Here is a 56122-nt window from a genome sequence, read left to right as displayed (position 1 = left end):
CCCGCCACCTCCACCGCCCCCGCCGCCACCCTTCCCGGCCACGATTGCGCCGCCGTCCGCCTTCGAGACGCGCGAGTACAGTGCAACGGTCGGCTTGCCGATGATCGGCGCGTCATCGGCCTATGCGATCGGCGCGACGGGGCAGGGCATCAAGGTGGCTGTCATCGATACCGGCTCGATCACCGATCATCCCGATTTCGACGGCGCCTCGATCACCACATTCGACGTCTGCGCCAGCACGGCCTGTCCCGGTTATGACAGTGCCGGGGATTCGATCACGCAGGTCCGCCAGCCGGGCGATATTGACACGGGCGGCCATGGCACGCTGGTCACGGGTGTGATTGCGGCCGTGCGCCAGGATGATTTCCGGACAACGGCCGATGACAACGTGGCGAACGGGATCCAGGGCATTGCCTATGAAGCGTCCGTCCTCGATATCCGCGCCGACTCGCCGGGCAGCTGTGCCCGGACCGGAGAGGATGAAGGCTGCTCATTTGCCGACAGCAGCCTCGTCAGGGCGATCGATCATGCCATCGCGCAGGGCGTGACCATCATCAACATGTCGCTGGGCGGCGATGTCGATACAGACCCGACCCTCGAAAACGCCGTGCGGCGGGCGGCCCAGGCGGGCATACTCGTCGTGATTTCAGCCGGCAATGATGCAGAACCGGCCGGGACGGACGACATGGGCAATCCGGTCGATGCTGTTGGCCAGACACCGTCCGAGCCGGCCTACATAGCGGGCGAGGCTGCCTCGCTTGGCCGTGTCGTGGCCGTCGGCTCGATCGATACAAGCCGAACGATTTCTGACTTCTCCAACCGCGCTGGCGAAGCGACAAAGAACTATTACCTGATGGCACCCGGTGAGGGCATCGTCACGACCGGTCTGGATGACGACATCATGTTTCCGGGCGATCCTACCAATGATGCCGATTCTGAGGGTGACTATTACCGTGTATCCGGCACGTCCTTCTCCGCGCCCTATGTGGCTGGCGCGCTGGCGCTGCTGCTGGATGCCTTCCCGAACCTGAAGCAGAACCCGGAACTGGCCTTGCAGATCCTGCTCGATACGGCTGACGATTATGTCGATGCGAGCCCCGACCTGATCACAGGCGCGATCGCGGGCGCGGGCGCGGATTCGGTTTCGGGTGTCGGCATCATGAACCTCGCCGAGGCGTTCCGCCCGCAGGGCCAGCAGACGCTCAGCATCTCGGTCGACCGCGTCAGCCTGGGCGAAGCGCTGGCGCCGTCCGGCGGCGCTTTTGGAGACTGGGCTTCCAATTCCGGCGCGTTCAACGGGCTCGTCTTCCAGGACAAGTATGATCGCGGTTTCCGGCTCGATGCCGACGCGACGGCGAAACGCCTGCCCAAAGGGCTGCTCGGATCGCGGGTGGTCGACATGAACACGCGGGCCGACTGGGCCGCCAGCCAGTCGCGCGCCGTCGCGGTGGGTGACCTCTCCCTTGCCTGGTTCACGCCGCGTGTTCAGGAAGACCGGCTGGCGCCGTATCAGGCAGACCCCGTCACGAATTTCCAGGCGGCCTACAGCTTCAATGGCGGCGAGGTCGAGTTCGGCCGGGGCGGCGGCATTTCCCGCCTCGCGCCGGATGTCACCCTGTTCAACGAGCCCGGGATCGGCAATGCCTTCTCGACCAGCGGCAACTGGGCCCGCGTCAGCCACGAGACCGCGTTCGGCCTGACAATGGACCTGTTCACCGCCACGGAGGAGACGCGCTCGCTGACAGGCGTCAGCCTTGGCCGCGATGCCCGGTTCTGGTCCGTCCGGGCCGGCATCTCGTCGGCTTCTGACACGCAAACCGCGCTGGGCGGCAGCCTGCAGGACCGTTTCGGCGAATCCGACCAGACGGACATGACCGCCTATTTGCTGGAAGGCGAATGGAACCCGTTCGGACGCCTGACCCTGTCTTCGGGCATGGAAATGGCGAGCGTCGATCTGCCGGGCATCGACAGCCGCGATATCTGGACCAGCCGCTGGTCGGTGGGCGCTGCCTATCCGACCGGACCGGGCGCGCTCAGCCTTGTCATTGCGCAGCCGCGCCGGGCCGAAACGGGCACGATCCGCTTCCTGGCGCCCACCGGCATGGACGAGCGGGGCTTCATCGTGCAGTCCGACATTGAGGCGGGCCTGACACCGAGCGGCCGCCAGATCGATTATGAAACCCGTTACCGGTTCAGACTGTTCGGCGACTGGACGGGGGAAGCCTCGGCGGCGCTGTCGACATCGCCCAACCATATCAGCGGTTCAGAGGATGAAAGTGTTGCCTGGTTCGCCGTGGGCACGAAATGGTGAGGCGCGCCGGTCTCCTGTCGCTATTGCTGGCGCCGCTTGGTGCCTGCACGCTGTGGAGCAATATGCTGGCAGCGAAACCCGCTGCAGACTGCCCGCCGGTCACCCGCGCCACAGCCTGGGTGGACCAGATGCCAAGGATTGGTTCGGGCGATCACAAGATGATCGTGGCGCTGTCGCTTGACGATGACCGCGCCTGGCTGTTGACGCCCGTGCCGTCCGGCACGCGCGGCCTGCTCACGCTCGAACTGTCGCCGGGCGGCCCGGCCGTGCCCGGGCATGCGAGCTATCGCGAACCCGCCGGCAAGGCGAAGCGCGAGGCGATCAGCATTGTCTGCGGCGGCGTAGAGCGCACCCGCATCACCCAGATCACGATCACGATGTGACGGCCCGGCGCCGAAGCGCCGGGCGCCAGCCTAGTTGATCAGGCGTTTGAGTTCGTCGATGAGGTCCGTCTTTTCCCATGTAAACGTGCCATCCTTGCCCGGCGCCCGGCCGAAATGGCCATAGGCGGCCGTGCCGGCATAGATCGGGTTGTTCAGCTTCAGGTGCGTGCGGATGCCCTTTGGCGAGAGATCGAACAGATCGCGCAGGGTTTTTGCGATACGGGCCTCATCGGCGAGGCCCGTGCCGTGCGTGTCGACATAGACCGACAGGGGCTGCGACACGCCGATGGCGTATGACACCTGGATCGTGCAGCGTTTGGCGAGACCGGAGGCGACCACGTTCTTGGCGAGATAGCGCGTGGCATAGGCGGCCGAACGGTCGACCTTGGACGGATCCTTGCCCGAGAAGGCGCCGCCGCCATGCGGGGCTGCGCCGCCATAGGTGTCGACAATGATCTTGCGGCCGGTGAGGCCGGCGTCGCCGTCAGGTCCGCCGATGACGAACTTGCCGGTCGGATTGACATAGAACTTGTCTTCGGGCGGGAACCAGCCCTCGGGCAGCACGCCCTGCACGATCGGGCGCACGAGTTCGCGCAGCTCTTCCAGTGTCGCGCTGGCCTTGTGCTGGGTCGAAACCACGATGGCGTTCACGCCGACCGGCTTTTCATCGACATAGCGCAGCGTCACCTGGCTCTTGGCGTCAGGTTCGAATTCCGGCCGCTCGCCGGAATGGCGCAGCGCGGCCATCTTCTGCAGGATCTGGTGGGAATAGACGAGCGTGGCGGGCATCAGCTCGGGCGTCTCGTCGGCGGCATAGCCGAACATGATGCCCTGGTCGCCTGCGCCTTCCTCGGTGAACAGGCCCTGGCCTTCCTCGACGCCCTGCGCGATCTCGGCAGACTGTCCGTGGACATAGCAGTTGACGTCCATCTTTTCCCAGTGGAAGCCGTCCTGTTCATAGCCGATCTTCTTGACCACATCGCGGGCGGTCTGGATCATCTCATCATGGGTCACGACGGCGCCATTGTTCGTGCGCACTTCGCCGGCCAGAACGACCCGGTTGGTCGTGGTCAGCGTTTCGACAGCCACCTTGGCCGTCGGGTCCTTCGTCAGGAACAGGTCAACAATGGCGTCGGAAATCTGGTCGGAGACCTTGTCCGGGTGGCCTTCTGCGACGCTCTCGCTGGTAAATTCAAAATCGTTCATCTTCATTGCAGTGTTTCCTCGGAAGCGGTGCGGTCGGGACTATCGGGCAAAGACAACCGTCTTGCCAGCGTTGATAAAAATTCTGTGCTCGGCATGCGCCTTGACGGCGCGCAGCAGCGCGGTGCCTTCAAGATGGCGGCCCAGTTCGATCATGTCAGCCGGGCTGAACGTATGGTCCACGCCTTCGGTGGCCTGCGTGATGATCGGGCCTTCATCGAGATCGGTCGTGACGTAATGGGCCGACGCGCCGATCACCTTCACGCCGCGCGTATGCGCCTGGTGATAGGGCTGGGCGCCCTTGAAGCTCGGCAGGAAGGAATGGTGGATATTGATGCAGCGCCCGGCGAGGCGCGCGCAGGCGTCATTGCTCAGCACCTGCATGTAACGGGCAAGCACGACCAGCTCGGCGCCGGTTTCATCGATTAGTTCGAACAGGCGCTGCTCAGCCTCTGCTTTCGTGCCGGCCGTCACGGGCACATGGAAGAAGGGCAGGTTCCAATGGGCGAAGCCTGCTTCGAGCGTCGTGTGGTTGGACAGGATGCCGACCGGCGCGATCGGCAGCTCGCCCCGGCGCGCCGCATAGAGAAGCGTGTTGGCGCAATGGTCCGACTTGGAAACCAGCAGGAGCGTTTTGACTGGCTGGCGGGCCGTATGGATGCCCCACGTGGCGTCCAGGTCGCCCGCAGCCGATTCAAGGTCGGTCCGCAGGCCGTCCGGCACGGCGTCGTCCGCTTCGGACTGGAACACGAGCCGGGCACAGAACTGCCCGGTATCCGGATCGCCAAAGGTGCGAGACGAGGCGATGAAGCAGCCGTGCCGCTCCATCAGCCTTGCCAGCGTGGCGACCAGTCCGACCCGGTCAGGGCAGGCCAGCGTAAGGATGTGTTCCTGACTCATTCGCCGCCGGGATACCGCCTAGTAGCGGTAGTGTTCCGGCTTGAACGGGCCTTCGGTGGTGACGCCGATATAGGCGGCCTGTTCGCCCGACAGTTCGGTCAGTTTCACGCCGAGCTTGTCGAGGTGGAGCATCGCCACTTTCTCGTCGAGATGCTTGGGCAGCGTGTAGACCTTGTTCTCGTATTCGTCGGCGCGCAGGTGAAGTTCGATCTGGGCCAGCGTCTGGTTGGTGAACGAGGCGGACATGACGAAGCTCGGGTGGCCGGTGGCATTGCCGAGGTTTACCAGGCGGCCTTCCGACAGCAGCAGGATACGCTTGCCATCCGGGAAGGTGATCATATCGACCTGTGGCTTGATGTTCGTCCATTCGAAATTGCGCAGGCCTTCGACCTGGATCTCGTTGTCGAAGTGGCCAATGTTGCAGACAATGGCCATGTCCTTCATCGCCCGCATGTGGTCGACGGTCAGGATGTCCTTGTTGCCGGTCGCGGTGACGAAGATGTCGAACTTCGAGGCGGCTTCGTCCATGGTGAGGACGTCATAGCCGTCCATGGCAGCCTGGAGGGCACAGATCGGGTCGATCTCGGACACCGACACGCGCGCGCCGGCACCGGCGAGCGAGGCGGCCGAGCCTTTGCCCACATCGCCATAGCCGGCGACGAAGGCCTTCTTGCCGGCCATCATCACGTCCGTGCCGCGGCGGATCGCGTCAACGAGCGACTCTTTACAACCATACTTGTTGTCGAACTTGGACTTGGTGACCGAGTCGTTGACGTTGATCGCCGGGAAGGGGAGTTCGCCCTTCTTTTCCAGCTGGTACAGGCGGTTGACGCCGGTCGTCGTCTCTTCGGACACGCCGCGGATGCCGGCCTTGGTCTTGGCGAACCAGCCGGGGCTGGCTTTCATGCGCTTCTTGATCTGCGCGAACAGGAATTTCTCTTCTTCCGAGCCTGGCTTTTCGAGGAAAGCCGGATCGCTTTCAGCGCGCTCGCCGAGGATCAGGTACATGGTGGCATCGCCGCCATCGTCGAGGATCAGGTTCGGGCCTTCGCCGTCCGGCCACTGGAACATGCGGTCGGTATAGTCCCAGTATTCTTCAAGCGTTTCGCCCTTGTAGGCAAAGACCGGCGTGCCGTTGGCGGCGATGGCGGCGGCGGCGTGGTCCTGCGTCGAATAGATGTTGCACGAAACCCAGCGCACCTTTGCGCCAAGGGCTTCGAGCGTCTGGATCAGGACCGCCGTCTGGATCGTCATGTGGAGCGAGCCGCAGATGCGCGCGCCCTTGAGCGGCTGCGTCGGGCCGAATTCTTCGCGCGCGGCCATCAGGCCCGGCATTTCAGTCTCGGCAATGGCGATTTCCTTGTTGCCGTATTCAGCCAGCTTGATGTCGGCGACGTGGTAGTCCTTGGCCATATCAATGTTCCTTTATATGTTTATGCGGGCGTTAGCATGACGCGCAGGCAAAGGCAACGCGGCAAGGGCCTGCGCGCCGGTTAAATTCTGTTCGGAAAGGGTTGGCTCAGCCGTTGAAGCCGAGAACGGCGTCGATCACGCGATCCTGGTCGGCCTCGCCCAGATAGGGATGCATCGGCAGGGCGAGCACGTGCCGGCTGGCAGCTTCGGTGACCTTGAGATGGCCTTCCGGCGGCGCAAAGCGCAGCGCGAAATCCTGCTGGTGGATCGGGACCGGATAATAGACCATGCTCGGAATGCCCTGGGCGGTGAGGTGGGCCTGCAGGCCGTCGCGGTTGTCATGCTCGATGACATATTGCGCCCAGACCGACCGGCCGCCCTCAATCACCACCGGAACACCCTTCACACCCCCACGAAGCCCCTCGGCATAGCGATCTGCGACCACTTGCCGGCGGTCGATCTCGTCAGCGAAAATCTTGAGCTTTTCGAGCAGGATGGCGGCCTGGATCGTGTCGAGGCGCGAGTTCATGCCAACCCGCAGGCTGAGATATTTGGGGTCGTGGTGGAAGTTGCGCGTGGCCGCATCGGTGGGCGTGACCTTGCCATAAACCCGAAGGGATTCAATGCGTTCGGCCAGTGCGGCATCATTGGTCACGATAGCCCCGCCGTCACCGTAGCAGCCAAGTGGCTTGGCCGGAAAGAAGCTGGTCGTGGCAATATCGGCCCAGTCGGACGGGTGTTTTCCGTTCAGCGTGCAGCCAAAGCCCTGCGCGGTGTCGGCAATCAGCTTCAGCCCGAACTCGTCGCATACCGCCTTGATTTCAGGGTAATTTGCGGGCTGGCCGAACAGGTCAACGGCAATCACGACTTTCGGCTTGAGCTTGCCCTCGCTGACCGTCCGTTCGATTTCAGCGCGCAGGGATGCCGGATCCATGTTGTAGGTCGCCGCATCAATATCGACAAAGACAGGTGTGGCGCCGAGCCAGGGAACGACCTGCGCCGTGGCGACAAAGGTAAAGCTCGGGCAGAACACGGCATCACCGGGTTTTAGCTCCCAGGCCATCAGGGCCAGGGCGAGCGCATCGGTGCCATTGGCGCAGCTGACCGCGTGTGATGCGCTGCACCACGCCGCGAGCTGGCGTTCCAATTCGGTCACTTCCGGGCCGAGAACATAGCGCCCGCTTTCGACCACGCCCTGTATGGCCGTGTTGATCTCGGTCTCGATGCGTTTGCGCTGGGCTTGCAGGTCGATGAAGGGGAGGTGCATGGCTTGTCGTCCTTGTTTCAGTCGTGGCGACGGGATCCTTTGCCCCGCCGATACGGTCTTGCCCGGCGCTGCGCAAATCACAGTCCATTACGCAATCCGACGCTGCGGGGGCCGGTGCTAGCCCTTCAGGAGCGAGGACAAGTAGTAACCGTACTCGTTTCTATATCCCGCAGAGAGCTTCAGCAGCTGCTCGTCGTCGATGAAGCCCATACGCCAGGCGACTTCTTCGGGGCAGGCAATCTTCAGGCCCTGCCGCTTTTCGAGCGTTTGAACGAATTGCGCCGCTTGCAGTAGGCCATCGAAAGTGCCGGCATCGAGCCAGGCTGTACCGCGCGCCAGTTTGTTCACGTTGAGATCACCGCGGTGCAGGTAGACATCATTCACGGAGGTGATTTCAAGCTCGCCACGCGCGGATGGTTTAACGTCTCGAGCGATATCGACGACATCCTTGTCATAGAAATAAAGGCCCGTGACAGCCCAGGTGCTTTTTGGGACTTCCGGTTTCTCTTCGATTGACAGGGCCTGGCCGTGGGTATCGATCTCGACGATGCCAAACTCGGTGGGGTTCGTGACCTTGCAGGCGAATATCTCGGCACCGGAAGTGATCTTTCCTGCCGCGTTCAATTGCCCGCTGAGCCCTGCCCCGTAGAACATGTTGTCGCCAAGGGCGAGCGCACTTGGCTTGCCTCCGACAAAATCAGCGCCGATCAGGAAGGCCTCCGCGAGGCCGCGGGCTTCGGCTTGTTCGGCATAGTGGAACGCCATGTTCCAGTCGTTACCCGAGCCGAGCAATTCGCGGTAGAGCGGTAAGGCTGTCGGGGTGGATATGATCAGGATCTCGCGGATCCCGGCGAGCATCAGCGTGGTGATCGGATGGAAGACCAGCGGCTTGTCATAGACCGGGAGCAATTGCTTGGAGACACCGCGCGTGATCGGATATAATCGAGTGCCTTTGCCGCCAGCAAGAATAATGCCTTTCATGTGCTGTAGCTTTCCTCTTTGATGAGCCGCGACGTCACGTCTTGGACGCCTTCCTGCCATGCGGGCAACCGCTGGCCAAACACTCGCTGCAGTTTCGCGCAATCGAGACGGGAGTTTGCCGGTCGGGTGACCGGTGTTGGATACTCGGATGTTAGTATACGTGATACGCTGGCAGAAGGTCCGCCAAGCGCAGCGCTTACGGCGAAAACGTGCTCTGCAAGCTCAGCCCAGCTTGCGTCGCCCATGCCGCTGACATGATAGAGGCCAAACAGCGCTTCGTCCGGCTGGCGGTGGATACGATGGGCCATTTCCAGCAGCGTCCTGGCAAGGGCATGGGCGCTGGTGGGGTTGCCGACCTGATCGGCGACGACCGCCACCTCGTCCTGGCTCGTGGCCAGCCGCAACATGGTCTTGACGAAATTCCTGCCGAAAGGGCTGTACACCCAAGCGGTGCGTACAATCAGGTGCTGCGGGTTGAGCGCCGCGACAGCGCGCTCCCCGTCCAACTTGGAGCGGCCGTACACGCCGAGTGGCGATATGGGGTCGTCTTCGCGATATGGACGCCTTGCCGTGCCATCGAAGACATAATCGGTCGAGATGTGGATCAACGGAATAGATCGCGCGCCGGTGGCACGCGCCAGATCGGCAGCGGCGGTGTCATTAAGCGCCGTGGCTGCGGCCGAATCGGATTCGGCAGTGTCGACCGCCGTATACGCAGCGGCATTGATGACAAGGTCCGGTGCATAGCGCGCAAGCGCCGCAGAGACCGATGCCGGATCCAGAAGGTCGAGGCCAGGCCGACCTTGCGTCACTAGGGTGCAGCCAGTTCCGGCGCCAGTTTCTCGCAGGGCCCGCGCAACCTGACCTGCTCCGCCAATCACAAGCAGTTTCACTTTAATGATACTCCAGTCGTGATTAATTCGCGAGAATTTCGCTCTTCGTGCCCGGGAGCAGGCCGAGGCGTGCACCTGAATACACCGACTTGCGAAGGGGCTGCCACCAAGCCGGATTGTCGAGATACCATTTCACGGTCTTGAAGATGCCGGTGTCGAAGGTCTCCTCAGCGCGCCAGCCGAGTTCAGCTTCGAGCTTTGTGGCGTCGATGGCATAGCGATGGTCATGGCCAGGCCGGTCCTGCACGAACCGGATGAGTTCACGGCGTGACCGGGCGGTCGGGACAAAGGAATCGAGCGCGTCGCAGATGGTTTCGACCACATGCAAATTCGTGCGTTCATTGCGCCCCCCGACATTGTAGGTCTCGCCGATACGACCGTGAGTTACGATCAGCCAGAGCGCGCGGGCATGGTCTTCGACATGCAGCCAATCGCGGATGTTGCTGCCGTCACCGTAGACCGGCAGATCCTTGCCATCGAGCCCATTGAGGATCATCAGCGGTATCAGCTTTTCCGGGAAGTGGTAAGGGCCGTAATTATTGGAGCAATTCGACACGATTAGCGGCAGGCCATAGGTGCGGTGCCATGCCTTCACAAGATGGTCGGATGCGGCCTTCGAAGCCGAATAGGGTGATGAAGGGTCGTAAGCGGTCGTTTCCACGAACAGGCCTTCCGGCCCCAGGGATCCGTAGACCTCGTCGGTCGACACATGGAGGAAGCGGAAGGCTGACCTGCGGTCGGCATCAAGGCTGTCATAATAGGCCCGGGCCGCTTCAAGCAGGTTGTAAGTGCCCATGATATTGGTCTCGACAAAAGCGCGCGAACCTGAGATCGACCTGTCGACGTGGCTTTCGGCAGCGAGATGCAGGACATGGTCCGGCTGTTCGCTGGCGAAGATATCCCGCATTGCGTCGGCGTTGCAAATGTCTTGCTGGATCAGCTTGTATCGCGGCGAAGACGACACGGAGCGCAGCGATTCAAGGTTGGCGGCATAGGTCAGCTTGTCGATGACCGTGACAGAAGCATCGGTCGCCCCGGCAAGGTAGCGCACAACTGCCGATCCGATAAAACCGGCGCCGCCTGTGACGATGATTTTCATGTCGGCGCTCCCGGCTTGGTTGAATCAGGTAAATAATCGAAATAGGATTGCAGGTCACGGAGTTGTGGCTGTTCCGCATCCTTGTCCGAGAGGACCGGCCGATGGCCCTTCAGGGGCCAGTCGATGCCGATGTCAGGGTCGTCCCAAGCGATGCCTTTGTCGCTGGCGGGATCATAATAGGATGTGACCTTGTAATCGACGGCGCAATCGGGCGCCAGCGTGCAGAAACCGTGGGCAAACCCGACGGGAATGAACAGCTGCCAGCCGTTTTCAGCGCTGAGCGTCGTGCTGACATGCTGTCCATAGGTGGGAGATCCGCGACGGATATCGACGGCAACGTCGAAAATGGCGCCCTGAGTGCAGCGAACCAGTTTCCCCTGTGCACTTGGGTGGGCCTGAAAATGAAGGCCCCTCAGGACGTAAATTTCCCTGGACAATGAATAATTGTCCTGCACGAACGGGCCGGGGATCCCGGCGGCGTCATATGCCGATTGTCGGTAGGTCTCGATGAAATAGCCCCGCGCGTCACCAAATTGCTTTGGTTTCACCAGCACAACTTCAGGAATGGATTGTGGGTAAAACATGGGCGTGGCTGCCACGGCTGGAGTTTCAAGAGGCAGTCGCCGCCGTGTTGCGGCGCTTGGTTTGGACTGGGTAGACAAGTCGCCAACTGGCTGGGTCTTGTCAAGCTTCGCGACCAGCCCTGGAGCCGCTCCTGGGGTTTGACTTTCCAGAGGGGCTCCACCAGTAGATGTCATACATGGTCGCCGTCTCTGTCATCATTGTGAATTATAATGGCGAAGCGTACCTGCAGCAGGCGCTCGATTCCCTGCGAGCGCAGACCTTCCGGGATTTTGAGGTGCTGCTGGTCGACAATGCGTCGACTGACGGCTCCGTCGACAACCTGAAGACCGAGGGTGTGCCAGGCTACCGTTTTTTTCCTCAATCCCGGAATTTGGGCTTTGCGGCAGGCAACAATGTCGCTGCAAAGCAAAGCGGAGCGCTGTGGCTGGCGCTGTTCAATCCGGATGCTGTGGCAAACCCGGACTGGCTGGAGCGTGTGATGGCGGGCACTGAGCGTCATCCTGTTGCCAGCATGTTCGCCTGCGCCCAGTATGCGCTGGATGATCCGTCCATCATGGACGGGGCAGGCGACTGCTATCTCGGGTTCGGCATTCCGTGGCGCGGCGGTTTTGGCTTGCCGGCCGCGCCACTAGCTGAGGGTGAGTGTTTCTCTCCATGCGGCGCATCGGCCGTGTTCAGGCGCACCGTATTCGAGGCCCATGGCGGCTTTGACGAACGCTTCTTCTGTTATTGCGAGGATGTCGATCTTGGCTACCGCATGCGGCTGGCCGGGGAGCGGTGCGTGTTCCTGCCAGACGCCGTGATCCGTCATGCCGGCAGTGGCATTTCCGGCCGGGCCAGCACGTTCGCCATCTTTCACGGCACACGCAACCGGATATGGACCTATGCCAAAAATACGCCAGCGCTGCTGCTGGTCCTGACGCTTCCGGGCCATATCGCGATCACGCTGGCCATCCTGCTGCGCGGCCTCAAGACAGGCCAGGCCGGGCCGACGTGGCGGGGGATCGTTGCAGGGCTGGCGGGGTTTGGGGGGCTCAGGAAGGACCGCCGTTTCGGGCCGCCCGTGCGGCAGGTCAGCCTCGGCGAGCTTGTCTATGCCATGGCGTGGAACCCGAAACGGCTTCTGGACCGGCGCCCGGTGATCCGGCCGCTGCGGCCGCCACGCGGGACGGATAGGCAGGCTGCCCGGCCTGTGGCAGCGGGGAAATAGACCCATGCCGCAATTCGCGTTCAGTGTTCCGGTCGGCAGCTGGCATCCTTTCCTGGCGGCCAGCATCGCCAGCCTGAGGTCGCAGGGCCCCGGTATTGCCGTGGCGCTGCTTGATGCCTCCGGCGATCCGCGTGTCCGGGCGCTGGCGGATGCGCATGATGACTGGCTGTCATATCGGCGCCACGGGCCGGATGGCGGGCAGTCGGATGCGATCATAGAAGGCTGGAAAAACGTTCCGGGCGACTGGCTCGGCTGGCTCAATGCCGATGACATTCTCATGCCGGGAGCGCTGGACCGGGTGCGTGCGCGGCTGGCCGAAGCGCCCGACCTGGATGTGATCTACGGCCATAGTAGCATCATTGACGAGACCGGCGCGACGACCGGCTATCATTTCAATGTCGAGCCGCCGGGGCCGCGCCTGCTGCAGGCCGGTATCATCTCGCAGCCGTCCTGTTTCTTTCGCCGTGCTGTGTGTGAAGGCGTCGGTGGGGTGAACGCCGACCTGCACTACACGATGGACTGGGATCTATGGATCCGGATGTACGAAGCGGGCGCGAAGTTCGACTTTGTGGAAGCGGCCATGTCCATGGTGCTGTGGGGCGAGGACACAAAGACGGCCTCGCTGAACAAGCGCCGCCGCAGCGAATTGCAGGATATCATCAGCCGCCACGCTCCGGAGGCGGCGCAATCGGGCACATTCCGTGCCTTCCTCGTGCATGCCGCCGCTGACCGGGTGTGGCCTGCGGGCCTGCGTGAACGGGTGCGCCGCAGGTTGCGCCGCAGCGGACCGAGCGTGTTCGGCATTCGCGCGGACGGGCTCGTCCAGCCCGGCGCACAGCTTTTCCTCGCCCATTACGATGCAGAGCCGAAGACCGGACTTGTCCTCGAATTTGACTCCGATCCGGGCGGGCTCAGGGTGAGCGGCGATGCCTTGCCGGACGAGATTGCGCGTGCCGGCAAGACGATTGAAATCAGGCTGTCTCCTGCACTGGCGGGGGGCGAAACCCTCTCACTGCAGCTCGTGCCCGAGCCGGGGTCGACTGTCAGGTTCCTAAGTGCCGCCTGGCGGTAAGCGTTTACAAGCTTCGCCATCGGCATGGCGGCGGCAGGCTCGGATGAGATCGCGCGCGAATGCACGCTGAGGCTGGTCATGACGTCGAGCGCCTGCAGCCCCTCGTTCAAGGTCACATGTTTCTGCGCCTGATTGGGCAGCAGATAGCGCAGGCCGAGGCGCGGGGTCGAATCCATCTGTCACTCCCTGGGATTGTTCCCCCGGAGTGTGCCATGCCTGGAATGAGGTTGGACAAGTTAGCCGCCCTGCAGCTTGAAATCTCAGGCTGTGCCGAGGAATCCGGCCATTTTGCCGATGGCTATCCGGCTGACACGGCGCACTGCGTCCGCAGAATTCGAGCCATTGTGCGAGCCAAAGATGCACTGGTCAAAGGCTCGGAAAGGCGAATCGGCAGGCAGCGGCTCGACCTCGAAAACATCGAGCGCCGCCGAATGGACGATGCCGGATTTCAGGCCTTCGAGCAGGGCGGTCTCCTGGATGACCGGGCCGCGCGCCACGTTGACAACACGCACGCCGGGGCGGAGCTTGCCAAGGAGATCGGCGTTGAACATGCCGCGCGTCTCGGGCGTCAGCGGGCAGGTGAAGATCAGGAAATCGGCTTCGCCTAGGCGCTCGGGCCATTGGGCCGTTTCCACGTCAAGGCCTTCGGTCGGCTTGTAGAAGGGGTCGTAAACGACGACCTTGCTGCCGCAGGCGAGGATGCGTTTTGCAGTCTGGCGGCCAATATCTCCGAAGCCGACAAGGGCGACCGTGCGGCCGGTCATGCTGATGCCGCTGGGCTTGGGCCAGGCATTCTTCTCGCGGATCTCGCGGTCGATACGGTATGTCTCACGGGCGAGGCCCAGCGTGTAGGTAAGGGCGACGTCGGCGACTTCGGCCCCGAACACGCCGGGTGTGTTTTCGACCGGCAGGCCGAGATCCCGGAAGGCGGCAAAATCGACATTGTCGACGCCCACCCCCCATTTCACGGCCGCCTTGAGACCGGCTTCTTTCGCAGCGGTTACAACGCGGCGGCTGGCCGGGTCGTCGCCGATGATCCAGCCATCAAAGCCGGGCAGGAGAGCGATCAACTCGTCCTCGCTGAGGACCTGTGAGGTTTTTGCAGGCACGCCTTCAAGGCCATGCGCGGCAAAGTCATCCGCGAACTCGGCGAACAGACCGAGCATGGGCGGGCAGGTGACAAGGATGCGGGGAGTGGACATCAGGCTTCCTCTGGCAGGGGTTCACCGGCGGCGACGCGCCGCAGCAGCGATTCGGCGATGAACCAGTCGGCAATTTCGTCGATATCGACCGATTGCAAACGGGGCGTCGGGAAGAGAATGGGCTTGCGGCCGATCCGGGCCTGCGTGGCAGCGAAGCTGGCGGGGCTGAACAGGTAGCAGACTGAATTCTCCTCCATATAGGGCGGCAGGTCCTGCGTGCGGATCAGGTTGTCCGGATCGTGGTTTATCGGTTCGCCTGTCTCTGTGTAAAAGCGTGTATGCATCTTGTTCACGGTGAAGAGGGAATCGGCTGTGCCCGCCTCTGCCGCCTTGAGATAGAGATCGATCATGCTCTTGATCGTCTCCGGCTGCAGCAGCGGATTGGTCGTATGCGTCATCAGGTAATGGTCTGAGGGTACGCTGGCGATATCGTCGGCGAGCACGAGGTTCATCGAGACGAAGTCACCACAGATTTCCGGCTTGCGATCGCGGATGAGGACGCGCTCACTGTCATAGAGGCCCTCGTCGGCCAGGATGTGGCGGGCGTCCGTATTGATCACGACCTTGTCGATTTCCGGCACCGCGAGCAGGGCGTCGAGGATCCACTGGAACAGTGGTTTGCCGGCAATCAGGCGGAAATTCTTGGATTTCACCCGCGCACTGTGGGCCTTCATCGGCAGGAGAGCCGTGATTTTGGGTCTGTCGGTCATTCAAATATTTCCAGTCAGGAATCAGGCGGCGTTGGCATCGGCTACATGCCCAATACGGCATGGAACGTGCGCTCGCAATCGGTGTGCGGCGATCAATCCAGGCCCCGGCGATGCGTTGGCAGGCGCCGGACGATGCCCTGGCGGACACGGGCCATTGTCCAGCCATGCTGGACCTTCCGGTCACGGCGTGATGCCGCATGACGGGGCGGCAGGCCTTCGGCCGCTTCCCGCATCAGCTCTATAAGCTCGAGCGCCGTCGTCTTTGCGCCGCTGTTGCGAAGGGGGGCGATGAAATCGGCCAGCCGGCGCGAGTGAACGATGCAGGAATCAGGTGACGCCCGTAACAATTCATGAAGTTGGTCGGCCAGGTCATGCAAGGAACACTCGCTGCCGGCCAGGTTGGGGATCAGGGCAGAGTAGCGGAACTTGTGACTCGCATGTCGCATGAGCTCCCAATCGGGATCGTCAGTGGCGAGGCGGCCGTCGGCCAGTTCGTATAGTGCTTCGATCACACAATCGAACGGCAATTCGGGGTGTTGGACGATAAGCTCGGCCAGTCTCGGACGCCAGACCGCATCGACGAAATGCTGAAAATCCGGGTCATGCGTCGCATAGACCGCATTACCGTTGATATGGCGCTTTTCGCGCGGTCCAAGCGCATCGGGCCCGCGATAGATGCTTCCCGTGACCCAGGCGGGCTCGGCGCCCTGCAGGTGGCGGTTGATCTGGCCGAGCCAGTCCGGGCGGACAGGTACGCAATCGGTTTCAACATAGAGCGAATATCCCGGCCGGTCGCGCACAGCGTCCATGGCACCGAAGAAGACATTATTCGGTCCGGCCCGGAAGCCTTGACTGGTGCGGGGCCCGTGGTTTTCCCGACGGTAAAGGTCTGCGTCACCGGACAGGTTCAGAGTGACGAACCGCACCTGATCAAAGCAGGCCCGCAGCCGCTGGGCACCTGCCAAGAAAGCCTGCACACGCGGCTCGCAGCTGGCGGCGAGTGCGTTGTTGCAGACAAAGACGAGGTCAGGTCGCCGGTCGGGCAGGCGGCCGAGGAAGGGGAAAAAGGCTGGCTGGGTCCAGAGCCACAGGTTGGCGAGCAGCTGGTCGTGTTCGCCATAGGTCAGGGGCACAATGAGCGAGCCGAGCGCGGGCTCGTCAAGCTCACGTGCAAGGTCACCATAGGGCAGGATCGCGTCGGTTGTGAGCCGCGAACGGGGATTCGCATTGATCAGGTCAACGGGCACCTCTTCGCGAAGGAAATCGTCGCGAATGGCCTCGAAGGCGGCGACATGCAGTTCCTGTGAGTGGATTTCGGGATTGGGCACCTGAAACGCGTCGCCCTCACGCTGGTAGTCGTCGAAAAAATAATTGGGGTTGCTTGCCGGCGTTTGCGTCATCACCAGGCGCAGATCGTCCACCTTTTCGGCCTCCGATATGGGCTGGTAGGTCAGGTCGATACCAATGAGAATGATACGGCTAAAGCCGAGGAACGCCCCATAGCGGACGGAATAGGCGCCGGTCGTGACGAAGGCGTCCTGTTGGGTGAGAAAAGCCGGGCTTGCGACCAGGCTGAGGCCATGCTGGCGACCGCGGGCGTTGAACCAGAACGGGACAAATTCGTCCAGGAACCGGACACGCGGATGGTCCGCAAGTCCGGGCTCAAGTTCAAGCATGCGGCCCGACAGGAAGAAGCTGTTGATGCGGCCTTCCTCGATGAGACGCAGGATCTCCTTGCGGTGGGTGTCGATCAGGGCGTCGTCAAGACAGGCATAATGGGTCGGGCGCCAGTCGATGCGGTCCCAGTGACGATAGGCAGCGTTCATGCCCAGCGTGTCGACGCCGGAAAGGCGGTCGAAATCGAAACCACGCAAGCTGGGACCATTTCCGATAACGATCAGGGGCTTGCCAGAGGACAGGTCAGGTAAGCGTCTGTCAGGGGTACGGGCCATGGGTCGCCTTGAGCGGATGCGGATGCCCTGCTTTTGCGCGTCAGCGCCATTGGCGTCAATGTTCCCGTGTTGTGTCCAGCCGGCGATGCCTGAGCTGACAGCGTATGTTGACACTAAGAACCCGGTCGGGCACGTCGGGTGCTGATTTCGCAACGTCTGTTCAATAGTTGGCTAACGGTCTGGAAACATGAATAAGGATCGATTGGGACAACAGGTTCAGGACGTTGTTCAGGTGCGGACGTATGTTCCTGAGTCGCGTTATTCAGCATCTTCGATCGAGGCAATCCGGGAGCTTTTCAAGGAAGTCTGGTCATTCCGGTCGCACATTGTTGCAATGTTCGGCAGTGAGTTCCGCAGCAGCTACAGAGGAACGGTTTTCGGGGTGTTCTGGAACTTCGCGCTGCCGCTGGTGCCCTTATCGGTGTACATCCTGCTCGTGAACCTGCGAGTGTTTCCCGCCTATGACGGGCTGAACCCGGCGATTTATATCAGCTTCAACGTGACCATCTGGTCGCTCCTTACGGGGCTCATCACGCTGCCCATTATGGTGGTAAAGGGCCGGAATAAGGAATCTACGCGAACGGCCCAGCCGATTTCGGTGGCCGTGGTTGCATCCTTCGCTAGGCTCTGCTTTGACACCTTTGTCCGTCTTGCCCTGTTGTGCGTCCTAATTGTCGTTTTCGCGCAATGGCCAAAGGCAAACTTTGTTATGCTTCTGCCGATCCTGTTGTCCGGGATGTTGCTGTGCTTCTCACTCGGCCTGATGCTGGCTATTTTTAATGTCATCATTCCTGATGTCGAACGCGTCGTGACCATACTGCTCCAATACGGGGTATTCGTGAGTGGGGTGATCTTTCCGCTTGGCGGTCTCGGGCCGCTGAAAGTTCTAGAATCGTACAATCCGTTTAACGTGTACATTCAGGCCCTGCGTGATGATGTATTCTTTGGCGAGATTTCGAACCACACGGCCGTATGGTCATGGGCAGGGGTCGCTGTAATGCTGTTCCTGATCTCCACACGGTTCTTCTATGTGATGGAACGCCGCATCCGAGGCATATCATGAGCGATCCGAACGTGTCCGACACGGCGTTGCCGGTGCTACAGGTCAAGTCCCTGGGCAAGCTGTATTCGCGCCGGCCCAAGGATACGCGCAAGCGTATGTCCAAGGTGGCACGCAATGCCTTCTTCAATGTCGGCAAAGCGGGGGTCCGCGAGATCCATGGCGGCGAGTTCTGGGCTGTCCAGAACGTTTCCTTTGACCTGCAACGGGGCGAGGCGATCGGGATTATCGGGCTTAACGGATCAGGCAAGACCTCGCTCCTGCGCATGCTGGCGGGTCAGATCCTGCCCGACGCAGGCGAAGTGACCATTCGCGGCACGTCCGCTGCGATGATTGATCTCCAGGCAGGATTCCAGCAAGGCGCGCCTGGCCGTGAGAATATTTTCCTGCGCGCTGCTGCGCTCGGCTTCGGCCGCAAGGAAACCGAACAACGGGTTGACGAAGTAATCCAGTTCTCTGAGCTTGGTACGGCGATCGATGCTCCACTTGAGTCATATTCATCTGGAATGCGTATGCGTCTCGCTTTCGCAGTGATGGCAACGGTCGCGCCGGATGTGCTGCTGATTGATGAAGTCCTTGCCGTCGGTGATTTCAGGTTTCGGCAGAAATGCCTCGCCAAAATGCGAGAAATGCGTGAGCGGAGCGCTTTCGTTCTGGTCTCCCACTCGATGCACGATGTTGCGGCATTCTGTGACCGCGTGATCGTGCTGCACAGGGGCCGAGTCTATTTCGAAGGTCCACCGGCCGAGGCAATCGAAATCTATGAATCGCTGGACCAAGACCTGCCGGCGATGGATGTGCCGCAGCAACTTGCCAAGGCGATGGGGCCTGTCTTCGAGAATCCAGATGCGGTGGCGGATGTCGCGCACTTCTGGTGCGATGGAGACGGTAACGAGATCGAGGACGTGAAGTTCACGGAGCCCTTGCGCCTCCGGCTGAAATTTCGATCATTGATAGATGTGCGTGCGCTATCTATTGGCATCCCTGTCTGGTCGATCAATCGGCACTATGTGACCGGCCTGTCAACCCAAGTGACCTCCGACATGTTCGACGTAAAGGCGGGCGACAATGTCGACATCATGATGGAAGTCGATGCAGGGTTCCTCAATCCAGGTGTGGTGAAATCCATGCTCACTGTGCTTGACGGACCCGAGTTCCTGTATCGCAAGGCCAACCCGGACCTTGTGATCCGCTCCACAAAGCATCCGACTTGGGGTTCGGTCACCGTTCCGCACAAGTTTACGCGGCTTGACAAAGGACAGACTACGACGATGAGTGCACACATTATCCCGTTGAATCGTGAGGCGTGATCGCGACCGGAGACATACACGTGACACGCCCCTGGAAAATCGCAATTGTCGGCTTCGGCAAGATTGCCTGCGAACAGCATCGGCCTGCGATTGCCGACAGTCCAGATTTCCAGCTTGCAGCCATCATAAGCAGTTCGGCGCACGCTGTCGATGTGCCTGTCTTCCGGACGCTCGAGGACGCATTTGCCTCCGGTCTCGCGCTCGATGCGGTTGCTCTATGCACGCCGCCGCAGGTGCGCCAAGAAGTGTGCGATCTTGCGACCGCAAGGGGCCTCGCTGTATTGCTGGAGAAGCCGCCCGCCGCGACAGTTGCTCAGGCGCAGGCGCTGGCCGCCATGGGTTCTAGCCGGGGTGTCACGGTGTTTGCTGGATGGCATTCTCGATTTGCCCCGTTCGTCGAAGAAGCGCGCACATGGTGCGCAGCGCATGACGGGCTTCATGGGCGGATCGAATGGCACGAGGATCACTTGAAATGGCATCCTGGCCAAGCGTGGCTGTGGCAACTCGGGGGACTTGGCGTTTTGGACCCGGGAATAAATTCTCTGTCGATCCTGACGGTTATCCGCCCTGGCGCATGGCATCTGTCGGGCGCCGCATTCGAGCAACCGGAAAATGCCGACACACCGCGCGCCGCGCGATTCAGTTTGGGTCGGAACGGTGATCACGTGGATGTGTCATTCCGGTTCGCCGAAAATACCTCGGAAACATGGTCGATCCAGTTGCGAGCAGAAAATGGCGATGTGTTGCACCTTGCTGATGGTGGCGCGGCGCTGTCTTTGAATGGTGGCGCGTTCAGGCGGAAGGCCAATGCTGAGTATGCAGGGGTGTATCGGCGATTCGCCGAGCTCATGCGGTCGGGGCAGTGTGATGTCGATACAGCGGCGCTGTGCCTTACCGAAGAGGCATTTCGGACAGCCGAAATCACGCTTGTGGAGCCGGTCACCATCTGAGAGGTCGAAAGGTGAGCCTGTCCTGGGTCACCGGATGCGATCAAGAAAGGATGATAAGGGTTGTGTAATCGAATGCAGGATCGACTCGCTTAAGGATAAGGCCTGCCTGCAGCGATAAATATCCTGATCAGCAGCGTGTAGCATGCCGGCAAGCCCGACTGAGGGTGCCGAACTGCGCGTCACGGATGTGGAGACACGCTTTGCCTAAATGGCGGAAGGGGTACGCGTGTCCTGTAGCGACTTCGAGGAACTGTTCGAGTCGTCAGCTGCAATATGAATACTTTTCTGAAATCAGTGCTGGGCTCTGAAGCGGTGGAATTCGGGTAATCAAGCACGCCGTCGACGAGTAATATTCCATTACTCTGACGAGTAGCGAACCCGACTCCGCGATTGGTATGCCGGTGATTTCGCATTATCGGATGAAGACCACTGTCGGTCTAATGGAAGTTTGTTATCGCCGCGATACTGCGTTTCATGGCGATAACAGAGCAAGTGGCGTTTAGTCGACCGGATTCTTGACGACGCGATATACACAGGTGCGCCAACTCGCGCCAACACGTGCGATAAAGTCGACAGAGCTGATTTCTGAATCCACGTAGTCTTGTACATCCGGCCAATCCGCCGAACCGTAGTCGTCGAAGATGATATAACCTCCGAGCTTCACCCGTCGTGCATAGTTTTCGAAGTCCGATTTGACACCAGCGTATGAGTGATCCGCATCAATGATGAGCAGGTCGTACTGGCGCTCGGCTGCTGCTTTGATCGCGTCATTGTCGGTACTCATCTTCTTGATCAGCGTAAACTGGTCTTCGGACATCCCGGCACGTTCAAGGTTGCGGCGAAGTGTGCGCTCGTCAATACGTTGTCCTGTCAGGATGTCGGCTTGGCTAGCATTGTAATATCCTTCGAGTGGATCCAAAAGTGTGAAATGTATGTCTTCATAGTGATTGACGAGGGCGTCAAACATCACGCTCACGCCTACGCCGAATAATGTGCCGATCTCGAGGACGTCAATCCTTGGTCCTTTTACGGCGCGGGCAACGAGCGAACGAAGGAGGATATCCTCAATCGAGGTGGCAAGACGGCCGTCAAGCTGGCGCTCAATCTCGCATGCGCGGTCGGCCATGTATCCTAGCACGGCACGGCTGATGGGCACGGAAAGTCGCTTTCGCCATTCAGTTTCGAGGGTGACGATCTGGTCGTTGTTGAGGCGGCGATTGAAATGCTGGTACCAAGTGGCGTTGTCGAATTGGGCCCATTTGTCCACATGGGAAATTTTAGCATCAACGTTTGCGACCCTGGCGCCGACTTTTGCGATCTGGTCATCAACGTTTGCGACCCTGGCGCCGACTTTTGCGATCTGGTCATCAACGTTTGCGACCCTGGCGTCGACTTTTGCGATCTGGTCATCAACATTTGCGACCCTGGCGTCGACTATTGCGATCTGGTCATCAACGTTTGCGACCCTGGCGCCGACTTTTGCGATCTGGTCATCAATGTTTGTGACCCTGGCGTCGACTATTGCGATCTGGTCATCAACGTTTGCGACCCTGGTGTCGACTTTTGTAACCTTGTCATCAATCAGCCGAACAGACATCTCGACATCTGTGACTTTTCCGGAGACCTCTTTTTTCAGCGTCGTGAACTGGCCGTCGGAACCGAGGGAGGCTTCAAGCTGACCAAGGCGGACACTAAGCTCCCTGTTGGCAGCCTCCAGAGTGTCAATCTTGCGTTGCTTGGCTGCATTGACTGCCCGAAGTTCGTCTAGCGCAAGCCTGGTGGCGGCCATGTCGCCTTTCAGTGACGCAGACCACTTATCAAATGCCACGAGTTTATCCTGAATGTGGGTGAGCCGCGGAGTTAATTGTTGAGTTATCTGGTTTGACTGCGTCTTCGTTGCTCTCTGTGAGTCTACCCTCATGGCATCCACTTCCCGGTGAAGGGTCTCGGCATGGCCCTGAGCGCGAAAGGCAGTATACAACAGTAATGTCGCCAGTACGGCAAAGGCCAGACCAGTAAATATCCAAGGCCTGTACACGGCAAGATCCGCGTAAAAAGCGACATACAGGATTGCGAGGCAGAGTATTGCGAGCGGTAAGGCGAGCAGAGGACGAGTCACTGCATGGACCGCTCCCCGGCGTATGAAGCGCACCACATTGTAGAGGCGCGGCGACGTGCGGTGAATGCGATACGCGGTCTCAACATACCAAGCCGGTTTTTGCGCACTAGGTGCCATGACAGGAATGGAGGCGTTGGGCGTTTGTTTCAGCATCGAAGCTTTGCTTTCTGGTTTGGCTGGGATTGGCGGCGTAATATTCGGCTGTTTTGGAGCGGTGAAAACCGTGCTGGTCGTGGGCTTCCGTTCGGTCGGTGGTTTGCGGAATACCAAGAGTTCGTCGAAGGCCTGAAGGATGGCAGGGTATCCCGGATCTTTCTGAAACGCGAGGATATTGCCCCAGGCATCGTCTTTCATTTCGTGGTTCGAATATGGCGCAACGCGGTACCAGTCATGCGATATCCCGTAGCGAATGATGGGGTGCCACTCGCTAATATAGACCGTGTATCCTAGGTTTCGCAGGTATTCCGCAACGTCTTTCCAAGTATGTCCAAGTCTCAGGGTCTTTGCGTCTTCAAACTCGCATTCGACCACATCCGGTTTTAGCCGTTCCCAAGGCACGCCCTTCAAGACGTTCAAATCAAAGCCCTCGACATCGATCTTGAGGAAGTCAACACGCGTGAGGTTTCTCTCGACGACGATGTCGGTAAGAGTCGTCACATCGACGGAGTCGGATATGATGTGAGTCTCATGGAAATCCAGCAGGCCAGAGATGCCGGTGCTTTGCGGAGACGTAAAGAAGTTGACGCCGTTTGCTGCGACGTCGCTGACCGCACGTGTATCGATTCGCACATTGCTTGCGGTGCTGAAACGTGCTTCCAGTTGGGCGCGGTTCTTGGCGTCCGGCTCGAAACAATGGATCGACCAGCCGAGGTCGTGGAAGCATTGCGCCGATGTGCCGATATGGGCACCGACATCGACCATGATGTGTTCTCTGCCTTTCCTGGCGGCCAAAAGGCGTGCGACGACCGCGGTCTCGTCCACTTGGGCGTGACGCTCCCTAGGGATAGTGCGCACAAATTTGGACATTGAGCGCTGGGTGCCAGCCTCGGCAGCGCGCACGGCGGTTTCGGCAACGGGTTTCATGGCCAGCGCATCCGCTAACTTCATGCGTGGAAGCACTTCAAGCTTGCCGCCATCCGTCGCATTGATCAACTCTCGACCTTCCTCTTCATAGGCTTTCTTCGCAAGCAAGTACATCTGCTCCATCATGCCAACGTCAGCGGCTTGCCATTTTTTACCCTGAAAATAGCTGCCGTCGAAATGGTTCTCGTCACGCGCATTGCTGACAATGACGTCGCCTTCCTTGACACCCGCCTCCTGTTTGTATGCATGATCGAAACCGATCAGTACTGCGCGCTTGTAGCCAAGGCCGAAGGCGATGTGCATATTGAAGAATGTTACTGTGTGGCGCCACGACGCGTTCTTGAAAATGTCCTTCGAGAATTCGGCGTGGCCGACGGCTTCGATGAAATATGTGTCGTCGCCTGGGTTCAAGCAGTATCCTGTCCAGTAAGGCAGAATCTTGGACAGACCTTCAAGACGGTTGATACTGTGTGCGCTCTGCTCGGCGACGAGATAGTTCACCACCGTGTAATAGGTCGCGAGTGCCTTGAGTCGCTTGTCAAGGAATGCGTTGTTGGAAATGATCACATCGTGACCGGCCAGCAAATCTAGATTGGCCTTCTTCAGACTGGGGCCATTGCCGACAATGACGCAGACATCCGATTTGCGGTTGTTTGCCTGCTCGCGGAGAAAGGCGTGGGACTTTTCAATCTCCCGCCGCTTCCAGTCCGCATCGAATGCCCATCGGCGTGGCCCGACCGTATAGAGTGACTGGCCGCGCTCCGATACCATATCGAGGGGAACTTCCCGGCACGGAACCGCCGGACCCAGACCTAGGCGTTGCATCTCGCGTAGAGTATCGCCATGGCCCTTCGCGGAAGCATTTGCAGCAAGGTGGTCAAGCACCATCTTGCTGCCGTTATAATCAGTCATCAAGCGGCGGTAAATTCCGTCGAGTATCGCCGTATCTGCGATGTCGGTGTTCTTACCGTGTGCCAGCACACCGTCGAATCCATCGCTCAGGAATTCAGCATAGCGCTGAAGCCATACGTGATTGGCATAGCCGAAATGCTTGACCAACATGTCGCAGACTTCTGCATAACTGTTTCCCCGCTGGCCATATGTCTTGTTATTATTATGGTATCGCGCCAGCGCGAAACTTTCGTCGATATAGGCAAATGTCTTGCCGGCCGCGACGCAGCGGATCCAGTATTCATAATCCATGCAATAGTGCCGCGACCCAGTCAACTCGCCGACATCCTCGATCACGCTCCGGCGCATGAAGAGTGCTGGCTGGAGGATTCCGTCTTCCTGCTGGAGGCGCCAATGCAAGGAGTCTGGATTCTTGTTGATATAGACATCTCGCAGTGTGTCACCGGTCTCGTTGATGTAGATGCCCTTGCCGTAGACGATGTCCGGCGCATCCGGCGCATTGAAGCGGTCAATGACCCGCTGGAAGACATCAGGTGAGGCGAAGACGTCATCAGAATTCAGCCAGGCAATGATGTCACCTTGGGTGCGCGCGAACCCTTTGTTGAGTGCATCGGACTGGCCTTCGTCAGGCTCCTCAAACAGCGTGACCGTCTTGTACTTACGGGCGATGTCGCGGCTGCCGTCGGTGGAGCCCGGATCGAAGACGAAATGCTCGATCGGCTGATAGGTCTGGTCTCGCACGGAGCACAGGCACTCATCCAGGAATTCGCCCTGATTGTAGCTTGGCGTCACCACGGAAATTGTCAGCATCTTTTTTTGTCCTGTCATTGGGGCAAGGCGTGTCTCCGTCTCGTCATTTGATGACTCAGCGAATATGTCTTTCAGGGTCGCACTCTGGGTCTTCGAGAGTTCCAGCCGGTTGAAAAAGCGCTTTGTAGTCGCCCAGTCAGCACGTGCGAACCTATCTGGGTAGTGACGGCTCCCGTCCACGCAATCGATTAGGAAATCGACCAGAAGGCCGTTGATAACGGTATTCTCCGGGATGCGGGTAATGTCGGCTGGTGTAAACGCCCCGTTTTCTATGAGGCTATCGAGCATAGCGATATAGGGATGACTGAAATAGATTGCGTTGCGGCGGGTGGAATCCGCCATGAAGTCAGCTTCGGAGGCCTTTTTGCCGAGCGCAGCACGCTTTTCCGCGGCCGTTTGCGTGCGATGGCAGACTGTGGGCCTCGCCACGAGTTGGACTGGTCTGTCATGAAAGGCTTCAAGCATAGCGCCGAGTTGAGGGTACATCGTGCCGAAAAAGCGGGCTGCATCTACCGTCTGGAAAGGGATGCGGCGGAAAATGTTGACCGAGATGAACCCGATCACACTGATAAAGCCGTATTCTAGGCAAAAATCGCGCAGGCCGGTGAAAGACCGATCCTGTCCGTCCAGACGCATCCAGTTAGTAGTGATGCATTCGGACAGGTCACTTGAGCGCCGGGTGCGGTTCAGCACCAGCATATCGTGTTCTCCCGCTCGTAGGCGCCGGATGATGTCATCCATGGCGTCCTCCGGCTCCAGGAAGTCATCGTCACCAAAAATCCAAAGGAAGTCGCCTGTGGCTCCGGCTGAGCACTCGATCAGGTTGCGCTCCAGGCCAACATTCTGGGGATACCGCACGTATTTGAGGAACGGGTACTTCCTTGCCAGGTGCGCCACAAAACCAAGCGAATTGTCCGGCGAGGCATCATCGGCGACGATGATTTCCACGTCTGAGTCATACTTGCCGACGATCTGAGAGATGAAACTTTCTAGCGCCTGTTTCAGAGGGCCGGGGCGCCCGTAGGCCGGTATCGCAATGGTAAGCAGCATTCTTGTACTCCCGATGTCGCGTTCTGACGACGACGCTATTGTGCACTGTTTCTATAAGGCTTTCTAGCGATTGACATCACTGGCTGCATTGGCGCCAGACGCAGGATTGTTAAAGCTGCGACGGCTCGGGGGCACTCTGTCGGCTGCGATCGTGCTGGAGGAAAAGCAATCAATCGAATCTTGGACACGTACGGACCATTCCTGCCGTTTTTCGGGTTGTGGTGAAACAGAGAGTACATGCTAGGCACTTTTGAACTAGCAGCGGCGGACACCAATTAGGAGGGAGACGCTCTGAGCGATCTGGCGCAGGTCGTTCAGACTGGGCGAAATCGTCTTCCATCCATACATGATGTGATCAGGATTGGAGGCCATGTCGGGTGTGAATGCCGGCTGTGATGCGCCAATGGCGCCGACTGGCAAAAGATCATCCCTCTCGGTTACGGCCTTGCGGTACATTTCAAAGCGGTCTCGCCAGAAATCAGTAGGCGAGTCCGACAGGTACATATCAATTGCATGATACATCACGCCGCCTGGCTTGAGGATGCGAATATTGTCTTCGAGAAAGGCAGAGAATTCGGGATCGGCGACGTGCTCCACCACCGAAACCGAGAAAACGACATCGAATGAGGCATCCTTCAGGATCGGGTCGAAACGCCCGACAGTTGTGCGGATGTTCTCGACGCCAGTAATCCTGACTTCGCCCTTCGGACCATTGTCGGCACCTTCGAATGGCTCGATGTTGAAGCAGCGGTTCGTCTTGGCGAGCTGCGGCAGGATGCGCGAATCGCCGCCGCCGATCTCGGCAATGGACATATCCCGGAAGTCGCGAAGGTGCGAATAGACGGCCAAATCCTGCATGGTCTTCAGCTGAAAGCTGAGCTTGCCGGGTATCTCGGACAATAGTCCCGCATCCATAGCACGCCAGATCTCAGGTTTCCGAATAAAATCAAACAAAACTTTCAACCTCCACTGTCAATTCGGTTCGCATGTGGTCCGTTCCAAACGGGGATTGCTCGCTTCGATAAAGGCTTAACTTGCGTTTGCCAAAGACTATGGGCCATAAGCCGTTCGATCCGCGGACCTAAAGCAGAGACGGAACTCAGATGTCAACCAGAACAGCGCTCATTACAGGTGTTACAGGGCAGGATGGAGCCTATCTTGCTCAATTACTGCTCGACAAGGGCTATATCGTGCACGGTGTCAAACGCCGTTCATCTTCGTTCAACACGGCGCGTGTTGATCAACTTTACGTCGATCCACACGAAAGCGATACGCGATTTTTCCTCCATTACGGTGATATGACGGATTCCACGAACCTGATCCGTCTGGTGCAGGAAACCAAGCCGGACGAGATCTATAATTTGGCGGCGCAAAGCCATGTTCAGGTCAGCTTCGAGACTCCCGAATACACGGGTAATGCGGACGCGCTCGGCACGCTGCGTCTATTGGAAGCGATCCGCATTCTCGGACTCGATAACTCTGTGCGATTCTATCAGGCGTCTACCTCGGAACTGTACGGCAAGGTGCAAGAAGTGCCTCAGTCGGAATCCACGCCCTTCTACCCTCGCAGCCCCTACGCTGCGGCAAAGCTGTACGCCTATTGGATAACGGTGAATTATCGCGAGGCCTATGGCATCCACGCGTCGAACGGCATCTTGTTCAACCACGAGGGCCCGACGCGCGGCGAGACGTTCGTAACGCGCAAGATTACTCGCGCGGTCGCTGCGATCGACAATAACTTGCAAGAAACTCTCTACCTGGGCAACCTCGACGCCAAGCGCGACTGGGGGCATGCGCGCGACTATGTTGAAGGCATGTGGCGTATCGTGCAGCACGACACCGCAGATGACTGGGTGCTGGCAACCGGTGAAGCGCATTCAGTGCGGGAGTTCGTCGAACTCGCTTTCGCAGAAGTTGGCCGTGTGATCGTCTGGACGGGGCAGGGCGTCGAGGAGGTCGGCCTTGATACCGAGACCGGTGAAACTTTGGTCAGGATTGATCCGCGCTATTTCCGGCCAACAGAGGTTGACCTGCTGATCGGCGACCCGACCAAGGCCCGCGAACAACTCGGCTGGACCCATACGACCAAGTTCAAGGAACTGGTCAAGGAGATGGTGCGTGCAGACCTCGATCTTGTTGCACGCGAAAAGTGGCGCAAGGACCGCTCCGCATAGGCTGTCCGTCTAATCTGGGGCTGTTTCGAGTGTCCAGTCCATGCTGCCTTGCCAGAAACGGTCATTGAAGCCGCAACCGAGTCACCCCTAATGCTCGATCCGCGACTTATCGGAGATTAGGGCGGCGGAAGTAAAAATCTGACTATCCTGAATATGGTGAAGTGAATGCTGAGTCAAAAGCCACGACCCAATGCGAAGGTGCTCTTAGCCCAGTGGAAGTGCTACCCGCATTGAAAATGCAAACTTTGTGTTTGCGAGACAGAGCGAGACAGGCTTAACGAGTTGTCGGAACTGCCAGACTGGCGGGTAGGTTTGCTAAGGAGTGACATAGCAGGTGGTTTTTTCTGAGCCGATTTTCCTGTTCATGTTCTTGCCGCTAAGTTTGGCGGTTATTCTAGCGCTCAGCGGGCGCGGTCACAGCCTGGCAATTCTCGTCTTCAGTCTAATTTTCTACTATTGGGCATCTGGATTGCTTACGCTGCTACTCGTGGGGTCCATATTTTTTAATTGGTTCGTCGGGCTTCGGCTTGCTCAAACTCGAACAAAACAGTGGCTTGTACTTGGGATTACGATGAATGTGCTGGTCTTAGGGGCATTCAAATACGCGTTCTTCTTTGCATCCAACATTGACGGAGTTTTGGGTACAGTTCTATCGCCGCATTTGAGATGGATCATCCTTCCGATCGGGATATCGTTCTATACTTTTCAATGCATTTCCTACCTAATTGATATCTGGCGTCGCGATGCGGAACCAGAAAGAAACTTGATTGTATTTGGTGCCTATCTGTCATTCTTTCCTCAGCTGATAGCCGGTCCAATTGTGCGCTTTAAGACGGTCATTGCCGACTATCACACTCCGAAAGTTTCCCTAGAAAATGCAGCAGCCGGCGTTGCCCGTTTTTCTCACGGTTTATTCAAGAAGGTTGTCGTTGCGGACTCGTCAGGGGCTATAGCTGACGCGTGTTTTGCACTAAGCTCAGGGGACTTGACTACAGGAGCTGCTTGGCTGGGCGCGCTTGCATACACCGTTCAAATTTATTTCGATTTCTCTGCCTATTCGGACATGGCTATCGGATTAGCCTCGATTTGCGGTATCCGAATGAACGAAAACTTTGATCGGCCTTATACGAGTTCTACGCTTACGGAGTTCTGGCGACGCTGGCATATATCGCTTTCGACCTGGTTCAGAGATTACTTGTACATTCCCTTGGGTGGGAACAGGAATGGGCAGTTTGCGACCTATCGCAATCTTGTCATCGTTTTTTTTGTGACCGGCCTCTGGCACGGCGCAGCTTGGACTTTCGTCTTCTGGGGGCTGTACCACGGTGCTTTTCTTATTCTCGAGCGCTTAGTGTTGGGACGAGGGGCGGGCGCTATAACGGCGCCCGCTGCTCGCATACTATACTTACTGCCTGTCGTGATCTTTGGCTGGGTTTTGTTTCGCGCAAAATCCTTGCAGCACGCGTCCGAGTTCTATCAAGCGATGCTGGTTCTAAGCGTGCCCATTGACTGGAGTCTTGCGAGCTCTGTCACAGCCAATACGTCTCCACTCGTCATATTTGGCTTCTGTATAGGCATCTTATCGCTATTTGCTCCAAGGCATGCGGCCGTGGGAGTCCAGCTAGCCCAAGTGCGCACAGCAGCCGGTGCGGCGACGCGGTTTGGATACGCCAGCATGGCTCTCATTGCTGGGGCAGTCTACGCATTGTCGAGCGACTTTAGCCCCTTCCTTTATTTCCGCTTCTAGGTGCACGATGAAGAACGCTTTGAATTTGGCCCTCCTTGCGCTCTTTTCTTTCGTGTTGATTCTCCCCGGAGCGGTTTTTTTGTTTGTCCCCAACAGCGAGACCGCGCTGTCCAGCGAACCTGCACCATTTCCAAGCTTCACAAGCACCATCTTGCCGTCCCCGGAAGGGCGGAAAAGATTATCAAGTGCGATCTTTGACCGCTCAAGCGTCAAATACGATGCGATCAGCCTGCGCAATACTCTATCCTATTCGGTAATAGGGGCGATCGAAAGTTCCGAGGTCGTCTCGGGCAGTCCTGGCTGGCTTTTTTACAAACCGGAATTTGAGCGATGGGATTGTTCAAGGCGGGCTAAACTCGATGATGAGTTGGCGCGCGCCGAAACAATTCTCAGCATGATCGAAGCGGCAAAAGCTAATATTACCTTCGTCTCAGCACCCAACAAGGCAAGTATTGAGAGTAGTCAGCTTGCTGGTCCAGCAGCAAGATATGCTCCTTGCTATTTCGATTTCGAGAGTGAATTCCGGGCAAGCCTGTCGCAGTATCCGGCCACCGTCGTCATTGATCATGCAAAAGCTCTGGAAGAGCTTGGAGGAGATGCGCAGCGTTATTATAAAATGGACACGCATTGGACACCCATCGGCGGTTATGCAGCGATTGCCCAGCTGCGTGCATCGCTGCCCGAAGTTTTTTTTGGCAAGATACCCGCGATAAAATCCCAGGAACCGGCTAAGCGTCGGACAGACTTGGGCAACATAATGCTGCGTTTCCGTGCTCTAGAGCCGAGCATGGATCTTGTTCTGGAGGAGACGGCGTCAGCTGGGTCCGGTGCCGGCGTTCTAATTGTTCACGATTCATTTTACGGCATCGTTGCCGCGCAGTTGAAGTCCGCATTTCCAGCCGTGACGTTGGCAAAACTCAACGGCCAATCGCCTCCGGATGCCGATACTTTGCGGAACTTCGATCATATCGTAGTTGAGTCTGTCGAACGGCAGTTTCTGACGCGAATGAATGTTCCGTGGACGGGACCTGACAGCCTCACTTTTGGCTGGGGGTCTCCCTTGGGAGATCTTATACTTGATCAATCGCAATTGCTGGCCGAGCAGTGCAATTGGGAGGAAGCAGTGAATATTATGGAAAGCGAAGAATCCCGTGCTCGAGCGCTTGGCATGGAGTTCATTTCCGCGTCAGCTGTGAGAACGATAGCAGATCCCCGGATCATGTTTCGCTTGCCGTCAGTTCGAGGAAGAATGGTTTGCTTGGAAGCGGAGTTCAGTCATCCCACCGCGACGCGAACCCAGCTCTACTTTGAGCGCGAAACGCCCGGCGATGGTCGCTCTATGTTTGCTGAGCCCCAATCGGTGTTTAGGGAGGTCCACCCAGGCCGTTCTAGAGTTGCTTGGATCATGCCGCAGTCTGCTCTTGGTCGCATGGCTCGATTCGATCCTGTTCAAAGCGGAGACTTCGAATTAAACAGCTTGCGATACGCGTACGGGGCCGATCACTAGTCATGCTTCGGTAGGTTTAGGGCGATAGGTAAAGCAAGTGTGTCGCGGCTTACTGACTGTGTAGCTGCACGATGTCATGACAAAGGTACCCTCAATGGATCATAAAAAGCCAGCCACATCGCTCCTTCAACCATTTTTCACGCTAGCCTCGTTAAATTGGTTGGTTGTATTTGCTGCCACATTCGTTTCGGCGCTCATTCTAGAGCTTGTGTTCAAAGGCGCGATCATAGGAAGCAATGGGCTGCTCTTAGATGATTTGTTCTATTTTGAACGATCATTAAGTGGCCTGAGTTTTAATAATCTGTACTCGGCGCCTGAGGGCCACATTACGAAGCTTGGCTCAGACTACACCCCGAATTTGAGGGCGTATCGCTTCCTCGCGACCTTTTGGGGCGATATATCAACTCTTCGACTATTCCATGTTATTGTCTTTTGTTTTGATGCAGCGTTGTTAAGCGTCATTATTCAGCCCATCTTGAAAGATCGCGTGCTTAGTGTCGGTGTCGCGACTTTTGCGTTCGTGACACCATTTACTTTCATAATTAACATATTTGCCAATGGGTCGTATTTTGTTCTCTATTTCTTCTTTTTTCTGAGCGCGTTTCTTTGTTTCAGTGCGCTAGACTTCTCGAATCCGGTCTCTAAAAGGGGCTGGATTACCTTGGCTTTAGGCGTGCTGTTGGCTGTGGTTGGAGCGCGAACCGTAGATAGCGGCATCCTCCTGCTAATCCCCCTATATTTTTACTTGTGTTGGCAGGCAAATGCCTGGCGCACAAAGGTCGGTCTTCGAGTTGCTGCTGCTCTTGGTGCAGGATTGGTATTGCTGACATACTTCACGATCAGTGCGATACAACATCCATATAAAAACATACCTGGACGCTTAGATTACTCAGTCAATACAATGATCGAAAACTTCTTCAGTGTATGCTCGAATATGTTACAAAGCTATTCTGAGCCTATGGTGTTCACCGGTGTCAAATTGAATGCTGGTAACTTAACCCCGATTGTAGTTTTTCTAGTTTGCGTAGGGCTTTTAGGTGCCATCAGGTTTGCGACAAGCCGGACATCAATCGGTCAGCATGAACTATCAGTGCAGAGTCTTCCAACAATAGGCTTCTTTGGTTTGTCGACTGCGGTTTCCATCGCGCCGTACAGTGCTCAGTCTACGACGCATATTTGGCACTATTTCCCACATATGATATTCTTTGTCACATTAATTTTTATGCTCTTCCGAATATTGCTCGGAAGGTCGATGACAACTGCCATTCTATTGATTGTAGCTACAATGACGGTTGCTTCGTACGGCACGTCGATCCCAATCTATCTATCTGCTCTAGAACGACAGGAGATTATTGCAGATTTCATATCTGACAATTCAGAAGAATTGAAAAATGCAACCAGTATTTTTATTGTCGCAGAGGATTCCGAAGTAATATCGGGGGTGTATGCACCTATACGACTAACATCTTTTTTTAGGTATGCGCTCGGTGATCCGGATGCGAACCATATTTCCTTACTACGTGATATTGATGAGGTAAGGAATAAATTCGAAGAGGCGTCTGGACGTGACGTCGTGCTCGCTATGGAGATACCTGAAAATCTCGAAGATATAGTATTGCATAGAACATCGCCACCTTTCAAAGCGCCGGAATGCGCTAAGGGTGTGCCCACAATTAATTGGCCTGTATCGGAGCCCGTCAAGTTTGACTCAGGTGCTTGGAACGCAGATGCGGTCGCATGGTCTTTGAAAGACCAGCACTCATTAAGTGCCGATGGAGGAACCGCACGCCGTATGCAGACAAACTTTGACGAAGGCACATTGGTGCGGCTAACAATTGATTTGAGTCCCAGTAGTACGATACTCAAAGAGCGTCCTTATTCGGACACATTTCCACCAATGCCCTTGTCGTCGCAGGTTCTTAGCGTCTACCAGCGATCAAATGGCTTTCATGTGACATCGCCCAATGTCGCATCGATTATCCTAGAAACGTCTTCCCCGCGCTCGAAAATAGAAATCATCGGTGTGGAGGGTTGCTACTATAATGTTTTGACAGAATCCGGAGCTTGGTATCCACTTTCGGTTAAATCAATGAGTAATAATTGGACTATCGGGAAGGGAGTTGGAAGTCGCTTTTGGGCTGGCGAACTCAACTGGAAAGTTGAGCTCGTAGAGCGTTAAGAAAGCTGAGAGGAGGATAATTTGGCGATGAAATCGGATGCAACTTCAATCACACGCTCGACGTCCTGACCGAGCGTGAAATAGAGCGGCAGGCGCACAAGGCGCTCAGACAAGCTGTCGGTCAGCGCCATGGATCCGTGTACACGCGCAAAGCGCTGTCCGCCCGGCGAGGAATGGAGCGGCACGTAATGGAACGGCGACATGATGCCGTTGGCCTTCATATGGGCAATGAACTCGGCCCTGTCCGTCTCCGTTGGCAGAAGGAGATAGAACAGGTGACCGTTGTGTTCGCAATTAGTCGGGACAACCGGCAGGCGCAGACCCTCGATCTGGTAAGCAGCAAAGGTCTCGTAGTATCGGTTCCAGTCCGCGAGCCGCGTAGCCGTCACATCTGCGACCTTCTCGAGCTGGCCAAACAGGAAGGCGGCGTTGAGCTCGCCCGGAAGGAAAGAGCTGCCGATATCCACCCAAGTATACTTGTCGACCTGGCCACGGAAGAAGCGCTTCCGGTTGGTGCCTTTTTCGCGGATGATCTCGGCGCGTTCGATCATTGCCGGATCGTTGATGAGCAGCGCGCCACCCTCGCCGCAGGTGATGTTCTTGGTCTCATGGAACGACACGGCTGCGAGGTGGCCAAGTGACCCGAGACTCTTGTCTTCATAGGTCGATCCCAGTGCCTGGGCAGCGTCCTCTATGAGGATGAGGCCGTGAGCGTCGGCGATCCTCTGCAGCGCGGCCATTTCTGAACCGACCCCGGCATAGTGCACCGTCATGATTGCCTTGGTCTTTGGCGTTATGGCCGCTTCAACGAGATTTTCGTCCATGTTCAGTGTGTCTTTACGGATGTCGATGAAGACGGGAATTCCGCCGCGTAGGACGACTGCATTGGCTGTCGAAACGAAGGTGTAGCTCGGCATGATGACTTCATCGCCCGGACCAACGTCGGCAAGTATTACTGCCATTTCGAGTGCCGCTGTGCAGGAGTGCGTGAGCAGCGACGCTAGGCTCCCTGTAGTGCGGTTGATCCATGCTTGGCATTGCTCAGTGTAATACCCATCCCCTGAGAGCTGGCGCCTTTCGATAGCGTCTTGGATATAGTCCAGTTCCTTGCCGACAATGGCAGGCCGGTTAAAGGGGATCGATGGGGCGGACAAAAGAACTCTCCGATTCTGTCAGACGCCTGCTTGTCACCCAGCCGTCGATAAAAACAAGCTTAGTCATTCAACATCCTGTGGGTTGCCCGGCGAACCGGCTGCGCAGCCGGTCGAACCGGACTGTCTGGCCGTCGGGTGTTTCCGCGTGGATGATTTTCAGCAATCCCTGTCCGCACACGACGACCGGCGCGCTGTCTTCCAGTTTCCACACCTTGCCGAGTTGGCGAATTTCAAACGCGAGATCAGGCAATGCCTGCGCGACGCGAATGATGATCTCTTCCCCGTTATAGAGACTGCGTGCGCCTTCATAGGGCGGGCCAACCGCGTCGACGGTCCGGGCGAGGCGGTCTGCGGAGTGCGACCAGTCAAGCCAATAATCGCCGGCGTCCCGCCAGAGCGAATAGGTTGCCTCCGCCTCGTTCTGGGGCACGCCGTCGGGTATGCCATTGGCGCAGGTATCAAGGATAACGAGCGTGAGTTTCGACATGGATTGGGCCTGCATTTTCAGCGCATCGGCAATCGACATAGGGTAGCGCACATCCGTGGCGACCTGTCCGATAATGGGGCCGGCATCGACGTCACTGACCGGCTTTAGCGCGGTCACGCCGATACGGCTTTCACCGTTGATCATTGCACTCACCGTGGGCGCAAAGCCACGATATTTCGGAAGAAGGGAATCATGAAATACGATCAGGTTCAAGATTGTGTCCCTGACGAGGTATTGCCAACCGACCATGAAAACGAGTTCGTCAGGCGCGAAGGAGGGGCGTTTGGATTCCTCCAGCGCAATAGCCTTTTCGGTGCAGAAGGAGGCGATGCAGTCGAATGAGGACAACTGGTCCGTCGCCTGTCGGTAGCTGATGACCCGCGCGGGCCGGACACCGAGCGCATCGAGATCGCGCAGGTATTCGTACGCTTTGAGACCTACGCCAGCGCAGGTGAAAGGCGGCTTTTCCGGCTCAGACACGGGCGTCCGCCTTTGCTGTATTCGTGGTCCGGGCGATGATGAATCCTGGCCGACCCTTGGCCTCTCTCAGTGTGCGGCCGAGATAGATGCCGAGCAGGCCTGCGGCTGCAATGTTGACGCCGCCGAGAAACCAGATCGAGAGCATCAGACTGGTCCAACCCTGGACAATGACATCACCGAACAAGGCGCGGACGAGGACGATCAGGGTCACGAAAAAGGCTGCAGCTGCGATGCCGCTGCCGATTGCAGACATAATCCAGAGCGGACGGTCGGAGAAGGACAGGATGACCCGGGCGCCGAGGGTAAGCAGGTTCCGGAAATTGTAGGCGGACTTGCCGGCAAAGCGGTCAGAATGTTTGACCGTTACAGTGCGCTGGTCGAAGCCCATCCACTGGATCATCACAGGGAAGTATTTCTGCTCTTCATGCCAGCTGTTGAACACGTCGATGACGCGGCGGCGGTACAGACCGAAATTGGCAATGTCAGCGCTGATCCGGGTGCCGGTCAAAGAAGACAGGATCTTATAGAACAGGAAGGAAAAGGCCCGGCGGTGAAGCGCGTCTGTCCGCGTCTCGCGCTTGGCAAGAACGATGTCGATATTGCCGGCCTGTGCAACGTCCCACATGGCTTTGACATTGAACGGCTGATCCTGCAGGTCGCAGTCGAGCACGACAACCCAGTCACCTTTTGTCTGGCCCAGCCCGGCCTCGATGGCCGAGTGCTGGCCAAAATTCCGCGATAGTTTCATACCTATGACCCGGTCATTGGTCGCGGCAAGCTCCACGATGGTTTCCCACGAGCCATGCGGACAATTATCGTCAACCAGAATGACCTCATAGTCGACGCCGATTTCCGCGCAGACCGTCTCAATCTCTTCAACCAGCTTGATCAGGCAGTCCCGGCATTTGTAGACCGGCGATACGAAGGACACAAGTTCGTTGGGCATGACAGCTCGGCATTGTTGTGATCAGGACAAGGCTCGTGTATCGCAACCTAAAGGAAGTGCAAGTCTGGCCTCCCCAGCATGCAGTTGGGTGCTGTCGAGGCGAGAAGCCGCCGCAGAGCCCCATGATCGCAGCAGTATCGCACCGTCTAGTGAAAGAGAATTAAATTGCTGATTAGGTACGTTCTGGCCGGTCTGTTCAACACGTTCGTTGCGTTTGTAGTCTATTATGTTTCCGTGCGCTGGCTGCTGGCGCCAGCCTGGCTGGGTAATCTGGCCGGGATCGGTGCCTCAATCCTAAGTGGCTTCGTGCTGAGTAAGCATTTCGTGTTCAATCACGGCCATCGCACCTCGTATGCAATAGTCATGAAGTACGTCACAACATATGCTGCCCAATACCTGGTCGGCACCAGCGTAATCTATTTGTTCATGCTGTTTGGTCTGACAGCAGTAGAATCTTACTTTGCCGCCGTGCCGTGTATGGTGGCGGTGTCGTTCCTCCTCCAGCGGTATTGGGTCTTCACAAACCATCCTGACAAGCCGTAGATGGCGGCCATGGCGAGGTTACATGTTCGATCTGGATAATAAGCGCATATTTGTAGCCGGTCATCGGGGGATGGCCGGGTCGGCAGTCGTGCGACGCCTCGGGCGGGAGAACTGTGAAGTCCTGACAGCGGACCGAGACGAACTGAATCTGCTCGACCAGGCAGGCGTGCGCGCCTGGTTTGCGGACCAAAAGCCGAACGCGGTTGTGCTCGCTGCTGCGAAGGTCGGCGGGATTGTGGCCAACGATACCTATCCGGCCGACTTTCTCTACGAAAACCTCGTCATCGAGACCAATGTCATCGAGGCGTCGTTCCGGGCGGAGGTTTCCAAGCTCCTGTTCCTCGGATCTTCATGCATCTATCCGAAACTTGCCCCGCAACCGATCACCGAGGATGCTCTGCTGACCGGCCCGCTTGAGCCGACAAATGAGTGGTATGCCATCGCCAAGATCGCCGGCCTGAAACTGTGCGAAGCGTATCGGCGTCAGTATGGCGTGGACTATATTTCCGGAATGCCCACCAACCTTTATGGGCCGGGCGACAATTTCCATCTTGAGAATTCGCACGTGATTCCGGCGTTGATGCGCAAGGCGCACGATGCCAAGCAGGCCGGCGCCCGATCAATGGAAATCTGGGGCACAGGATCGCCTCGACGCGAATTCCTTCATGTCGATGACTGCGCTGATGCGCTTGTATTCCTGTTGAAGAATTATTCGGGCGACCAGCACGTGAATGTCGGATCCGGGACCGACCTGACAATCGCAGATCTGGCCCGCAAGGTTATGGCAGCCGTGGAATTTGACGGCGAGCTGACATTCGACACGTCGCGGCCGGACGGCACGCCGCGGAAATTGATGAGCGGTGACATGATTGCGTCTCTCGGATGGTCACCGCGTATCGATCTGGATGCAGGTCTGCAATCGACCTATGACTGGTTTCTCGATCACGCGAGTGAGGCGGATTTTCGAGCCTGAGCAAAATGGCACAGCGTGCAGGTCCGGTCGAACAGAAATCCGAACCGATTGCGGATTTGTTCCCTCTGTCACGCCTGGCTCTGGCTTCAAGAAGCCGGCATTCTTTTTGAACGCCAGATCATCTGCCTAATCGTGGAGCCGATGACGAATGGCTTAATCGTCCATCAGATCGCTGATTTCCTTGTTACGGGCACCATGCCCCCATTTTCACAATCGATGCGGTATCAGGCAGCGGGTCAGCCATGGGCAAGAAGTATCGTCAGATTGCAATCCCACATAGGCAAGGCAGATGACTTAATTCTGACGCACAATCGGTTTATTCGATTGACGGGGTCTTCGCAGGGGCGTTAGCTTTTCGCCTGAGGCAAGAAAAGAAGTTTCTCTTTGCGGGCGCGGCATGCGCGTCCAAGAGTAGAAAGCGGCTCTCGTAGCCGAAGGGATCAGGTGTTATGGTGGACGTGAGTATAGTGTTCCGGGCGCTCAACGAAGAGCGCTGGTTCGAAGACGCCCTGAAGGCCTGCAAAACTCAGAAACTGGACGGGCTGACTTCAGAAATCATCCTGGTCGACAGCGGTTCGACTGACGCGACCCTGTCGATCGCCGAGCGCCACGGCTGCAACATCCGCCATATTGGTAAATCGGAATTCACCTTCGGACGCTCTATCAATTGGGGCTGCGAGGCGGCGTCGGGCAAATATCTCGTGTTCATTTCGGCCCACTGCATACCGACTCATGATGGCTGGCTTCAGTCCCTGATCCAGCCGCTGATTGATGGTCAGGCCGATTATACCTATGGTCGCCAGATCGGGGACGAAAGTTCAAATTTCTCGGAGAAACGCCTGTTTGAGAAATACTTCCCGGCTTTCGACCGGATTCCCCAGGAAGGCTTCTTCTGCAACAATGCAAATGCGGCCATCCGCGCTGAAGTGTGGGCGCGATACCGGTTTGACGAGGAATGCACCGGCCTTGAAGATATGGTGCTGGCCCGTCAAATCGTGCTCGACGGCGGGAAAATCGGTTACGTCGCCTCCGCCTCCGTGGTCCACATTCATGATGAGACCCTTGGCCAGACCCGCCGACGTTACTATCGCGAAGCCTTGACCCTCCGCACGATCATGCCGGAAGTCCATGTGTCTGCATTCGACGCGATGCGATATTTCATTGCCGGCAGCCTGCATGATATGGGCTCCGCGTGGGGCGAGCGGACCTTGTTCAAATATCTGCCGGAAATCGTCAGCTTTCGTTTCATGCAATACCTCGGCACATACCGTGGACATAACGAGCACCGCCGCCTGTCGCGGGCGCAGAAAGAAGCCTATTTCTATCCCAAGCCTCCCAAGGACGAGGTCAGTCATGCCGAGCCTGCGACCCTGGTGGCCTCTGAACGACAAGTCATCCGAGCGGCTGAATAGGAATACCGAGCAGGAAACTTTCGGTTTCATTTGAAACTTTTTTTGCGGCTGCATGGTTCAATCTGCGGCCAATTGGGCGCATAATTACGCATCTGGCGAGATTCCTGTTGCGCCAGAGCCAGTTTGCGGAAGCGCCCCATGACCAATAGCACAAAGACTCCCCCGAAGAATCGCTATGCGAGTGCGCCCCGCGCGGCCGACTTCACGATCGACCAGGACTGGGGATCCTATTCAGCGGCTGAGCATGACCGGTGGGACAGACTGTTCCGGCGCCAGCGCGAGATCACACGGGGGCGAGCCTGCCAGACTGCCCTCGATGCTATGACGACTCTGGAACTGTCGGCATCGGGCATACCTGACATGGCCCAGCTGTCAGACCGGCTGGAGCCGCTGACGGGGTGGCGGATCGTTCCGGTGGCCGAGCTCGTCCCTGACGACATCTTCTTCAACCACCTCGCCAACCGGCGCTTTCCTGCGGGCGCCTTCATCCGCCCGGAAGCAGAGTTCGACTATTTGCAGGAACCCGACATCTTTCACGATATTTTCGGCCATGTGCCCATGCTGGCCAATCCGGTCTTTGCTGACTTCATGCAAGCCTATGGCAAGGGCGGGCAGCGGGCGATGGAACTGGGCCAGCTGCACAACCTGGCGCGCCTGTACTGGTACACGGTTGAGTTCGGCCTGATTCGCGAAGCAGGGGCCTTGCGCATCTACGGGGCCGGCATCCTGTCCAGCCCGAACGAAACCGTGTTCGCACTGGAGGGCGAAAGCCCGAACCGGATCGCGTTCGACCTGCCGCGCATCATGCGGACGAAATACATCATTGATGATTTCCAGCAGACCTATTTCGTGATCGACAGTTTCGACGCCTTGCTGGAAGCCTGCTACAAGGACTTCGGAAACGTCTATGCTGACGTCAAGGGCAAACCCGATTTCGAAGCCCACCAGATCGCCCCCGGCGATGAAGTTCTCAGCCGGGGCACGCTGGCCTACTTCGAAAAGCGAAAAGCCGGCCTCTTGACCCCTTCGGAAAAAGCCCGCACGGCGACTTGATGCATTATGTCCCTCGTATCCTCGTCACCGGCGGCGCTGGCTTTATCGGTTCCTTCCTGTGCGAGCGACTGCTCGAGACCGGAGCGGAAGTCCTGTGTGTCGACAATTTCTTCACGGGCCGGCGGACGAATGTCGCCCACCTGCTGGACAATCCGAAGTTCGAGGTGATGCGTCACGATGTGACGTTCCCGCTTTTTGTGGAAGTTGACCAGATCTACAATCTCGCCTGCCCGGCGAGCCCGATCCATTACCAGTTTGATCCTGTCCAGACGACCAAGACCAGCGTGCACGGGGCCATCAACATGCTGGGCCTCGCCAAACGCACCCGCGCCCGTATCCTGCAGGCTTCAACGTCCGAAGTGTACGGCGATCCCGTGATCCACCCGCAGACCGAGGACTACTGGGGTAATGTGAATCCGATCGGCCCGCGCAGCTGTTACGACGAGGGCAAGCGTTGCGCCGAGACCCTGTTCTTCGACTATCACCGCCAGCACAAGGTCGAGATCAAGGTCGCACGGATTTTCAACACCTATGGCCCGCGCATGCATCCGAATGACGGGCGCGTTGTATCGAACTTCATCGTTCAGGCCCTGAAAGGCGAAGACATCACGCTATACGGCGATGGCAACCAGACGCGGAGCTTCTGCTATGTGTCCGATCTCGTGATGGGCCTGGTGTCACTGATGGGGACGGGACCGGAATTTACCGGACCGGTGAATATCGGCAATCCGGGCGAGTTTACCATCCGCCAATTGGCTGAGCGCGTGATCGAGCTGACGGGCTCGAAATCGAAACTGGTCAATCGCCCCTTGCCGCAGGATGATCCCAAGCAGCGACAGCCTGACATCACGATGGCCCGGGACAAGCTCGGCTGGGAGCCAACGGTTAATCTTGATGACGGCCTGAAGCCGACGATTGCCTATTTCGAGGAAGAGATCCGGGTCATGGGCTGAGGGCCGCATGTCCAGTGGGCCCGGCAGGACTCGAACCTGCGACCAAACCGTTATGAGCGGTCCGCTCTAACCAACTGAGCTACAGGCCCACTGATCCTCCCGTTTACGCATGCGGACCACCTGTGGCAATGGCGCATTTCACGCGTTTTGGTCATGAAATTGCATTGCGGCGGGTGATCGAGCTTTGAGCGCCGGACGCGACTGAAAGCGTATTGAATCGGTAATCGGCGTCTGCAAGGGTGAGCTTATGAAGCAGGTATTGGTGACAGGTGGGGCAGGATATATCGGCACGCATACCTGCGTCGAACTGCTGTCGCACGGTTACTCACCTGTCGTCGTCGACAATTTCGTCAATAGCAGTCCGGCCGCGCTCGACCGTGTGCGGCGCCTGACCAATCATGAACTGCCGTCTTATGAAGCGGACATACGCGATACGGCGCGTATCGCCGAAATTCTGAAAAAGCATGATTGCGAGTCGGTGATCCATTTTGCCGGCTTGAAAGCGGTGGGCGATTCCGTCGCCAGGCCGCTCGACTATTACAGCGCCAATGTGATGGGCTCGCACAGCCTTCTGACGGCCATGATGGAAGCCGGAACGAAGCGCTTCGTCTTCAGTTCCAGCGCAACGGTTTATGGCGAGCCTGTCTTCCTGCCCTATACCGAAGACCACCCGCTGAGCCCGACCAGTCCGTATGGCCAGACCAAGCTGGCCGTCGAGCAGATGCTCAATGACCTTGTGGCGTCGGGCGGCATGACCGACGTGGCGATCCTGCGCTATTTCAACCCGATTGGCGCACATGCCAGCGGCGAGATCGGCGAGGACCCGCACGGAGTGCCCAACAATCTGATGCCCTATGTGGCGCAAGTGGCGGTTGGCCGCAGACCGGCGCTGAACGTGTTCGGCAATGACTATGATACGCCCGACGGCACAGGCGTGCGTGACTATCTTCACGTGGTTGACCTTGCGCGCGCGCATGTCCTGGCGCTGGCGCGCTTCGAGCGCGAGCCGGGCGCGATCACGGTGAATCTGGGCACGGGACAGGGAACATCGGTGCTGGAACTGGTTCAGGCGTTCGAAAAGGCCAGCGGTCGAAACGTGCCGGTCAATATTGCGCCGCGGCGCAATGGTGACATCGCCGCCTTCTGGGCCGATCCGAGCCAGGCCGAGAGCCTTCTGGGCTGGCAGGCGGAATATGGCCTGAATGATATGTGCCGCGACCAGTGGGCGTGGCAAAGCCGGAATCCGAACGGGTTCGGTCCGGCCTGACCGGGCGGCAAAATTTCATTCAGCGTGCAACTTTTGCCGTCTTGGTGCCTTAATCCTTTGGGAGACAAGGCTTTTAACCGAAATGGATCTTTTGAACATGTTGAAACAAAAATCACTGATCGTTGCGGTGGGTGCCTGCATGCTTGCGCTGGCGCCAGCCGCCTGTGCGCAAATGCCGACGACGGCGAAGACGGCCTCGATGACGCAGATGGAACACCCCGCGATGAATCACAATTCGATCCAGCCCGAGACGACGCTCGACATCTCCGCTGAAGGCGAAGTCATGCGCGCGCCCGACATTGCGTTCATTACCGCCGGTGTTCAGGCTGATGCCGAGACCGCTCAGGCCGCCATGCAGCAGCAGGCCAATGCCATGACGGGCGTCTTCGATGCGCTGGCCAAAGCCGGTATCGAGAAGAAGGACATGCAGACGTCGAACTTCTCCCTGCAGCCGCGCTACACCTATGTCGAAATCGATGAAGGCAAGGGCCGCACGCGCGGTGAGCAGCGCCTGGACGGCTATACCGCGTCAAACGAGCTGACCATAAAGGTGCGCGACCTGGACCGTCTTGGCGCCACGATGGACAGCCTCGTCTCGGCTGGCGGCAATACATTCTCAGGCATCAGCTTTGCGCTCGACAATGACGATGAAGTCCGCGCTGAAGCCCGTCGCCTGGCGGTGCAGAGTGCGATCGCGCGTGCGGAACTTTACGCGTCGGCTGCCGGCATGAAGGTCGGCCGGATCGTGACCATCTCCGAAGGCGGCGACTACAGCCCGCAGCCAATGGCGATGATGTCTCGCAGCAAGGAAATGATGATGGATGCCTCGACCCCGATTTCGGGCGGTGAGGTCGGCTATACGGCCCGCGTCAATATCCAGTTCGAACTGGTCAAGTAAGTCCGGACCGATTGAACAGATTGCGGTGGCGGTCCCAGGCAGGACCGCCGCCGTTTTTCCTCCAGGAGCAGTTTACAGAGGGAGCGGCGTGCTTTATCGCTTTTCGATATCTTCAGATACTCGAGGGACACATAATGGCCACGCCCGAAACACACATGACCCGCCGCGTGCGGGACAATCCGGTCGCGCTGGCGCGCCTGACCGGTGCTTTCTATCTCTATATCATCGTCGCGGGGATATTTGCGGAAGCCTTCGTTCGGGGTACACTGGTAAATTCTGGCGACGCGGCTGCAACCGCCGCCAATATCACCGGCGCGGAATCGCTCTGGCGCATCGGGCTGACAGCGGAACTGTTCATGCTGGCGGCCGACATATTCGTGGCCCTGCTGTTGTATGAACTGCTGAAGCCGGTGAGCCGCCGGCTGGCGCTGCTGGGCGCCGGCTTCCACCTTGTCTCGACCGCGATCGCGGGTTTCAAGTCCGTTCTGCTCCTGGCGCCGCTGATGCTGCTGGGAGGCGGGGACTACCTGCAGGCTTTCGGACAGCAGCAGATCGAGGCGGCGACCCTGTTCGCGATCAAGCTTCACGGCCAGACCTATGATATCAGCCTGTTCGCGTTCGGGATCAGCTGCCTGTTCAAAGGTTATCTGATCTATCGCTCAGGTTTCCTGCCCCGCGTACTGGGTGCCCTCATCGTGCTCGCCGGTCTATGCTATGTCGCGAACAGTGTGCTCAGTATCCTGTCGCCGGCGTTTGCATCGGGCCTGTTCCCCTGGATCATGCTGCCCTGCCTTGTAGGCGAGGCGGGCCTGACCTTCTGGCTGCTGATCGCGGGCTTGAACAAAGAGACCTGGATGGCGCGCGCCGAGGTGCAGCGGGCCTGATCCAGCACAAGTGCCCGGCGCGGCGTGGCCGTCCGGTGACGGAAGCTGGGTTCAAGGCGTGACCAGGTCGCGACGGGTTCGAGGTTTAGAGCGGCGTGCCGAAAAGTGGACCCGGTTTTCGGGGACACGCCGCGACCAATAAGAAATTCTGGATCAGAGTGCTGATTCTTCGAATCAGCACTCTGATCCAGCCGGGCCGCTTCGGAGAAGAGGTGGCCTCATACATAGCCTTCGGCGAGCAGGTCCTTCATGTCGACAATGCCGATCGGGCGCCCGTCTTCCACGACGAACGCATTGGAAATGCGGTGCTCGCTGAGGCGCTTGATCACCACGGCGAGGCGTTCGTCCGGGGCGACAGTGCGCGGACCAGGCGTCATCACCGATGATGCATCGCCGCCGAGCTTTCCGGCAAGCATGGCGCGGCGCAGGTCGCCATCGGTGACCATGCCGACGATGCGACCGTCAGGCCCCAGAACCGCAACGCAGCCCTTGCGGCCTTCGGATACGGCAAGGATCACGTCCTGCACGCTGGCATCTGTCGTCACCACGGGAATATCGCCCGGCCGATCGGCGACATAGTCACCCGCGGTTTGCAGGGAACGACCGAGCTTGCCGCCCGGATGGCGGCTGCCAAAGTCTTCCCGGCTGAACCCGCGCCGGTCCATGAGCAGCATGGTGAGGGCGTCGCCGAGGGCGAGGGCCATGGTGGTGGTGGAGGTGGGGGCGAGGCCGTTCGGGCAGGCTTCGGGCACGGTGGGCAGGAGGAGCAGCACGTCCGACAGGCGGCCGAGCGTCGAGTCCGCCGCCCGTGTCATGCCAATGACAGGGATGGAATTGCTCCGGCAATAGCGCAAGAGGTCGACCATCTCGCGGCTTTCGCCGGAATAGGAGATGGCGAGCAGGACAGATCCCGGAACGATCATGCCGAGGTCGCCATGGCTGGCTTCGGTGGGGTGAAGGAAGAAGGATGGCGTACCGGTGGACGCGAGGCTGGCCGCGAGTTTCTGGCCGATATGGCCTGATTTTCCGACACCCGCGACGATCAGGTAACGATCAGTTGCCATGATCGTATCGGCGGCGCGGACGATGGATTCGTCTATACCGGCTTCGAGTTTCTCCAGCGCGTCCCGCTCGATGCGGATGACATTGCGCGCAAGTTCGATCTCTGTCTCGGTTTTCACCAGCGACTCCCTGGAAGCTTTACGCAGAGGCGTCTGCCCGATTGGGAGTGTTCGTCAAGTCCTGGCGATGCGATCAGCGCGGCTGCATTTCTACTGGCCGAACTGGCGGGCTTCGTATTCGCTCACCGTGAAGGCGGGCCGGCCTGCCGGGATGACGACTGTTGCGCCTTCAAAGCTTGTCGGGGTGGCGTCACCCTGTTCGAATTCTGCAGGGACTGTCTTTCCTGCATCGGCAACCAGGATTTCCTGGAGCTCTTCTTCGTCCGGTTCGGCTTCGAGTTCCGGCGCTGGCAGGGTCTTGAACTTGATCGCCTTGGCGGTCGTCGCAACGCTCAGGCGCTGGCCGTTGAGCATGGGTTCTGCAGCGGCATCGGGGTTCGGCCCGGATCCGCCATTGAAGGCGGAGAAGGCGATCTGGATGCGGCGGTCCGGATCCTCTGGATCATCCGGAATCTTGTAGGAATCGAAAGCGGCCTCGACGAGGGCTGTGACATGCGCATTGCGCGACTTGGATGTGCTGCCGCCGAGCATGATGACGATGATGCGGTGGCCATCGCGTTTGGCTGAGGTCATAAGGTTGAAACCCGACGCGCGGGTGTAACCGGTCTTGATGCCGTCAACGCCGTCCACGCTGGTCAGAAGCTCATTATGGTTCTTGTAGGTCTTGCCCCCCCAGCTGAAGCGCGGGGTCGTGAAATAATGATAGGAGGCGCCGTGATTGGTGATCATCGCCTCGGCGAGGATCGCGAGGTCGCGGGCGGTGGAGACCTGGCGTGTGTCAGGCAGCCCCGACGCATTGGTGAACCGCGTGTTTTCCAGCCCGAGGCTTTTTGCCTTGACGGTCATCAGTTGGGCGAAGCGGGTTTCGGTGCGGCCGAGACGCTCGGCGACGACCACGGCAACATCATTGGCCGACTTGGTGACGAGGGCGCCGATGGCATCGCGCACAGTGATGGATGAATTCGGACGGAGCTTGAGATTCGATGGGGCCTGGTTTGCGGCAAACCGGGACACCATCAGGCGTTCGTCGAGAGTCAGCTCGCCCGCCTCAAGCGCGTCAAACAGCATGTAGAGCGTCATGACCTTGGTCAGTGATGCCGGATAGCGGGTCTCGTCGGCATTGCGGGCGTGAAGCACTTCGTGCGTGTCCATGTCGACCACAATCGAAGCATACTTCTCGGCAAATGCCGCCGGCGCGAACAGTGCAGACATGATCATCATTGCCGCAAGGGCAACGGTCCTTAACACCGGGGCCAAAGCGCGCTGTTTCATAGTGGCCTACCTCCGCAAAAGTATTAACCCCGAACCGCCCGAGGTTTACGATAGAGTCGCCCAAATGCATTGACCACACCTTAACACAGGCCAGGGGATCAAATTTTGGCAATGTCAGGCCATCTGTGCAAAAAACGTGCAGGAATGCTCATGCTGCAGTGCAACAAAAATATTGCATTCGCGAAGAAATCGGCTATATTCAAGCTGAAGCACTGGAAAAGGAACCGACCCATGGCCAAGTCACCGAACACAGCATCCAAATCAAAACCTGCTCAAAAAGCAGCGCCGGAGGTGCATGCACCCGAAGCGGCAACGAAAATGCTCGATGACGGCATGGAAAAATTCACGGGCATGGCCAGCAAGTTTGGCTCGTTTGCTGAAGACAGCCTGAAGACGGCAACAGAGCGCGCAGCGGCCTCGACCGAAATAATGCGCACCCTCGGCACCCGCAACATGGACTTCTTCACGCGCACCCTCGAGCAGGGCGCTGAAGCGACCCAGGCCCTTACATCGGCCAAGGATCCCCGCAAGGTCATGGAAATCCAGTCTGCCTTTGCAAAATCCCTGGTTTCCGCCTATACTTCGGAAATGAACGCTCAAGCTGAGCTTTGCATGCTTGCATGGCGCGATGCTGCCAAGCCTTTCACGGCCTGGACGAGCAAATAGTTTCCCGAGGTCTGACGAGAGTCATCTCGTCTGGCGGTAGAGTAGGTAGATTAGGAAGAGCCGGGCCTGTTTGGCCCGGTTCTTTGTTTTTCGGCTTCATGTTTTTCACGTGGCAACCGGCCACAAGCCGACTACCATGGCGCCATGACAGATTTCATCGACTTCAAGACGTTCAAGCGCCCTGCCAGGCCCAATAACTGGCTTGTCGCCCCGGACGGGTTCGTGGATGCCGCCCTGCCGGACGAATCCTCCCCGGTCTTCGACCGCACGCCGGCAGACCTTTTCGAAGACATCATGCAAATGATCGCGGCGCGCAAGGACTGGAAGATCAAGGCTTCCGATCCGGCATCCGGGCGCATCAGTTTCATCGCCGTGACAAAGTTGATGCGGTTCAAGGATGATGTGGACATTCTCGTCCTTCCGGTCGAGGGCCATGACCATCAGTCGACGCTCGCCATCTATTCCGGATCGCGCCTCGGCTATTCGGATCTCGGGACGAATGGCAAGCGTGTGAATGCCCTGCTCACTGCGCTCGCCATGCCATAAAAACAGGCACGACATGCTTTTGCCACGCTTGGTCCCTTCAATCTCACTCAGGAACGTATATCTTAAGCCCATGAACACCATACATGATCCTGCCTGGATGAGCGATCCGAACCTGCCGGGACCACCCGCGGGCAACCCGCCCGGTGATGGCAATGGCATCGGTATCGACATCGTGACCCAGACCCGGGTCAGGACCAAAAAACCGTCGCTTTACCGCGTCTTGCTCCTGAATGACGACTACACGCCAATGGAATTCGTCGTCTACATCCTGGAGCGCTACTTCAATCGCTCGCGTGAGCAGGCGACCCGGATCATGCTGCATGTCCACCAGAAGGGTGTCGGTCTTTGCGGAGTCTACACCTACGAAGTGGCCGAAACAAAAGTCGCCCAGGTGCTTGACCTGGCCAAGCGGCATGAACACCCTCTCCAATGCGTTATGGAGAAAGAAGACTAGATTTCACCCCCGACCCCTGAAAGGTCCCTTCCTGTGCCACGATTGTCCCACTCTCTCGAAACCGCTCTCGAAAAGGCGCTCACGCTCGCGTCCGAACGCGACCATGAGTATGCCACGCTCGAGCATCTCCTGCTGGCGCTGACGGAGGATGAGCATGCCCGCGAAGTCATGGGCGCGTGCAAGGTCGACATCGAAGCGCTCAGCGGCGATCTGGTGCGTTATATCGATGAAGAACTCTCCAGTCTGATCCTTGAGGAAAGCGAAGGCCGTGTACAGCCGACGGCCGCGTTCCAGCGCGTTGTCCAGCGGGCGATCCTGCATGTCGAGAGTTCCGGTCGCGATGAAGTGACCGGCGCGAACGTGCTGGTCTCGATCTTCTCCGAGCGCGAAAGCCACGCTGCCTACTTCCTGCAGGAGCAGGACATGACCCGCTATGACGCGGTCAATTTCATCTCGCATGGCGTAGCCAAGCAGCCCGGCATGTCGCGCCCGACCAGCCCGCGTGGCGCGGAAGGCGGCGAAGAAGAAGCCGTCAAGCAGGGCCACGAGGCGCTGGACGCCTATTGCGTCAACCTCAATGCCAAGGCGCGCGCCGGCAAGATCGACCCGCTGATCGGCCGCGACGCCGAAGTGAACCGCTGTATTGAAGTGCTGTGCCGCCGCAACAAGAACAACCCGATCCTCGTCGGCGATCCGGGCGTCGGCAAGACGGCGATTGCCGAAGGCCTGGCCAAGAAAATTGTCGATGGTGAAGCGCCGGAAATCCTGGACGAGGCCATCATCTGGTCGCTCGACATGGGCGCCCTGCTGGCTGGTACACGCTATCGCGGTGATTTCGAGGAACGCCTCAAGTCCGTGATGAAGGAGCTCGAGCAACAGGAAAAGGCAATCCTGTTCATTGACGAGATCCACACGATCATCGGTGCCGGCGCAACTTCCGGCGGCGCCATGGATGCATCGAACCTCCTGAAGCCTGCGCTTCAGTCCGGTGGCCTGCGCTGCATGGGTTCGACGACGTTCAAGGAATACAAGCAGCATTTCGAGAAGGACCGCGCACTCAGCCGCCGGTTCCGCAAGATCGACGTGGTCGAACCGACCGTGCCGGATGCGATCAAGATCCTGACCGGCCTGAAATCCCGCTTCGAGGATTTCCACGGCCTGCGCTACACCAATGACGCCATCAAGGCCGCTGTTGAGCTGTCGGATCGTTACATCACCGACCGCAAGCTGCCCGACAAGGCGATCGACGTGATCGACGAAGCCGGCGCCGCTCAGTGGCTGTTGCCCGCCAACAAGCGCAAGAAGCAGGTTGGCATCCGCGACGTGGAGGCCGTTGTCGCCAAGATCGCGCGCATCCCCCCCAAGCAGGTGTCGAGCGACGACGTGGCAGCGCTCAAGTCTCTCGAGAATGACCTGCAACGCGTCGTGTTCGGCCAGGACGCCGCCATCACGGCCCTGTCGGCCGCCATCAAGCTGGCGCGGGCCGGCCTGCGCGAGCCGAACAAGCCGATCGGCTCCTACCTGTTCACCGGCCCGACCGGCGTCGGCAAGACCGAAGTCGCCAAGCAGCTTGCCTCCATCATGGGCGTCGAGATGCTGCGCTTCGACATGTCGGAATACATGGAGCGGCACACCGTCTCCCGCCTGATCGGAGCGCCTCCGGGCTATGTCGGTTATGACGAGGGCGGCCTGCTGACTGATGGCGTTGACCAGCATCCGCACTGCGTCCTGCTGCTCGACGAGATCGAGAAGGCCCACCCGGACCTGTTCAACATCCTGCTGCAGGTGATGGACAATGGTGCGCTGACCGATGCCAATGGCCGCAAGGTCGACTTCCGCAATGTCATCCTGATCATGACAACCAATGCGGGTGCATCGGACGCCTCCAAGAACGCGATCGGCTTTGGCCGGGGCAAGAAGGATGACGAGCAGGAAGAGGCCCTCAAGCGCCTGTTCACACCGGAATTCCGCAACCGCCTCGACGCGACCATCGTGTTCGGAGGCCTGACGCCGGAAATCATCGACCGCGTGGTCGAGAAATTCATCCTGCAGCTGGAAGTCCAGCTGGAAGACCGCAACGTGTCGATCGAGATTACCAAGGCCGCCCGCGACTGGCTGGCCAAACGCGGCTTCGATCCGGACATGGGCGCACGCCCGCTGGCCCGGACGATCCAGGAGCACGTCAAGAAGCCGATGGCGGAAGAACTGCTGTTCGGCAAGCTCCAGAAGGGCGGCGTGGTCAAGATCGATATCGACAAGAAGGACGAGGAGAAACTCGCCTTCAAATATGTCACCGAACCGGCCAAGAAACGCTCGGCCAAGAAGGACGACGCCGAAGAGCCCGCCTGATCCGCTCTCCGGAAACCAGACAGATTATCAAGGCCGCCCTGCCATGCCGGGCGGCCTTTTCATTTGTCTCGCTTTTTGGAGGACGCAAGCTAAGGTTCGTCCAAAGCATTGAAAAAATCAGGGAGAGACGAAAATGGCCACTACGGTTAAGGGCAGTTGTGACCCAAATTTTGCAGAATTGAAGGAAGCGTTCGAGCGCAACTTTGCCGAGCGGGGCGAAGTGGGCGCGTCGGTCTGCCTGTCGGTCAATGGTGAGACGAAAGTTGACCTTTGGGGCGGAAAGGCAAACCCCGACACGGGCGAAGACTGGCAGGAAGACACGATCTCCATCGTGTTCTCATGTTCGAAGGCGGCGACGGCGCTGTGTGCCCATATCCTGATCGACCGGGGCGAACTGAACCCAAGCGCCCTCGTTGCGGATTACTGGCCTGAATTTGCCAGGAACGGGAAGGAGAAAACCACGGTTCAGATGATGCTGAACCATGAGAGCGCGCTGCCGACCCTGCGCGATCCGGTCAAGCCCGGCGGCTATCTGGACTGGGACTATATGATCAAGCGCCTGGAGGATGAGGAAGCCTTCTGGGAGCCGGGCACGCGCAACGGCTATCACATGATCAATTTCGGCTGGACCGTGGGAGAACTCGTCAGGCGGGTGTCCGGCAAGTCGCTTGGCACGTTCTTTCGCGAAGAAGTGGCCGACAAGACCGGCGCCCGTTTCTGGCTTGGCCTGCCGGAAGATGCGGACGTCCACATTGCGCCGATCCGCACATACGAGCCGCAGCCGGGCGACGTGCCGACCGAGTTCACGGTCAAGCTGATGACAGAGCCGGACTCCATCCAGCACAAGTCTTTCATGAACAGCGGCGGCTGGGACTTCAATGACCGCAAAAGCCAGGCGGCAGAGATCGGCGGCGGTGGCGGCCTGTCGAACGCGCGCGGACAGGTCGCGATGTACACGCCGCTGGCCATGAATGACGGCACACTGGTCTCGAAGGAGCGGCTGGCCAACATGACCATGGTGTCGACGGCCACGCAGAGAGACGCGACACTTCTGATCCCGACACGCTTTGCGTCAGGCTACATGAAGTCGATGGACAATCGCGCCCTGAACCTCGGCCCTGGCACCAGCGCAATCATGGGTGACAAGGCATTTGGCCATGTCGGGGCAGGCGGCTCGATTGGTTTCGCTGACCCGGAATGCGGCATGGCCTTCAGCTACACGATGAACCAGATGGGCGGCGGCCTCTTGCTGAATGATCGCGGCCAGCCGCTTATCGATGCGGCCTACAGGGCGATGGGCTACCGCACCAATGCGCCGGGGGCGTGGGTGCAGTGAAGTTCGGGCCGGAGACCTTTGGCGAACTGAATGCCGAGGACTATGACGCCCTCCACGACCCCGGAACGACGGCGGAGTCGGTTGCCCTGATTGGCGAGATCGCGGCAGGCGGGCGTGTGCTCGAACTGGCGATCGGTACAGGCCGGATGGCGCTGCCGCTGGCCGCGATGGGCCTTGATATCTGCGGGATCGAAGGATCGCCGGATATGGTCGCCAAGCTGAGGGAAAAGCCGGGCGGAAATGATATCCCTGTCGTGATTGGCGACTTCGCGGACGTGGCAATCGATGGCCCGTTCCACCATGTTTTCCTGGTGTTCAACACGCTCTTCAATCTCACCTCGCAGGAAGCGCAGGTGCGATGCTTCGCCAATGTCGCCAAATGCCTGGCACCGGGCGGAACGTTCCTTGTCGAGACATTCGTTCCCGATGCGGAGTCGGCCCGGAGCGGCCAGAATGTGCGGACGATGAATGTGGGATTCAATTCTGTCTGGATCGAGGCGGCGCTGCATGACCCGGTTGAGCAGAGGATCGACTTCCAGCGCATGCGGATCACGCAGAAGGGCATCCGTCTCGTACCCCTTGTGATACGGTATGCGTGGCCCGCCGAGATCGACCTCATGGCGCGCCTGGCGGGCCTCAGCCTGAAGCATCGCTGGGGCGGATGGAAGCGGGAGCCGTTCACCGCCGAGAGCAAGATGCACGTATCCGTCTATGAGAAACGGGAGGCCGCGCCTCAGGCCTGACGCCACGCCCCCGGGGCAAGGCCACCCAGCGTCCAGCTGCCGACACTGGCACGGATGAGGCGCAGCGTTGGGTGGCCAACGGCGGCAGTCATGCGGCGCACCTGCCGGTTGCGGCCTTCGGTAATGGTCAGGCTGATCCAGCTGTCAGGCACCGACTTGCGCACACGGATGGGCGGATCGCGCGGCCAGAGGTTTTCCGGTTCGGCAATCGCCTCGGCCCTTGCAGGCGCCGTCATGCCGTCTTTCAGCGTGACGCCCTTTCGCAGGGCTTGCAGCGCCGCCTCGTCAGGCACGCCTTCAACCTGGACCCAGTAGGTTTTCGGCTGCTTGAATTTCGGGTCGCTGATGCGGTTTTGCAGCTGGCCGTCATCGGTCAGCACGAGCAGGCCTTCGCTGTCCTGGTCCAGCCGCCCGGCCGCGTAGACGCCCGGCACATTGATGAAGTCCGACAGGGTCTTGCGCGGCGATCCTGCAGTACCGGCATCGGTAAATTGCGACAGGACGCCGAACGGCTTGTTGAACAGGATCAGGCGCGCCATGGGCCTAGGCTTGCACCACCGCGTGAAGGGCCTTCAGCTGCGTCAGCAGGGCCTTCGCGCCCGAGATTGGCAGGCAGCTAGGCGCATCGCAGAGCGCGGCATCGGGATCGGTGTGGAATTCCAGGAAAACGCCATCGGCGCCCGCCGCCACAGCCGATCTTGCGATCACCGCCACGCCATCGCGCCGACCGCCGGTCGAGGCCCCACCGGTGCGCGGGTCTGCGCCAGGCAGCTGCACGGCATGCGTCGCATCTATGGTGACCGGGCAGCCGAGCCTCTTCATTTCAGGAATGCCCAGCATGTCGACGACGAGATTGTTGTAGCCAAAGCTGGAACCGCGCTCGCACAGGATGACGCCGACATCGGAGGCTTCGCCAATCTTGGTGACAATGTTCTTGGTATCCCAGGGCGCGATGAACTGGGCCTTCTTGACCTGAACGATGCCGCCAGCTGCGGCCGTGGCCTTTGCCGTGGCGATGACGAGGTCTGTCTGGCGGCAGAGGAAGGCGGGGATCTGGACAATGTCTGCAACGGCGGCAACGGGCACCGCCTGGCTGGCCTCATGCAGGTCGGTGCAGATCGGCACGCCGAGTTCCGCCTTCACGTCCTTCAGGATCTTAAGGCCCTCTTCCAGGCCTGGCCCGCGATACGAATGGATGGACGAGCGGTTCGCCTTGTCGAAGCTCGCCTTGAACACATAGGGCAGGCCCAGTTCGGCGCAGATGGCTTTCAACTGTGACCCGACGGTGAGCGCCAGCGCCTTGTTTTCCAGCACATTGAGACCCGCGATCACGGCGAGCGGCTTGCCCGTGCCGATGGTCCATCCGGATGTCGCGTGGGTCAGGCTCGTCATGGTCTCGTCTCCGCAATGTCATTGCCAAGGCAATTAGCCTTGTTTCGGGCGGAACGTAACCCGCGACCTTCAAAGGCCAGAATCAAAGAAGCCGCCCTGTCGAGGGGCGGCTTCCGTGAGCCCATGGGGCTAGTCGGGTCCGGGCGGCGTTACAGCTGCCCTACCATGTCTCTAGGTTTTGATCGGAGGCTGCTCCAGCCAGACACCATAGGACACAGACCCAACGGCCTCACCTGGTTTCTCACTCGACATGGATCACCTCCTTTCAAACGTGCTGCTTGCACGGACTTTGTCCAGGACCATCCCGGACAGAGGCAAGTTAAGCATGATTTGCGCCAATTAAAAGTAAACATGACGCCTTTCCGGTGATCTTTTGGCGTCCGATATGAAAAACGCCCGGACGGGGAGTCCGGGCGCGATTCAATTGCTTATAAATCAGGCGTCTGGCTAGGTTGTGGACTCATAAGCGCGTGTCCAGAGTCTGACGGAAGCGATAGCGACGGCGGCGAGGTAGTTTCTGGCGAGTTTGTCGAATCGGGTTGCGATGCGCCTGAAATGCTTGAGTTTGTTGAAGTATCGCTCGACCAGATTGCGCTGGCTGTAGATGGCTCTGTTGACGGAGCGCTGGGCCTTGCGGTTGCGCTGGGTGGGGATATGCGCCTCGGCCCCGCGTGATCGTATCTGCTCGACCAGCGAGAGCGCATCATACCCGCGATCAGCCACGACATGGGCGGCCGTCTTCAGGCTGTCGACAAGGGCAGGCGCGGCGGCCTTGTCGGAGGCTTGACCGGCCGTCAGGGACAGGCGGATCGGCAGGCCCGCCTCATCAACCACGGCATGGATCTTGGTGCTCAGTCCCCCACGAGAGAGACCGATGGCGTTATCCGGGCCCCCTTTTTTCCGCCTGCGGCGTGCTGGTGGGCCCGGATGATCGAACTGTCGATGAAGGCCATAGATTCGGGAGATCGCTCCGCCAAGGCATTGAAAACATTGAGCCAGACGCCTGCCTTCGCCCATCTGTTGAAGCGATTGTACACCGTGGTGTAAGGGC

Annotated in this window: 46 protein-coding genes, 1 tRNA gene and 1 pseudogene; 25 read left to right on the top strand and 23 right to left on the bottom strand. The window is 58.6% G+C overall.

What is annotated here, in order from left to right:
* Both VR74_RS19605 and VR74_RS19600 read left to right on the top strand, forming a co-directional pair.
* A partial coding sequence (locus tag VR74_RS19605) for a S8 family peptidase (RefSeq protein ID WP_299951435.1) occupies nt 1-2311 on the top strand: 2311 nt, incomplete at its 5' end.
* A complete protein-coding gene (locus VR74_RS19600; protein WP_045699701.1) occupies nt 2305-2694 on the top strand; it encodes a hypothetical protein in 390 nt (129 codons plus the stop codon). The genes VR74_RS19605 and VR74_RS19600, both read left to right, overlap by 7 nt.
* Before the next feature lie 30 nt (nt 2695-2724).
* Here the strand turns inward: VR74_RS19600 and metK are convergent, their stop codons facing one another.
* The 8 genes from metK to rfbC form a co-directional block, all read right to left on the bottom strand.
* Nucleotides 2725-3906 (bottom strand): methionine adenosyltransferase, encoded by a 1182-nt coding sequence (gene metK, locus VR74_RS19595; protein WP_045699699.1) that lies wholly within the window; start codon nt 3904-3906, stop codon nt 2725-2727.
* Between the two features lie 33 nt (nt 3907-3939).
* A complete protein-coding gene (locus VR74_RS19590) occupies nt 3940-4797 on the bottom strand; it encodes a formyltetrahydrofolate deformylase (RefSeq protein WP_045699697.1) in 858 nt (285 codons plus the stop codon).
* 18 nt (nt 4798-4815) lie between these two features.
* Nucleotides 4816-6216, bottom strand: a complete 1401-nt coding sequence (gene ahcY, locus VR74_RS19585; protein WP_366462933.1) for an adenosylhomocysteinase — start codon at nt 6214-6216, stop codon at nt 4816-4818.
* 100 nt (nt 6217-6316) lie between these two features.
* Nucleotides 6317-7477: a DegT/DnrJ/EryC1/StrS aminotransferase family protein gene (locus tag VR74_RS19580; RefSeq protein WP_045699693.1), complete on the bottom strand. Its 1161-nt coding sequence runs from the start codon at nt 7475-7477 to the stop codon at nt 6317-6319.
* Between the two features lie 117 nt (nt 7478-7594).
* Nucleotides 7595-8458 (bottom strand): glucose-1-phosphate thymidylyltransferase RfbA, encoded by an 864-nt coding sequence (rfbA, locus tag VR74_RS19575; RefSeq protein ID WP_045699691.1) that lies wholly within the window; start codon nt 8456-8458, stop codon nt 7595-7597.
* Nucleotides 8455-9351 carry a dTDP-4-dehydrorhamnose reductase gene (gene rfbD, locus VR74_RS19570; RefSeq protein ID WP_045699689.1) on the bottom strand — a complete coding sequence of 299 codons (897 nt, stop codon included), beginning with the start codon at nt 9349-9351 and terminating at the stop codon, nt 8455-8457. Before rfbD ends, rfbA begins: the two co-directional genes overlap by 4 nt.
* A 22-nt stretch (nt 9352-9373) precedes the next feature.
* Nucleotides 9374-10450: a dTDP-glucose 4,6-dehydratase gene (gene rfbB / locus VR74_RS19565; RefSeq protein WP_045699688.1), complete on the bottom strand. Its 1077-nt coding sequence runs from the start codon at nt 10448-10450 to the stop codon at nt 9374-9376.
* The gene (gene rfbC / locus VR74_RS19560; protein WP_045699687.1) at nt 10447-11034 is read right to left on the bottom strand and encodes a dTDP-4-dehydrorhamnose 3,5-epimerase; all 588 of its coding nucleotides are present in this window, start codon (nt 11032-11034) and stop codon (nt 10447-10449) included. The genes rfbB and rfbC overlap by 4 nt, the downstream gene beginning before the upstream one ends.
* 167 nt (nt 11035-11201) lie before the next feature.
* Here rfbC and VR74_RS19555 point away from each other — a divergent pair, with 167 nt between their 5' ends.
* Complete coding sequence (locus tag VR74_RS19555) at nt 11202-12245, top strand: glycosyltransferase family 2 protein (RefSeq protein ID WP_045699685.1); 1044 nt, start codon at nt 11202-11204, stop codon at nt 12243-12245.
* Nucleotides 12246-12249: 4 nt separating this feature from the next.
* Nucleotides 12250-13317, top strand: a complete 1068-nt coding sequence (locus VR74_RS21405; protein ID WP_299951432.1) for a glycosyltransferase — start codon at nt 12250-12252, stop codon at nt 13315-13317.
* A 260-nt stretch (nt 13318-13577) separates the two neighbouring features.
* Here VR74_RS21405 and VR74_RS19545 read toward each other — a convergent pair whose 3' ends face one another.
* The 3 genes from VR74_RS19545 to VR74_RS19535 all read right to left on the bottom strand — a co-directional run bounded on the left by VR74_RS19545 (nt 13578) and on the right by VR74_RS19535 (nt 17181).
* Complete coding sequence (locus VR74_RS19545; protein WP_045699684.1) at nt 13578-14519, bottom strand: phosphoglycerate dehydrogenase; 942 nt, start codon at nt 14517-14519, stop codon at nt 13578-13580.
* On the bottom strand, nt 14519-15229 hold the full coding sequence (locus VR74_RS19540) for an acylneuraminate cytidylyltransferase family protein (protein WP_299951429.1): 711 nt from the start codon (nt 15227-15229) through the stop codon (nt 14519-14521). Before VR74_RS19540 ends, VR74_RS19545 begins: the two co-directional genes overlap by 1 nt.
* 92 nt (nt 15230-15321) lie before the next feature.
* Nucleotides 15322-17181, bottom strand: a complete 1860-nt coding sequence (locus tag VR74_RS19535; protein WP_045699682.1) for a hypothetical protein — start codon at nt 17179-17181, stop codon at nt 15322-15324.
* A 187-nt stretch (nt 17182-17368) separates the two neighbouring features.
* On the opposite strand from VR74_RS19535, the gene VR74_RS19530 reads away from it, so the two are divergent.
* The 3 genes from VR74_RS19530 to VR74_RS19520 are packed head-to-tail and all read left to right on the top strand — an operon-like array spanning nt 17369 to nt 20501.
* Nucleotides 17369-18244, top strand: coding sequence for an ABC transporter permease (locus tag VR74_RS19530; protein ID WP_045699680.1), 876 nt, complete (start codon nt 17369-17371; stop codon nt 18242-18244).
* A complete protein-coding gene (locus tag VR74_RS21400) occupies nt 18241-19551 on the top strand; it encodes an ABC transporter ATP-binding protein (RefSeq protein ID WP_299951426.1) in 1311 nt (436 codons plus the stop codon). The genes VR74_RS19530 and VR74_RS21400 overlap by 4 nt, the downstream gene beginning before the upstream one ends.
* On the top strand, nt 19548-20501 hold the full coding sequence (locus tag VR74_RS19520; RefSeq protein WP_366462924.1) for a Gfo/Idh/MocA family oxidoreductase: 954 nt from the start codon (nt 19548-19550) through the stop codon (nt 20499-20501). The genes VR74_RS21400 and VR74_RS19520 overlap by 4 nt, the downstream gene beginning before the upstream one ends.
* A gap of 499 nt (nt 20502-21000) precedes the next feature.
* On the opposite strand, the gene VR74_RS21395 is transcribed toward VR74_RS19520, so the two are convergent.
* Both VR74_RS21395 and VR74_RS19510 read right to left on the bottom strand, forming a co-directional pair.
* Complete coding sequence (locus tag VR74_RS21395; protein WP_299951423.1) at nt 21001-26475, bottom strand: FkbM family methyltransferase; 5475 nt, start codon at nt 26473-26475, stop codon at nt 21001-21003.
* Nucleotides 26476-26730: 255 nt separating this feature from the next.
* Nucleotides 26731-27375 (bottom strand): methyltransferase domain-containing protein, encoded by a 645-nt coding sequence (locus VR74_RS19510; RefSeq protein ID WP_299951420.1) that lies wholly within the window; start codon nt 27373-27375, stop codon nt 26731-26733.
* 203 nt (nt 27376-27578) lie between these two features.
* On the opposite strand from VR74_RS19510, the gene gmd reads away from it, so the two are divergent.
* From gmd to VR74_RS19490, 4 genes are all read left to right on the top strand, one after another.
* Complete coding sequence (gene gmd / locus VR74_RS19505; RefSeq protein ID WP_045699676.1) at nt 27579-28649, top strand: GDP-mannose 4,6-dehydratase; 1071 nt, start codon at nt 27579-27581, stop codon at nt 28647-28649.
* A gap of 334 nt (nt 28650-28983) precedes the next feature.
* The gene (locus VR74_RS19500) at nt 28984-30396 is read left to right on the top strand and encodes an MBOAT family protein (RefSeq protein ID WP_045699674.1); all 1413 of its coding nucleotides are present in this window, start codon (nt 28984-28986) and stop codon (nt 30394-30396) included.
* Nucleotides 30397-30403: 7 nt separating this feature from the next.
* Nucleotides 30404-31903 carry a hypothetical protein gene (locus VR74_RS19495; protein ID WP_299951417.1) on the top strand — a complete coding sequence of 500 codons (1500 nt, stop codon included), beginning with the start codon at nt 30404-30406 and terminating at the stop codon, nt 31901-31903.
* A 94-nt stretch (nt 31904-31997) separates the two neighbouring features.
* Nucleotides 31998-34082 (top strand): hypothetical protein, encoded by a 2085-nt coding sequence (locus tag VR74_RS19490; RefSeq protein ID WP_045699669.1) that lies wholly within the window; start codon nt 31998-32000, stop codon nt 34080-34082.
* On the opposite strand, the gene rffA is transcribed toward VR74_RS19490, so the two are convergent.
* The 3 genes from rffA to VR74_RS19475 all read right to left on the bottom strand — a co-directional run bounded on the left by rffA (nt 34079) and on the right by VR74_RS19475 (nt 37149).
* Nucleotides 34079-35236, bottom strand: a complete 1158-nt coding sequence (gene rffA / locus VR74_RS19485; protein WP_045699667.1) for a dTDP-4-amino-4,6-dideoxygalactose transaminase — start codon at nt 35234-35236, stop codon at nt 34079-34081. The two genes, VR74_RS19490 and rffA, sit on opposite strands and share 4 nt — an antisense overlap.
* A gap of 67 nt (nt 35237-35303) precedes the next feature.
* Nucleotides 35304-36203 carry a formyltransferase family protein gene (locus VR74_RS21390; protein ID WP_299951414.1) on the bottom strand — a complete coding sequence of 300 codons (900 nt, stop codon included), beginning with the start codon at nt 36201-36203 and terminating at the stop codon, nt 35304-35306.
* On the bottom strand, nt 36196-37149 hold the full coding sequence (locus VR74_RS19475) for a glycosyltransferase family 2 protein (RefSeq protein WP_045699666.1): 954 nt from the start codon (nt 37147-37149) through the stop codon (nt 36196-36198). The genes VR74_RS21390 and VR74_RS19475 overlap by 8 nt, the downstream gene beginning before the upstream one ends.
* Before the next feature lie 165 nt (nt 37150-37314).
* Between VR74_RS19475 and VR74_RS19470 the strand changes: the two genes are divergently transcribed.
* The 5 genes from VR74_RS19470 to VR74_RS19450 all read left to right on the top strand — a co-directional run bounded on the left by VR74_RS19470 (nt 37315) and on the right by VR74_RS19450 (nt 42083).
* Complete coding sequence (locus tag VR74_RS19470; protein WP_045699664.1) at nt 37315-37692, top strand: GtrA family protein; 378 nt, start codon at nt 37315-37317, stop codon at nt 37690-37692.
* A gap of 22 nt (nt 37693-37714) precedes the next feature.
* Nucleotides 37715-38665: a GDP-L-fucose synthase gene (locus VR74_RS19465; RefSeq protein ID WP_045699663.1), complete on the top strand. Its 951-nt coding sequence runs from the start codon at nt 37715-37717 to the stop codon at nt 38663-38665.
* Nucleotides 38666-39114: 449 nt separating this feature from the next.
* Entirely contained in the window at nt 39115-40077 is a 963-nt protein-coding gene (locus VR74_RS19460; protein ID WP_045699661.1) for a glycosyltransferase family 2 protein, read from the top strand.
* Nucleotides 40078-40215: 138 nt separating this feature from the next.
* Nucleotides 40216-41130 carry a phenylalanine 4-monooxygenase gene (phhA, locus tag VR74_RS19455; RefSeq protein ID WP_045699659.1) on the top strand — a complete coding sequence of 305 codons (915 nt, stop codon included), beginning with the start codon at nt 40216-40218 and terminating at the stop codon, nt 41128-41130.
* A complete protein-coding gene (locus tag VR74_RS19450; protein WP_045699657.1) occupies nt 41130-42083 on the top strand; it encodes a UDP-glucuronic acid decarboxylase family protein in 954 nt (317 codons plus the stop codon). The genes phhA and VR74_RS19450 overlap by 1 nt, the downstream gene beginning before the upstream one ends.
* Before the next feature lie 15 nt (nt 42084-42098).
* Here VR74_RS19450 and VR74_RS19445 read toward each other — a convergent pair.
* Nucleotides 42099-42172 (bottom strand) — tRNA-Ile (locus tag VR74_RS19445).
* A 158-nt stretch (nt 42173-42330) separates the two neighbouring features.
* Between VR74_RS19445 and galE the strand changes: the two genes are divergently transcribed.
* The 3 genes from galE to VR74_RS19430 all read left to right on the top strand — a co-directional run bounded on the left by galE (nt 42331) and on the right by VR74_RS19430 (nt 45132).
* Nucleotides 42331-43350: a UDP-glucose 4-epimerase GalE gene (gene galE, locus VR74_RS19440; RefSeq protein ID WP_045699655.1), complete on the top strand. Its 1020-nt coding sequence runs from the start codon at nt 42331-42333 to the stop codon at nt 43348-43350.
* 97 nt (nt 43351-43447) lie between these two features.
* Nucleotides 43448-44248, top strand: coding sequence for an SIMPL domain-containing protein (locus VR74_RS19435; protein ID WP_299951411.1), 801 nt, complete (start codon nt 43448-43450; stop codon nt 44246-44248).
* Nucleotides 44249-44382: 134 nt separating this feature from the next.
* Complete coding sequence (locus tag VR74_RS19430; protein WP_299951408.1) at nt 44383-45132, top strand: DUF4386 domain-containing protein; 750 nt, start codon at nt 44383-44385, stop codon at nt 45130-45132.
* Nucleotides 45133-45350: 218 nt separating this feature from the next.
* Here the strand turns inward: VR74_RS19430 and VR74_RS19425 are convergent, their stop codons facing one another.
* Both VR74_RS19425 and VR74_RS19420 read right to left on the bottom strand, forming a co-directional pair.
* On the bottom strand, nt 45351-46313 hold the full coding sequence (locus VR74_RS19425; RefSeq protein WP_299951405.1) for a KpsF/GutQ family sugar-phosphate isomerase: 963 nt from the start codon (nt 46311-46313) through the stop codon (nt 45351-45353).
* Between the two features lie 90 nt (nt 46314-46403).
* Nucleotides 46404-47525, bottom strand: a complete 1122-nt coding sequence (locus VR74_RS19420; protein ID WP_299951402.1) for a D-alanyl-D-alanine carboxypeptidase family protein — start codon at nt 47523-47525, stop codon at nt 46404-46406.
* Between the two features lie 171 nt (nt 47526-47696).
* Between VR74_RS19420 and VR74_RS19415 the strand changes: the two genes are divergently transcribed.
* From VR74_RS19415 to VR74_RS19390, 6 genes are all read left to right on the top strand, one after another.
* A complete protein-coding gene (locus VR74_RS19415; RefSeq protein ID WP_299951441.1) occupies nt 47697-48251 on the top strand; it encodes a phasin family protein in 555 nt (184 codons plus the stop codon).
* A gap of 144 nt (nt 48252-48395) precedes the next feature.
* Entirely contained in the window at nt 48396-48797 is a 402-nt protein-coding gene (locus VR74_RS21385; RefSeq protein WP_299951399.1) for a DUF1499 domain-containing protein, read from the top strand.
* A 97-nt stretch (nt 48798-48894) separates the two neighbouring features.
* Nucleotides 48895-49251, top strand: a complete 357-nt coding sequence (gene clpS / locus VR74_RS19405) for an ATP-dependent Clp protease adapter ClpS (protein WP_045699707.1) — start codon at nt 48895-48897, stop codon at nt 49249-49251.
* 33 nt (nt 49252-49284) lie between these two features.
* Entirely contained in the window at nt 49285-51600 is a 2316-nt protein-coding gene (gene clpA, locus VR74_RS19400; RefSeq protein ID WP_045699649.1) for an ATP-dependent Clp protease ATP-binding subunit ClpA, read from the top strand.
* Nucleotides 51601-51733: 133 nt separating this feature from the next.
* Nucleotides 51734-52936: a serine hydrolase domain-containing protein gene (locus VR74_RS19395; protein ID WP_045699648.1), complete on the top strand. Its 1203-nt coding sequence runs from the start codon at nt 51734-51736 to the stop codon at nt 52934-52936.
* Nucleotides 52924-53679, top strand: a complete 756-nt coding sequence (locus tag VR74_RS19390) for a class I SAM-dependent methyltransferase (protein WP_299951393.1) — start codon at nt 52924-52926, stop codon at nt 53677-53679. Before VR74_RS19395 ends, VR74_RS19390 begins: the two co-directional genes overlap by 13 nt.
* On the opposite strand, the gene VR74_RS19385 is transcribed toward VR74_RS19390, so the two are convergent.
* The 4 genes and pseudogenes from VR74_RS19385 to VR74_RS21380 all read right to left on the bottom strand — a co-directional run.
* Complete coding sequence (locus tag VR74_RS19385) at nt 53670-54218, bottom strand: rRNA large subunit pseudouridine synthase E (RefSeq protein ID WP_045699646.1); 549 nt, start codon at nt 54216-54218, stop codon at nt 53670-53672. The genes VR74_RS19390 and VR74_RS19385 overlap by 10 nt on opposite strands.
* A gap of 4 nt (nt 54219-54222) precedes the next feature.
* Nucleotides 54223-55071, bottom strand: a complete 849-nt coding sequence (gene kdsA / locus VR74_RS19380; protein ID WP_045699644.1) for a 3-deoxy-8-phosphooctulonate synthase — start codon at nt 55069-55071, stop codon at nt 54223-54225.
* Between the two features lie 447 nt (nt 55072-55518).
* On the bottom strand, nt 55519-55926 hold the full coding sequence (locus VR74_RS19375; protein WP_299951438.1) for an IS5 family transposase: 408 nt from the start codon (nt 55924-55926) through the stop codon (nt 55519-55521).
* A pseudogene (locus VR74_RS21380) lies at nt 55923-56122 on the bottom strand (IS5/IS1182 family transposase); the annotation flags it as partial. The gene VR74_RS19375 and the pseudogene VR74_RS21380, both read right to left, overlap by 4 nt.

The sequence above is a fragment of the Hyphomonas sp. BRH_c22 genome, from assembly GCF_000961795.1.
Lineage (GTDB): Bacteria > Pseudomonadota > Alphaproteobacteria > Caulobacterales > Hyphomonadaceae > Hyphomonas.
This window is presented reverse-complemented; position numbering and strand designations above follow the sequence as displayed.

Excerpts from the sequence above, each read along its gene's own strand:
- VR74_RS21405 (WP_299951432.1), top strand. The coding sequence starts at position 12,250 with ATGCCGCAATTCGCGTTCAGTGTTCCGGTCGGCAGCTGGCATCCTTTC.
- VR74_RS19530 (WP_045699680.1), top strand. The coding sequence starts at position 17,369 with ATGAATAAGGATCGATTGGGACAACAGGTTCAGGACGTTGTTCAGGTG.
- VR74_RS19415 (WP_299951441.1), top strand. The coding sequence starts at position 47,697 with ATGTCAGGCCATCTGTGCAAAAAACGTGCAGGAATGCTCATGCTGCAG.
- VR74_RS19590 (WP_045699697.1), bottom strand. The coding sequence starts at position 4,797 with ATGAGTCAGGAACACATCCTTACGCTGGCCTGCCCTGACCGGGTCGGA.
- kdsA (WP_045699644.1), bottom strand. The coding sequence starts at position 55,071 with ATGACGAGCCTGACCCACGCGACATCCGGATGGACCATCGGCACGGGC.
- VR74_RS19475 (WP_045699666.1), bottom strand. The coding sequence starts at position 37,149 with ATGCCCAACGAACTTGTGTCCTTCGTATCGCCGGTCTACAAATGCCGG.
- gmd (WP_045699676.1), top strand. The coding sequence starts at position 27,579 with ATGTCAACCAGAACAGCGCTCATTACAGGTGTTACAGGGCAGGATGGA.
- metK (WP_045699699.1), bottom strand. The coding sequence starts at position 3,906 with ATGAAGATGAACGATTTTGAATTTACCAGCGAGAGCGTCGCAGAAGGC.
- VR74_RS19555 (WP_045699685.1), top strand. The coding sequence starts at position 11,202 with ATGTCATACATGGTCGCCGTCTCTGTCATCATTGTGAATTATAATGGC.
- VR74_RS19420 (WP_299951402.1), bottom strand. The coding sequence starts at position 47,525 with ATGTCTGCACTGTTCGCGCCGGCGGCATTTGCCGAGAAGTATGCTTCG.
- phhA (WP_045699659.1), top strand. The coding sequence starts at position 40,216 with ATGACCAATAGCACAAAGACTCCCCCGAAGAATCGCTATGCGAGTGCG.
- VR74_RS19435 (WP_299951411.1), top strand. The coding sequence starts at position 43,448 with ATGTTGAAACAAAAATCACTGATCGTTGCGGTGGGTGCCTGCATGCTT.
- galE (WP_045699655.1), top strand. The coding sequence starts at position 42,331 with ATGAAGCAGGTATTGGTGACAGGTGGGGCAGGATATATCGGCACGCAT.
- VR74_RS21395 (WP_299951423.1), bottom strand. The coding sequence starts at position 26,475 with ATGCTGCTTACCATTGCGATACCGGCCTACGGGCGCCCCGGCCCTCTG.
- VR74_RS19490 (WP_045699669.1), top strand. The coding sequence starts at position 31,998 with ATGGATCATAAAAAGCCAGCCACATCGCTCCTTCAACCATTTTTCACG.
- VR74_RS19450 (WP_045699657.1), top strand. The coding sequence starts at position 41,130 with ATGCATTATGTCCCTCGTATCCTCGTCACCGGCGGCGCTGGCTTTATC.
- VR74_RS19465 (WP_045699663.1), top strand. The coding sequence starts at position 37,715 with ATGTTCGATCTGGATAATAAGCGCATATTTGTAGCCGGTCATCGGGGG.
- rfbA (WP_045699691.1), bottom strand. The coding sequence starts at position 8,458 with ATGAAAGGCATTATTCTTGCTGGCGGCAAAGGCACTCGATTATATCCG.
- VR74_RS19580 (WP_045699693.1), bottom strand. The coding sequence starts at position 7,477 with ATGCACCTCCCCTTCATCGACCTGCAAGCCCAGCGCAAACGCATCGAG.
- VR74_RS21400 (WP_299951426.1), top strand. The coding sequence starts at position 18,241 with ATGAGCGATCCGAACGTGTCCGACACGGCGTTGCCGGTGCTACAGGTC.
- VR74_RS19385 (WP_045699646.1), bottom strand. The coding sequence starts at position 54,218 with ATGGCGCGCCTGATCCTGTTCAACAAGCCGTTCGGCGTCCTGTCGCAA.
- clpS (WP_045699707.1), top strand. The coding sequence starts at position 48,895 with ATGAGCGATCCGAACCTGCCGGGACCACCCGCGGGCAACCCGCCCGGT.
- rfbC (WP_045699687.1), bottom strand. The coding sequence starts at position 11,034 with ATGTTTTACCCACAATCCATTCCTGAAGTTGTGCTGGTGAAACCAAAG.
- rfbB (WP_045699688.1), bottom strand. The coding sequence starts at position 10,450 with ATGAAAATCATCGTCACAGGCGGCGCCGGTTTTATCGGATCGGCAGTT.
- VR74_RS19535 (WP_045699682.1), bottom strand. The coding sequence starts at position 17,181 with ATGGCCCGTACCCCTGACAGACGCTTACCTGACCTGTCCTCTGGCAAG.
- VR74_RS19430 (WP_299951408.1), top strand. The coding sequence starts at position 44,383 with ATGGCCACGCCCGAAACACACATGACCCGCCGCGTGCGGGACAATCCG.
- VR74_RS19395 (WP_045699648.1), top strand. The coding sequence starts at position 51,734 with ATGGCCACTACGGTTAAGGGCAGTTGTGACCCAAATTTTGCAGAATTG.
- VR74_RS21385 (WP_299951399.1), top strand. The coding sequence starts at position 48,396 with ATGACAGATTTCATCGACTTCAAGACGTTCAAGCGCCCTGCCAGGCCC.
- VR74_RS19545 (WP_045699684.1), bottom strand. The coding sequence starts at position 14,519 with ATGTCCACTCCCCGCATCCTTGTCACCTGCCCGCCCATGCTCGGTCTG.
- VR74_RS19460 (WP_045699661.1), top strand. The coding sequence starts at position 39,115 with ATGGTGGACGTGAGTATAGTGTTCCGGGCGCTCAACGAAGAGCGCTGG.
- VR74_RS19495 (WP_299951417.1), top strand. The coding sequence starts at position 30,404 with ATGAAGAACGCTTTGAATTTGGCCCTCCTTGCGCTCTTTTCTTTCGTG.
- VR74_RS19540 (WP_299951429.1), bottom strand. The coding sequence starts at position 15,229 with ATGACCGACAGACCCAAAATCACGGCTCTCCTGCCGATGAAGGCCCAC.
- VR74_RS19600 (WP_045699701.1), top strand. The coding sequence starts at position 2,305 with ATGGTGAGGCGCGCCGGTCTCCTGTCGCTATTGCTGGCGCCGCTTGGT.